Raw genomic sequence first — 44584 nt, forward strand, 5'->3', positions numbered from 1 at the left:
CCCGGGCGGGGCCCCCCCATCCCCCCCCGTGCTGGGGCTGCCCAACCAGGGACTCCCCCCCCCGTCCCGGCCCCCCCACCACCCACCCCTACCGGTCGGGCGCCCTGAGGGGCGCCGGACGGTTCCGGTTGTGTGCTGCGGGGCCGGTCAGGTCGGGTTCAGTCCATGGTTGCGCAGCCACGGCAGCGGGTCGATGGGCGAGCCGCCGCCGGGGCGTACCTCGAAGTGCAGATGCGGTCCCGTGGAGTTGCCGGACTTGCCCGAGTAGGCGATCTGCTCGCCGGCCTTGACCTTGCCCGACCGGACCGTGGCGGTGCTCAGGTGGCAGTACCAGGTCTCGGTGCCGTCCGGCGCGGTCAGTATCACCATGTTGCCGTAGGCGGAGTTGAACTGGGTGCGTACGGTGCCGTCCGTGGCGGCCATGACGGGCGTGCCGTAGTCGACCGGGAAGTCGATGCCGGTGTGCACGGACATCCAGTTGACGCCGGCCTGGCCGTACATCGCGCTCAGGCCGTGCTGCGCGACCGGCAGCGCGAACTTGGGGCGCAGGGCTTCCTTGCGCGCCGCCTCCTCGATCTTGCGCTTCTTCTCGGCGATCTGCCGGGCCTTGAGGTCGATGCGCTCCTGCGTACGGCTGGCCCGGTCGGCGAAGTCGTCGGCGCCCGCGCTCAGGCTGGCGAGCTGGGTGTCGAGCTTGTTGTTGGCCGCGGTCGGCTGCACGGTTCCCGGGTCCCCGGCGGCCTGGGTCGTCGTACCGTCCTTGGCGCCGCTCTCGGCACCGCTGGTCACGGAGGCGGCTGCCACGGCGCATACGCCCATGGCGGCGACCGAGGGCACCGCGACGGTCAGCAGCGCGGAGCGCTTAGCGGTACGGCGGCGGCCACGGCTGCCCCCGGACGAACCGCCGCCCTGCGCCGCACGCCGTGAGCGCGAGCCGCGCGCGGCGGGAACGGCAGCCGCGGCGGAACTGCCTTCGGGTGTGATGTCGGCGACGTCCGGGGAGGTGGAGCCGGGACCGTCCGGGCCGGCGGAGCCGTCGACGTGGTGCAGACCGTCGATGCCGTGGAAGGCGTCGGGGTGGTCGAACGCGTCGGGGGAGATCGCCGGGGTGGTCTGGGTGAGGGCTTCGGCGATGGCGGTGGCACCGAACGGGTCCGGGTGCCCGTGCTGGTCCTCGGGTGCGGAGGCGAATCGGTTGTCCGCCATATCCGTACCCGGAAACGCCTCGTACCCGCCGTAAGCGGACGCGAACTGATCGCTTGCGGTCGCATACGGGCCGGTGTCGGCGCCGGTTCCCGAATCGCTGCCGTTGCCGGGGCGCGTGCCGGGGCCCGTGCTCGCACCGTGATGCTGCCCGGTTTCGTACGGCTCGTTCCCGTACTGCCCCAGGGCCGGCCCCGCCCAAGTCATGGTCTCCCACTGGGAGCTGGCGTCGGCGTCGTACGGGTAGCCGGTCTGCGGCGGGCCCGCCTGCGCCGGAATGCCGGCGATCAGGTCCTGCCCGACGACGCCCCAGACCGCGGTGGCCTCGTAGCCGTCCGGGGCGGCCGGGGCCGCCGGGGGCGCGGCTTCGTAGCCGCCGGTGTCGTACGCGGTGTGGGAGTACGGGTCGTAGCCCGCGGCGTGGGCACCCGCGTCGTAGCCGCCGTCGTAAGCACCGGTGGCGTACGCGGCGGTGGCGTACGCGTCGGTGCCGTATCCGGTGGCGTCGTACGCGGTGGTGTCGTACGGCGCGGCGTCGTGCGCTCCGGTGGCCTGGTGGCCGGGGAGCGCGCCGAAGTACGGGTCGCCGCCGCCGTATGCGGCATGGCCGACTTGGGTGTCCTGGTGTCCGTAGGACCCGTAGGCCGGGTAGTGCGCATACGAGGCGTCGGGAGAGGGGACTGCCGGAGCGGGGGACTCCGGCGAGTGACGGTCGTTCACCACCACTTCTCTTTCGCCTCGACAGCAGGAGAATTAGCGGCGACTGTACCCGGCAGTACGTGACGGCGACAATCTTCGGCAGGTTTTGGACTTCCCGACAACGGGCATTTGGCCGCCTTTCGGCGGACAGTATGCGCGTTCTTGGCGCCGCGTTCGAGGCGCGTTCGAGGCGGTGCGGGCTCGCGGAAGTACGCACGGGGAGATCGAATGGCGCGTGCGACCTTGGAAAGTGACCTCCGTACCGCGCCGACCGCGGGCCCTGGCCTCGGCGGTCAGGGGGCGAAGGTCAGCGTCCGCGGTCCGCGGTCGGCGGTGCGAAGGGCAGGGGGCGAGGTTCGGGGGCGAGGCGAGGCGGGGCCGAGGCCAGGGATGCGGCGCTCTGGGCCGAGGTGGGGTCGAGTCAGGGACGCGGCGCTCGGGCTGCGGTCAGGCGACCGATGCGCTCGCGCTGCCGCGCGCCTCCTCCTCGGCGCTGAGCGCCTCCCGTATTCCGGCCGCGACCGCGCCGTTGACCGGAAGCGCGAGATGCCCGATGCCGGAAACCCGCACGCTGCGGGTGATCAAATCCCGGTGATCGATACGCGCGGTCTCGACCGGGACCATCAGCTGGTCCAAGTCGCTCCAGAAGCAGACGAAATGCGTCCGGCAATTCGGAGCGGGCCGCGCCAACTCCACGATCACGTCGGAATGCGGGCGCATCTGCCGGACGAGCGGATGCGCCGACATCAAAGGCGCGACCCGGGTGCCGCCGTGCGGGGTGCCGAGGGTGACCAGGGTGCGTACGCGGAGGTCGCCGCCGAGCCGCTGGGTGTAGTAGCGGGCGATCAGGCCGCCGAGGCTGTGGCCCACGAGGTCGACCCTGCTGTGGCCGGTGCGCTCGCAGATCTGCTCGACGTGGCGGCCCAGCAGTTCCGCGGCCTTGCGGAGGTCGCAGGTGAGCGGCGAGTAGTTGAGCGCTTCCACGTGGCGCCAGCCGTGCCGCAGCAGCGAGCGGCGGAGCAGGACGAAGACGGAGCGGTTGTCGATGAAGCCGTGCAGCAGGAGCACCGGCGGGTGGGCGCGGCCCTGCGTGGGCAGCAGGGTCGGCCGGGTGGCCGTGCCCGGGGCTGGGGCGGGTGTGGGGCCGTGGCTGTGGCCGTAGTCGTGGCCGTAGCCGGTGGTGGTGCGGGTCGCGGTGTCGCCGGTGTTGGTGCCGGCGCCGGTTCCTGGATCTCCGTCTGGGCCGGTGCCGGTGCCGGGCCCGGTGCCGGCACCGGTGCCCGGAAGGGTTCTGGGCTGTTCCTGGTGGATGCCGGTCGGGTACAGCAGAAGGTGCCCGACGAGGATCGCCAGCTCCACTACCGTCGCGCGCAGCAGCGCGGAGGGGCGGGCCAGACAACAGAGAAAGGGCAAGGCCTTCATGGCCGACCTCCCGAATGGCACGCGGGAGACGACTCTGTCCCCCGTAAGCCCTCATGGGCAGCCGTTTCCGGCAACGTATACGTACGTGAACGAGCTGCTGACCGGCTGCTGCCCGGACGTACGGATACGAAGGCGGATGCGTTCAACGGCCGGTCCTCCGTGCCGTGCGGCTGACGGCGCGGAGGCGCGGCGACCTCACTGCGGCTCCCCTGGCGCCCGTCCCGCTGCGTGAAGCGGCGCGGAACGCAACGCGTAGCGAACGTGTCCCAATGTGTGATTTCCCCCTCCCTCAGTGTTACGAAACGGCCGGGTACGGGATGCTGGCGATAACGTTCGTTCACGCTTGGGGCGGCCGACGCGGTCGCCATTCGGATGTCGGCCCGACGGCCCTGCCCCGTGCAGGCGCCGTGCGGCGCCGTGCAGGGCTGGGAGGCAGTGATGGGTGTGCAGGGTCCGATCCGTGTGGTGGTGGCCAAGCCGGGGCTCGACGGACACGACCGGGGAGCCAAGGTCATCGCGCGGGCACTGCGCGACGCCGGCATGGAGGTCATCTACACGGGGCTGCACCAGACCCCGGAGCAGGTCGTGGACACCGCGATCCAGGAGGACGCCGACGCGATCGGCCTGTCCATCCTGTCCGGGGCGCACAACACCTTGTTCGCCAAGGTCATAGAGCTGCTCAAGGAGCGGGACGCGGCGGACATCAAGGTCTTCGGCGGCGGCATCATCCCCGAGGCGGACATCGCGCCCCTCAAGGAACTGGGCGTCGCGGAGATCTTCACACCCGGGGCGACGACCACCTCGATCGTCGAGTGGGTCCGGGCCAACGTCCGCCAGCTGGCGGCCTGACGACAGCCCTGCCGGGCGGAGCGCATCGGGAGGGGGCGCCGGGTGGGGCCGTCGGGTGGGGCACGTCCGGCCCGGTTGCCCTGCGGGGCGTGCCGGGCCCGCTGTTGGGCGGAGCGCGTCCGGACGGGCCGTCGGGTGGGGCACACCCGGGCCGGCCGTGGGCCGGCTCACGGTGCCAGCTCCGCCCGCATCGTGGCGCGCAGCCGCAGCGTGCCCACCAGGCGCTGGAACGCCTCGGACCAGTAGCCGACCGCGCCGGGCGAGCCGTCGACGGGCTCGTCCGGCGTCGCCGTGAGCATGGCGAGCCGGTCCGCGGCGTCCGGGTCCAGGCACCGCTCGGCCAGCCCCATCACCCCGCTGAAGCTCCACGGATAACTGCCCGCGTCCCGGGCGATGTCCAGCGCGTCGACCACCGCTCGCCCCAGCGGCTCGGTCCACGGCACCGCGCACACCCCGAGCATCCGGAACGCGTCGGACAGACCGTGGGCCGCGATGAATTCCGCCACCCACTGCGCGCGTTCTTCCCCGGGCAGCACCGTCAGCAGCCGCGCCAGGTCGCGCGACGAACCGGCCGGACTGTCAGGGGAGAGGGAGGCGGAGGGGGCGGGGGCGCCGGCCGTGGACGCGGTGCTGTGCGGGGCGGCCGGGCCGGTTGCGTACGTACCGGAACGCGGTGAGGCCTCGCTCGGGGCGCTGCCCGGAGCGCCGAGCAGGGCCCGCGTCCAGGCCACGTCCCGCTGGCGCACGGCGGCCCGGCACCAGGCGTCGTGCAGCTCGGTGCGCCAGCCGTCCGCCACCGGCAGAGCGACGATGTCGCCCGGCTCCCGGCCGCCCAGCCAACGGCTCCAGCAGTCGAGCGGGGCGGATTCCAGCAGCTGGCTCAGCCACCAGGCCCGCTCGCCGCGGCCGGTCGGCGGCCTGGGCACCACCCCGTCGCGCTGCATCGCCGCGTCACACTCCTTCGGCGCTTCGACGGCGAGCATCGGGGCACCCGCGCCGGACGCGTGCGCACGGGGCGTGTACGTATCGGCCACGGCTGTCCCGGGTGCGTCCGATACGGGCTCGGCAGCCCCTTCCTCCGTATGCGTACGTATGCGGGGTACGAGGCTGACGCAGGCGCGCGCCCGGCCCGCCATCCGGGCGGCCAGCGCGGTGCCCGGCAGGGCCGACAGCAACTCGGCGGCCGTGCCCCGCACGTTGCGGCTGCGGTCGGACAGCGCCTGTTCGAGGAACGGCTCGTCGTCGACCGACAGGCCCTCCCGCAGGGAGTCGAGGAACATCAGCCGGTCCTCGGCGCGCTCGGCCGCCCAGGTGGTGGCCAGGAGGGCACGCCCGGCCGCCGGGTCACGGCGGCGCAGCGCCGCCAGCAACGAGACCCGCTCGGCGAACAGCCCCTCCTCCCACAGGGCGCGCACGGCCTCCGGCTCGTCCGGGCCGGGCAGCGCCGCCGTGCTCCCGACGCCGCGCAGCGCGAACTTCCACTCGTCGTTGAGCCGGGCCAGCCACAGCGCCCGCGGCCCGGCGAAGCCGAGGGCCGCCGCCCGCAGGTCGGTCCGCGCGCGGGCCGCGTCGAGCAGCGCGGGCAGCAGCGCCCCGGGGGCGCGGTAGCCGTGCCGGGCGGCGGCGGTGAGCCACTGCGGCAGCAGCTCGGTCAGGTCGGGTGCCGTACCGCGGCGGTTACCGCTGCCGGCGCCGTTCCGGTCGGCGAGCAGCAACGCGAGCCTGCGCCGCGCGGCCGGCGGCAGCGGCGGGCGCGGATCGGCCGGGGCCGGTACGGGGCGCTCGCGGGCGGGCGCGGGACGCAGCGCGGCCCGGCGCCGCACCGTGCTCACGGCTGCCGCGTCCAGGAGCGCCGCCGCCGGGCTCCGGCCCGCGGCGGCGACGGGCGGCGTACGGCGCTCCGTACCGAGCAGCGCCGCGCTCACCAGCTCCTCCCAGGAGGGTTCGGCGGTGGTGGCGGAGCCGCTCCGGGCGCCGACGCCGTGGTGACTTCCGGTGCTGCGGCCTTCGATCATGGTCTTCCCCCTGGACGGTGATCGGACGGTGGACGGCGATCGGATGTTGGACGGTGATCGGACGTTTGGCGGCGATCGGATGTTGGGCGGGCAGTGGTCGGGTGGTGGTCGGGCACTGCGCAGTGGTCGGGCAGCGGGCGGCAGCGGACCTCGGGTGGACGGGCCGGCGAAGGCGGGCGGCAGGTGGCGGACGACGTCGATGCCGACGATGACGGCTTCACCGGCGGTGTACGCGGCGGGCACGAGGCGCCGCCCGGTCACCGCTCGGCCGCCGCCCGGTCACAGAGCGACCGGCTCCGGGCCCCAGGTGGTCAGGGGCACGAATCCGCGGTGCCCGCACTCGCCGAAGACCGTCACCGGTTCGCCGCCGGATATCGCGGTCAGGCGCCACAGCCCCGCCCGCTCCGCACAGCGTGGATCCACCGGCAGTGCGGACTCCCCGTCCGCGTCGGCAAGTTGCCACCGCTCGCCGTCCCGTCCCGGTATCGGTACGACATCCGTCAGGACCACCGGCCAGGCGTCCAGCCAGGGGTCGTCGCGCAGCGCGTCGCCGTACGCGGCCAGGGCGGCGTCGGTGCCGCCGCCCGGCGGCGGGCCGGTGACCGGTGCCGGATCGGCGTGCCGCGTGCCCAGGACGACGCGCAGCGGGCGGGCGCCCGGGTAGTAGGCGAGGTCGGCGTCCAGGACGAGGCCTCTCGGCAGCGAGAGGTCCAGGGCACGGTCGGGGCCGCTGAAGGAGAGGTGCAGCGCCATGCGCCCGGTCCGCTCGCCGCGCAGCCATATCCGCCTGCTGGTCAGCATGCCTTCTTCCGCGTCCTGTTGGGCGAGCACCAGCCAGCGGTCGCGCACGGTCGCGGTGTCCGGCCCGGCGAGCACCTCCGCCGCGTCGGTGGTGAGCCCGACGCGGGTGCGGACCGTCGAGGCCAGCGCGGGCGGCAGGCCGTCGATGCCCAGGAACGCCTGGTCGAGGAGGTGGATCAGGGAGCATTCGGCGAGCAGCCGGGACGGCCAGTCCGGCCCGGAGGCCGCTGTCGGTCCCAACTCCCGTACACGCGCGGCGAGTCCGGGTGCCTGCGCGTCGACCATGCGGGCAGCGGTCTCGTCCCAGGTCCCGTGCCCGCCGCGGTCGGTGGTGGCCAGGCCGGAGCGCAGCAGGTCTTCCAGGCGCTGTTCCAGTTCGGTGGCGCCTGCGGCGATGCGCCGGGCGCGCAACGCCGCACGGCGCCGTGCGGCCTCCGGCCCGGCGGTGGACGACGAACCGCTCGGTCCCGCACCGCTGTTGTCGGCTTCCGACGTCTTCTTCTCTTCGCGCCGCCGGCGGGCTTCGAGCCACTCCGCCACCCACACGGGCGGCTCGCCGTCGGTCACGGCCCCTTCCTCGCCCGCCCACATGAGCAGCAGCCCCAGCGCGTGCTTGCACGGGAACTTGCGGCTCGGACAACTGCATGTGAAGGCCGGCCCGGCCGTGTCCACGACGGTTCGGTACGGCTTGCTGCCGTTGCCCTTGCACAGGCCCCACACCGCCCTGCCCCGTGTGCCGGTCTCCGGCCACGAGCCCGGTGTCGCGAGCCTGCCGCCCGCCTTGCGTGACGGTGCGTCGGGCGCGAGCGCGAGCACGTGATCCGACGTCCGGCGTTCCCCCTGCGGATTCATGTCCCAAACGCTACGAGCCACCACTGACAATCGCTCTGACCAGCAAGAACAGCGCCGAAGTCATCGCAATCGCCCCCCTGCGCGCCGCGAAGTGCCCGACGGCGCCGCGAGGCGCTGACGGAACGTACCGCGCGAGGCGTCTTCGCAGCCGCCCGGCACAGGCCGGTGCCTGGGCCGAAGTAGCAGGTCAGGGACGGGATTCCGGTGATTGTCAGTGGTGTGGTGCAGGGTTGTTCACGCAAGCGGCCGGCGGAGGTGGGGAGCCGGCCGCAGACCTTGCGACGAGGGGGAGACCATGACCGAGAACCACACCGCAGGCGCCGCCGGAGGCACCGGCGCCGACGACTCCGCGCAGGTGCTGCGGCCCCATGCGGAGGACGCGTTCGCGGGCGAACTGAAGGCACTGGCGGCGGCCGACGACCGGCCGCGGCCGGAGCGCTGGCGGCTGTCGCCGTGGGCGGTGGCGACGTATCTGCTCGGCGGCACCCTGCCGGACGGCACGCTCATCACACCGAAATACGTGGGCCCGCGCCGGATCGTCGAGGTCGCCGTGACGACCCTCGCGACCGACCGCGCGCTCCTGCTCCTCGGCGTGCCCGGCACTGCCAAGACCTGGGTGTCCGAGCACCTGGCGGCCGCGGTCAGCGGCGACTCCACGCTGCTCGTGCAGGGCACGGCCGGCACACCGGAAGAAGCCATCCGCTACGGCTGGAACTACGCGCAGCTGCTCGCCCACGGCCCGAGCCGGGACGCGCTGGTGCCGAGCCCGGTCATGCGGGCCATGGCGCAGGGCATGACCGCGCGCGTGGAGGAGCTGACCCGCATCCCGGCCGACGTACAGGACACGCTCATCACCGTCCTGTCGGAGAAGACGCTCCCGATCCCGGAGCTGGGCCAGGAGGTCCAGGCCGTACGCGGCTTCAACCTGATCGCCACCGCCAACGACCGCGACCGCGGGGTGAACGAACTCTCCAGCGCGTTGCGCCGCCGCTTCAACACGGTCGTCCTGCCGCTGCCCGCGACGCCCGAGGAAGAGGTGGACATCGTCTCCCGGCGCGTCGGCCAGATCGGCCGCTCGCTGGACCTGCCGCCCGCACCCGCGGGCACGGACGAGATCCGCCGCGTCGTCACGGTCTTCCGGGAGCTGCGCGACGGCGTCACCACCGACGGGCGTACCAAGCTCAAGTCCCCTTCGGGCACGCTGTCCACCGCCGAGGCCATCTCCGTGGTGACCGCCGGACTCGCGCTCGCCGCGCACTTCGGCGACGGCGTGCTGCGGTCCGGGGACGTGGCCGCGGGCATCCTCGGCGCGGTGATACGGGACCCGGCCGCCGACCGGGTCGTCTGGCAGGAGTACCTGGAAACCGTGGTGCGCGAGCGCGACGGCTGGAAGGACTTCTACCGCGCCTGCCGTGAGGCCGGCGCATGAACGCCCGGGCGGATATGCCGCTGCTGCTGGGGGTGCGGCACCACGGACCGGGCTCGGCGCGGGCGGTCCGGGCCGTGCTGGAGCGTCATGAGCCCTGCGCCCTGCTGATCGAAGGCCCGCCGGAGGCGGACGCGCTGGTGGCGCTCGCCGCCGACGAGGCGATGCGGCCGCCGGTCGCGCTGCTCGCCCATGTGCCCACCGACCCGGGGCGGGCGGCGTTCTGGCCGCTGGCGGAGTTCTCCCCGGAGTGGGTGGCGATCCGGTGGGCGCTGGCCCGCGACGTACCGGTGCGCTTCATCGATCTGCCCGCTGCGCACTCCCTGGCGTTCGACGCGGACGGCGAGGAAGCGGCCGAGCCCGACCGCCCGCCCGAGCCCGACCGCCCGTCCAAGCCCGTTCGGCCGCCGGCTCCGGACCGGCCGCCGGCTCCGGACCGGCCGGCGGGCCCGGACCGGCAGCCGGCCCCCGATCGGTCGTCGGACACCGACCCTGCGAAGGAGGCGCGGATCGACCCGGTCGCGGTGCTCGCCGGGACCGCCGGGTACGACGACCCCGAGCGCTGGTGGGAGGACGTGATCGAACACCGCGCCCACGAAAGCGGAAGCGGGAGTGGAGGCGGAAGCGGAAGCGAGGGCGGGAGCGCGGCGGCCGCCGATCCGCTCGCTCCGTTCGAGGCGCTGGCCGAGGCGATGGGGGCGCTGCGGGAGGCGTACGGCGTCGGCGGACACGACCGTGACCTCGTGCGGGAAGCCCATATGCGGCTCCGGTTGCGCGAGGCACGCCGGGAGTTCGGGGACGGCATCGCCGTGGTGTGCGGGGCGTGGCACGTCCCGGCCCTGGCCCGGCGCACGACCGTCACCGCCGACCGGCAGCTGCTCAAGGGCCTGCCGAAGGTGAAGCCCGAGATGACCTGGGTCCCGTGGACCCACCGCAGGCTCTCGCGCCGCAGCGGATACGGCGCCGGCATCTCCTCGCCCGGCTGGTACGGCCATCTCTTCAGCGCACCCGACCGCCCCATCGAACGATGGATGACGAAGGTCGCCGGACTGCTGCGCGAGGAGGACTACGCCGTCTCCTCCGCCCATGTCATCGAGGCCGTACGGCTCGCCGACGCGCTGGCCACGATGCGCGGCCGGCCACTGGCCGGCCTGGCCGAGGCCGGCGACGCGGTGCGGGCGGTGCTCGGCGACGGGTCCGACGCGCCGTCCGTCCTGATCCACGACCGCCTGGTGGTGGGCGACGTGCTGGGCGAGGTGCCGGAAGGCGCCCCGGCGGTGCCCCTCCAGCGCGACATCGCCCGCAGCCAGCGGTCGCTGCGCCTCAAACCGGAGGCGGCCGAACGGGAACTGGACCTCGACCTGCGCAAGGACACGGACGCCGGGCGCAGCCGGCTGCTGCACCGGCTGCGACTGCTCGGCATTCCGTGGGGCGAGCCCGTGCGGACGCGTACCGGCACCGGCACGTTCCGGGAGAGCTGGCGGCTGCGCTGGGAACCGGAACTGTCCGTGCGGGCCGCCGAGGCCGGCGTCTGGGGCACGACCGTCGAGACGGCCGCGACGGCCAGGGCGGAGTCCGACGCCCTGGGGACGACGGCCCTCGCCGACGTCACGGCACTGGCCGAACGCTGTCTGCTCGCCGCGCTCCCGGACGCGCTGCCCGTGGTCATGCGGGTGCTCACGGACCGGGCCGCGCTCGACACCGATGTGGGGCACCTCGCCCAGGCACTGCCCGCGCTGGTCCGCTCGGTCCGCTACGGCGACGTACGCCACACGGACGCCGCCGCGCTCGGCGAAGTGGCGACCGGGCTGGCCGAGCGGGTCTTCGTCGGCCTGCCCCCGGCCTGCACCGGCCTGGACGCGGACGGCGCCGCGGAGATGCGCCGCCACCTGGACGCGACCCACCACGCGGTGGGCCTCCTGGACGAGGGCTCCCGGAACGGGCTGCGGGAACGCTGGGCGGTGGTGCTGCGGAAGCTGGCCGAACGGGAGACGGTGCCCGGCCTCCTGCGGGGGCGCGTGGTGCGGCTGCTGCTCGACGACGGGCGGCTGACCTCGGAGGAAGCGGAACGGCTGATGGGGCTGGTCCTGTCGCCGGGCACCCCGCCGGCCGAAGCGGCGGGCTGGATCGAGGGGTTCGCCGGCGGCGACGCCGGGGGCCTGCTGCTGGTGCACGACGAGCGGCTGCTCGCCCTCGTGGACGGCTGGCTGGCGCACGTACCACCGGACGCCTTCACGGACGTACTGCCGCTGCTGCGCCGGACGTTCGCGGAGTACGACGCCGGAGTGCGACGCACGCTCGGCGAACTGGTGCGCCGCGGCCCGGCCGCGGCCGGGCCCACCGCGGGACGGGGCGGCGCGGTGCCCGGCGGCCAGGAAGCGGCGATACCGGGCTTCGGCCCCGGCCTGGACCGCGACCGGGCAGCGGCCGTGCTGCCGACCCTGCGCGTCCTGCTGGGCCTCACGGAGGGGATGGACCCCGGCGGGAGAGGAGGGGATGCCGTGGACGGGGCGGACGGCGCGAACCGAGTGGGCGGCGCGGACCGAGTGGAGGGGGTGGACGGCGCGGACCGAGTGGGCGGTATGGGCCACGTGGACGGGGTGGACGGTATGGGCGGCGTAGGGCGGGACGGCCGGTGGCCGGGGGAGCGTACGGGGGTGGCCGGATGAGCGGGGAGCAGGAGCGGCTGCGGCGGTGGCGGCTGGTGCTGGGCGGGGACGGCGCCGACGGGACGGGCTGCGAGCTGCGGGGGCAGGACGCCGCCATGGACGGGGCGCTCGCCGCGCTCTACGGAGGCCGCAGGCCGGACGGCGAAGGCTCGCGCAAGGCGGGCCTGGGCGCTTCGGCCCCGAACGTGGCCCGCTGGCTCGGCGACATCCGTACGTACTTCCCCACCTCCGTCGTCCAGGTCATGCAGCGCGACGCGATCGAACGGCTCGGCCTGTCCGCGCTGCTGCTGGAGCCGGAGATGCTGGAGGCCGTCGAGGCCGACGTACACCTGGTGGGGACCTTGCTGTCGCTCAACAAGGTCATGCCGGAGACGACGAAGGAGACCGCGCGGGCCGTGGTGCGCAAGGTCGTCGAGCAGTTGGAGAGGCAGCTGTCGACCCGTACCCGCGCCACGCTGAGCGGCGCCCTGGACCGGTCGGCGCGCATCAGCCGTCCCCGGCACCGGGACATCGACTGGGACCGCACGATCCGCGCGAACCTCAAGAACTACCTGCCCGAACACCGCACGGTCGTCCCCGAGCGGCTGATCGGTTACGGGCGGGCCGCGCAGTCCGTGAAGAAGGACGTGGTGCTGTGCATCGACCAGTCCGGGTCGATGGCGGCCTCCGTCGTCTACGCCTCCGTGTTCGGCGCGGTGCTGGCGTCCATGCGTGCCATCGCGACCCGGCTGGTCGTCTTCGACACCGCGGTGGCCGATCTGACGGACGAGCTGGACGATCCGGTCGACGTGCTCTTCGGCACCCAGCTCGGGGGCGGTACGGACATCAACCGCGCGCTCGCGTACTGCCAGTCGCAGATCACCCGGCCCGCCGACACCGTCGTCGTACTGATCAGCGATCTCTACGAGGGTGGCATACGCGACGAGATGCTCAAGCGCGTCGCGGCGATGAAGGCGGCCGGGGTGCAGTTCGTGGCGCTGCTCGCCTTGTCGGACGAGGGCGCGCCCGCCTACGACCGGGAGCACGCGGCGGCCCTCGCGGCCCTCGGGGCACCGGCGTTCGCCTGCACGCCGGACCTCTTCCCGGAGGTGATGGCAGCCGCGATCGAGAAGCGGCCACTGCCGATACCGGACATGGGTGAGTAACGGGAACGAGAGCCGCGTGGGGCTTGCGGGGGGCCTGGTTTGCTGTGCAGCCGCAGCCGATATCGGACATGGGTGAGTAACGGGAACGAGAGCCGCGTGGGGCTTGCGGAGGGGCTGGTTTGCTGTGCAAGGATCACCGCACCGCTCGATCAGCACACCGCATCGCGCCGTGTGTGACGCCGGTTTCTCGCGGCCCAACGGCCTTCGGGACCGTTGGCCGTCGTGCCCGTCGGGGCCCGCGCCCCTTCACCCGTCGTAAAGGATCTCCCCGTGTCCGCTGTGCCGGCCCCGTTCGCCGCTGTGCGCCTTCCGCGCACTGTGGTGGTGCGCCGGGCGCTGCTGGCGGGGCTGTTCCTGGCGGGGTTCGTGGCGCTCGGATTCGCCTTCGGTGGTGGTGCGCATGCGGCGGACCGCCCGGAGAGCGTGGAACCGCAGCTCGGGGCGGCAGCCCCGAAGGCACCTGTGGCAGGGGCCGAGGCCGGGCGGGAAGTGCAGCGTGGCGGCAGGTCGGCCACTGACGCGCTGGCCGGGACGCCGGTCGGCAAGGCCGTACGGCCCGTCGCAGAACGGACCGCACCAACTGCCGGTCAGGCCACCGAGCCGGTCACTGCTCCGGTACGGGACGCGGTGCGCGAGGTGCGCCGGGCCGGGGAGCCGGGTTCGCTGCCTGTGGAGCTTCCCGGCGGTATCCCCGGTGTCGATGGCGACCGCGACGGCGACGGGGGCGACGATCACGGTCACGGCCCCGGACACGGCGACGGGGTCGGCGAGCGGCCGGGGCAGGGCTCCGGTTCGCGGGACGGTGCCGGTTCGCCGCACGCCGGGGCCGCTGACCAGCAGGTCGGGGCTGGCGCCGAGGCGGCGGAGTGCGCGTCCGCTGCGGCGCGTGCGCGCGTCCTCGGTGACGCGTCGCCGCGGGCCGCGCAGCACGCCGGTTCGGCGTCGGAGCGGCAGCCGGGCCAGGGCCAGGGCGGTCTCCCCGGCCAGCTCCCGCAGGGGCCCGCCCCGACGGCCTCGCACACCGCCGGTGACGGCCACGGGCCCCGCGGCGGGGACCAGTTCGCCGCCGTACCGGCGCATCCCGCGCACTTCGGGCTGGCGCCCGGAGGCGTACGCGTGGCGGCCGAGCCGCCGACGCGGCAGTGTGCCGCCGACATCCTCGAATTCCCGGGCTAGGGCAGGCCTTCAGACCTCCGGAGTCTGAACGCCCCGTCCGCAGACGACGCGTGCGTCTGCACAGGACCTGCCGCGCGGGGGCGGGACAGGTCTGCCCGTTCGAACCCCCTGAATTCGAAGGACGTTTCACCATCATGCGCAAGAACATCCGTCGTTCCATCGTCGTAGCCGCTGCCGCTTCCGGCCTGTGGGTCCTCGGCTCCGTCGCCGCCAACGCGGCCGACCTGCCCGGCACCGCCGACCTGCCCGCCACCGGCGCGGTCACCGGTGCCGTCACCGACACGGTGAAGGGCAAGCTGCCGGCCGGCGACGTGGCCGGCGCCGCCAAGAAGACCGGGGACGGCGTGGCCGGTCAGGTCACCGGGGACGACGTACACACGCAGGACATGCCCACCGGCGCCCTGCCCACCCACAAGCTGCCCACCAAGCACCTGCCCGCGACCGGCGACCTGGCCAAGGCCACCGACCTGGACAAGGCCACCGACCTGGACAAGGCCACCGACCTCGGCAAGGCCACCGACCTGGACAAGGCGACGGACCTGACCAACGCCACCGACCTCGGCAAGACGACCGACCTCAACAACCTCCCCACCAAGGACCTCCCCACCAAGGACCTCCCCACCAAGGACCTCCCCACCTCCGACGTGCTGCCGCCCGTCGCCCAGCGCGTGGTCGGCAAGGTCGTGCCGGTCGCTCAGGGGGCCGTCGGCGGTGCCGGTCTGCTCGCCGGTGACGTGACGGGCCAGGCTGCTCCGTTCGTGCAGCGTGTCGCGGGTGGTGCGCAGACCTTCGTGCAGGGCGTGGGCTCGGACGCCACCCCCTTCGCGCAGGGCCTCGCCGGTACGGCCCGGACCGACGCCGCCAACATTCCGGCCCTGCCGCTCCTCCAGGGCACCCCCGCTCTGCCGGTCCTCCAGAGCACCCCCGCCCTGCCGGCTCAGGGCCTCTGACCGCTACGTAAAACCGGCGACCTACCGGCGACATACCGGCGACATACCGGCGCCCCACGTAGCTCCACGTAACGCCCCGACCGCGTGACCGGCCCGCTGACCAGCGCGTACGCACAGGGTGGTGTGCAGTACGCCGGTACCGCGCCGGCCGACGGGCGGGCAACCGGGCGGTCCCCGTGAAAAGGGGGCCGCCCGGTTCCGTGCTGCGTACCGCCCTCTGCCCGCCCTGCGTACCGCGCTGTGTGCCCGGGACGGCAGGGCCCTGGACCACCCGTTGGTACCCCTCTGTGATCTGTGACCATCGTCTCTGTGACTGTTATCACCGCCGCAGTGTGATCTGCGATTTAGGGACGCTGGTCCTGCGGGGATAACCTGCGAGACGGACATGCCGCGTACCGGTCACCGTGTACGCCTCCCTCAGTGACAGCGCAGTCACGTTGCCCTTCGCGGCACGCCCATGCAGACAACGAACCGCGATCACTACGGCGATTCTGAGTAGACAAGGGACGGACGCGCGTGGACCTGTTCGAGTACCAGGCGAGGGGCCTCTTCGCCAAGCACGGTGTACCGGTGCTGGCCGGTGAAGTCATCGACACGCCTGAGGGGGCACGCGCGGCGACCGAGCGCCTCGGCGGCAAGTCCGTCGTCAAGGCGCAGGTGAAGGTCGGCGGCCGCGGCAAGGCCGGTGGCGTGAAGCTGGCCGCGAACCCGGACGAGGCCGTCGCCCGTGCGACGGACATCCTCGGCATGGACATCAAGGGCCACACGGTCCACAAGGTGATGATCGCCGAGCTGTCCCCGGAGATCGAGGCGGAGTACTACGTCTCGTACCTCCTCGACCGCACCAACCGCACCTTCCTGGCCATGGCCTCGGTGCAGGGCGGCATGGACATCGAGGAGGTCGCGGAGAAGACCCCCGAGGCCCTCGCGAAGGTCCCGGTCAACGCCGTCGAAGGCGTGGACATCGAGAAGGCCCGCGAGATCGTGGCCCAGGCGAAGTTCCCGGCCGAGGTGGCCGAGGGTGTCGCCGAGGCCATGGTGACCCTGTGGAAGACCTTCGTCGCCGAGGACGCGCTCCTCGTCGAGGTCAACCCGCTGGTCAAGACCAAGGACGGCCGCATCCTGGCCCTCGACGGCAAGGTCTCGCTCGACGAGAACGCCGCCTTCCGCCAGCCCGAGCACGAGGCCCTTGAGGACAAGGCCGCGGCCAACCCGCTTGAGGCCGCCGCCAAGGCCAAGGACCTCAACTACGTCAAGCTCGACGGCCAGGTCGGCATCATCGGCAACGGCGCGGGTCTCGTCATGAGCACCCTCGACGTCGTCGCGTACGCCGGTGAGAAGCACGACAACGTCAAGCCCGCCAACTTCCTCGACATCGGTGGCGGCGCCTCCGCCGAGGTCATGGCGAACGGCCTGGAGATCATCCTCGGCGACCCGGACGTCAAGTCCGTCTTCGTCAACGTCTTCGGCGGCATCACCGCCTGCGACGAGGTCGCCAACGGCATCGTCCAGGCCCTGGAACTGCTCAAGTCCAAGGGCGAGGACGTCAACAAGCCGCTGGTCGTCCGCCTGGACGGCAACAACGCGGAGCTCGGGCGCAAGATCCTGAGCGACGCCAACCACCCGCTGGTCCAGCGCGTGGACACCATGGACGGCGCGGCCGACAAGGCCGCCGAGCTCGCCGCGGCCGCGAAGTAAGGGACAGAGGGAACCAGACCACCATGGCTATCTTCCTCACCAAGGACAGCAAGGTCATCGTCCAGGGCATGACCGGTGCCACGGGCATGAAGCACACCAAGCTCATGCTGGGCGACGGCACCAATGTCGTCGGCGGCGTGAACCCGCGCAAGGCCGGCACCGAGGTCGACTTCGACGGGACTTCCGTACCCGTCTTCGGCTCGGTCGCCGAGGCGATGGAGAAGACCGGCGCCGACGTGTCCGTCATCTTCGTGCCGCCGAAGTTCGCCAAGGCCGCCGTCGTCGAGGCGATCGACGCCGAGATCGGCCTGGCCGTCGTGATCACCGAGGGCATCGCGGTGCACGACTCCGCCGCCTTCTGGGCGTACGCGTCGAGCAAGGGCAACAAGACCCGCATCATCGGCCCGAACTGCCCCGGCCTGATCACCCCCGGTCAGTCCAACGCCGGCATCATCCCGGGCGACATCACCAAGCCCGGCCGCATCGGTCTGGTGTCGAAGTCCGGCACGCTGACCTACCAGATGATGTACGAGCTGCGCGACATCGGCTTCACCTCGGCCGTCGGCATCGGTGGCGACCCGGTCATCGGCACCACCCACATCGACGCTCTGGAGGCCTTCGAGGCCGACCCGGAGACCGAGCTGATCGTCATGATCGGTGAGATCGGCGGCGACGCCGAGGAGCGTGCGGCCGACTTCATCAAGGCCAACGTCACCAAGCCGGTCGTCGGCTACGTCGCGGGCTTCACCGCGCCCGAGGGCAAGACCATGGGCCACGCCGGCGCCATCGTCTCCGGCTCCTCCGGCACCGCCCAGGCGAAGAAGGAGGCCCTGGAGGCCGCCGGCGTCAAGGTCGGCAAGACCCCGTCGGAGACCGCGCGCCTGGCGCGCGAGATCCTCGTCGGCTGATCGCGCAACGCGCCGGGCGCGGGCCCGTACCCCTGTCGGGGGTGCGGGCCCGCGCCCTTCTGCGCTCCGCGGCCGGGCAACCGGAACCCGGGCCGCCTCGGTGAGCGGTCCCCGTGCCGCCCCGGCACCCGGCTCCGCAGGCGGTGGCTTCGTAGGCCGCGGCTCCGTGGTGCCCGCTACCGCGCCTCCGGGGCGATGAGACCGGCCCCGACCACGTGCTGCCGCCGCGCAGTGCCGTCGGCCCCGGTCTGCCGGGTGCGGGCCGGTTTCCCCTTCTCCGTACGGGGGGCCTTGGCCGCGGCGCCGGGCGTGGGGGAGGAGGTCAGGGCCGGGTGCCCGGCCTCGGGCCGCCCGGGCAGCGTGCCCGCCTCCTGGACGAGGGTGAACGCGGTCGCCGCCGCGATCACGGCGGTGAGCCCGAACGCGCCCCGCGTCATCCGGCTGACCGTACGCTCGCTGCCGCTGCGTACGGTCCCGGCGGCGGGCGGCGCCACCGGCTGCGCGACGGCCAGCCCGGTCAGCCGCTCGTGCAGGATCTCCCTCTGCCGTGCGGGCGACTCGTCCGCCAGGCCGAGTTCCGGCACCCGCTCGGCGACGGCCCGGCGCGCGTGCAGCAGCCGCCCGGCCGTCGCGGGCGTACTGGCCTCGACCTCGGCCGCGGTCTCACTCAGGCCCAGACCCAGGCCGTCGTGCAGGAGCAGCGCCCGGCGGTACGGGGCGGGCAGGCTGAGCATCGCGTCCCGCAGCGCGCGCTCCGCGGGGGTGGCGGACGGCGGGGCGGGTGCCTTGGGCGTCGGCCGCGGGGTGGTTCGCAGGCCGGGGCGCATTCGGTGCCAGGGCGACAGCGCGTACTCGTGCACCATGGCCCGCACCCGGCCCGCCGGGTCCGGATCGACCGCCACCTCGGGCCAGCGCTGCCAGGCCATCTGGAACGACCGTTCGACGGCTTCCTGGGAGAGGCGGGGGTGACCGGTCAGGACGATCGCCTGGCGGGTCAGCTCGGGAGCGTGCCGGCCGTAGAGGGCGTCGAAGGCGGCGATTGGGGTTTCGTGGGTGTCGCGCGTGTCGTGCGTACGTTGCCCTGCTGACGTACCGTCAAGCGACTGTGTGGACCCTGCTTCTGACGTGCCATCGGAATCGGCCGGCGCCGGCACCGGTGTCGGGTGCGATGTCGCGCTCGATGCCGCGCTCGATGTCGATTTCGATGTCGGGTTCGATCTCGACGCCTTGCCGGTCTTCTTCTTGCGTCCACTCATGCCGACCCCCCTTCGCTGAGAGCGGGGGCGTACGGACGGCTCGGCGACATGAAAAGGTACATAAGCATATATTGGGCGACACGGCCGGTAATCGCCTGCTCCATGGCGGAAACGTGTGTTGTTGGCAGCATGGCGGGGTGAGCCAATTGACCGACCGCGGCCCGACGTTGTCGTCGCGCGGCCGTGCCTCCAGCCAGCGGTCCTCCGCGCTCGGTACGGCCTTCCTCGGCGGCGTGCTGGCGGCGGGGCTCGGGCTGGGGGCGTTCGCCGTCGCGGTGCTGCTGCTGTGGGTGGCCTCCCCGTACCCGGACAGTGCCCCGTCCCGAGCCCTGCACCTCGCCGCCGACCTGTGGTTTCTCGCCCACGGCAGCGACCTCGTACGGGCCACGGCCGCCTCCGGCGCCGCGTCGCCCGTCGCCGTGACGCCGCTGCTCCTGATGGCCCTGCCGCTGTGGCTGCTGTACCGGTCCGCCCGCCACATCCTCGAAGTCCCGGCGTACGGTGCCGACCCGCGACCGGACCTCCCACCTGCCCCTTCGGGCGCCGGCACACCCGCTCTCCCCCCGAGACCCGCCTGCCCCAGCCTCCTCCACGCCGAGGACATCGACCCGGAGCCCACTCCCCGCCTCCTCCTCGGCTGGGTGTTGACGGGGTATCTGCTCGTCGCGGGCGCCGCCCTGTTGTACGCGTCGACGGGGCCGCTGTACGTCGAGCCGCTCAGCGCCCTGCTGTACGTGCCGCTGGCCGCCGTCGCGACCCTGGCCGTGGCGGGCTGGCGCTCCCTCGGCCGCGCCGCCTTCGTCCCGCTTCCCGGGCCGGTCCAGCGGCTGCGCGACGGGCTGCCCGCGGGTCTGCGGGCCGCGCTGGAGGGCCGCCGGCGGGCCGCCGCGGTGCGCGCGGGTGCCGCGGGCATGCTGGTGCTGCTGCTCAGCGGTGCGCTGCTGGTGCTGCTCGCGCTCGGCTGGCACGCCCCCGTGGTCCGGTCCGAGTTCCTCGGGCTCACCCACGACTGGGCGGGCCGGTGCACCGTGCTGCTGCTGAGCCTCGTACTGCTGCCGAACGCCGTCGTGTGGGGGACGGCGTACGGGCTCGGCCCCGGCTTCACGCTCGGCGCGGGCAGTACCGTCGGCCCCCTCGGCGCCGCCGGGTACCCGGCCCTGCCGCACTTCCCGCTGCTCGGCATGGTCCCGGACGCGGGCGGCACCGGTCCGCTGTACTGGCTGACCGCCGCGCTGCCGATCGCCGCCGGGGTGGCGCTGGCCCGGTACGCCGCGCTTTCCGCGAAGGCGTACGCGGCCACCGCGCGCGCCGGCCCCCGGACCGGGACCCCGGCCACACCTGCCCCCGATACGTCTCCCCCCAATCTCCCCGACGCATCTGCATCCGCCCCCGCAGCTTCTGCCGCCCATGCGCCTGCCACCCATGCATCCGCCGCCGCCCCTGCGCAGGGTGTGCCATGGACCGGGTGGCGCGAGACGGCAGTCGCCGCCGGGCTCGCGGCACTCGGCTGCGCGGTGGTCTCGGCGCTGCTCGCGGGGCTCGCGGGCGGTGCGCTGGGAAACTCGGCGCTGGCCCGCTTCGGGCCCGGCTGGTGGCAGACGGGGCTGGCGGCGCTCGGCTGGACGGCCCTGGTCGGCGTCCCGGGGTCCCTGGTCGCGCGCGCTTGGTGGCTGCGTGGCGTGCCACGCCCGCCGAAGCCCGAAGGGGAGCCGCGCGTGAAGCTCCGAACGCGAATGAGCCGCGGTGCGCGGCGGCTCACCCTGGCGGCCCTGCGTGCCGTCGGGCGGTGGACGTGGGCCGGGTGCCGCTTCTGCCGGGCGGTACTGCGGCGCGCGGCCTCCCATGCCCTACGGCGCCGTCCCGCCCGGCGCGCCCGGCACCGCCGTACGCAGGGCAGCCCGGAACCGTACGACTACGCGTTCGACCGCGACTACGGATACGGCTCCGACGGCCCGGGCCCGGACGTGCCCTCGAACACGCGTACGCCACCGGACGCACCCCGCAATGCCCCCACACCCCCCGACGAGCGCGCGGCTTCCCCCGCCCCCTGGCACGACGCCGGCACCCGCCGGGCCCGCTGGTCGGCGCTGCGCGCCTCCTCCGGCGGGCTGATGACCGACTTCGACCCCGTCGCGCCGCCGGACGACGAGTCCCCCGTGAACACCTGCGCCCCCGGAAACGCCTCAGCCGCCGGCCCCGAAGGCGGCGGCTGAGGAAAGCTGGTCTCCCGGCGGCTACGCGCTACTGCTGGTGCGGACTACCACCGCTGTCGCGCGCTACTGCTGCTGCGCGCTGAGCAGCGGGCGCAGCTCCTCGGGCAGCAGCTTCTCGCACGAGTGCTGGGCCGACTGGGTCAGGGCGTCGTTCACACACGTGAAGTAGTCGCGGTAGACGAGCTGGAGCGTGAAGGTGGCCGCCACCATGACCAGCGCCAGCGTGGCGGTGACCAGGCCGGCCACCGCGGCAGTCGTCTGCGGGCGGGTCGAGCCGGGCGCCGGTGCGTAGCCCGTGCCGGAGGCGCCGGAGTCCGTACGGGACGCGCTCTGGCCCGAGACGTCGGCAGCCGTGGCGCGCGCGCCACCGGTACCCGCGCCGCTGCCCGCGCGCGACGGCTTGGCGCGCAGGGAGCTGATGCCCCAGTACAGGGCGAGCGCCGCCAGCAGCAGGGCGATCTCCGGCAGGTTGAACAGGACGAAGAAGAAGCCCCACATGCCGGCGAGCAGCGCGTAGCGCGCGCGGCGCTGGGCCGGGTCGGTCGGGTCCCAGCGCAGACCGCCGGACCCTCCGGGGCCGCTGCCCTGGCCGCCTTGGCCGCCGGGTCCCTGCTGACCGCTGCGGCTGCCCGGCCGGCTGCCGAAGCCGCCGCCCTGGCGGCCCGGCTGCCGGCTGCTCCACTGGCTGCCCCAGGACGGCTGCTGCCGGTCCCCGGACCCGTCCTGCTCGCCGCCCTGGTCCTGGCCCTGTCCGTGGTGGCGGGGCTGCCACGGCTGGTCGGGGGCGTCGGCGGGCGGCGCCGCGAACGGATTGTCCCGGTCCTGCCCGTCCTGCCCGGCGCCGTCCTGCCCGGAGGGGTGGGAGTGCGCCCGTTCCCTGGCCGGACCACGAGAGCCCCCGGACCCCGACGTACCCGACGACCCCGATGTACCCGAGGAGCCCGAGCCACCTGACGAGCCCGACCCCGAGCCCGACCCCGACCCCCCGGAGCCCCCCGCCCCACCGGACGCTCCGGAAGGGCCGGAAGGGCCGGAAGGGCCGGAAGGGCCGGAAGAGCCGGAAGAGCCGGAAGAGTCGGAAGAGCCGGACGAGCCGGACGAGCCGGACGAGCCCGACGAACCTGGAGCCCCCGCGGATTCGGAGGACGGCTTGCGCTCGCGCAGCAGCACCGCCCCGGGGGCGCCGACGGGCTGGGGGCACCTCCCGGCGATGGCTGGGGGAGGGAGGAGGAGGGCCGCGCGGCGGTGTCGGTCCGGCATCTGGAGTGTGTCTTCCCCTTGTCTCGTCCGTACGTCCGACGGGTGGGCCGGGCGGGCGGATACCACGAACAGCGTGCGTTCTCACGCCCGACGCTACCTCTCGCGTGCGCCCCCGTCCCGTGGGGGCCGCGCGGTGTGCCGGTATCGTTGCTGACGGTCGGCGCCTTCGTAGGGTTCCCCGGTTTTCGGTGACCCATGGTTTTGTACGACCGCACAACATCGCACACCGCCGTACAGCAGCACCGCGCGAGAAAGAGCCCCGCCGTGGCCTCCGCTTCTTCTTCACCTGCCGTCCCCGCCGCTTCCCCGGCCCGCATCGTCGTGCTCGTCTCCGGTTCCGGTACGAACCTGCAGGCGCTGCTCGACGCCATCGCCGAACAAGGAGCCCGCGCGTACGGGGCCGAGGTGGTGGCCGTCGGCGCGGACCGCGACGCCATTGCCGGGCTGGAGCGCGCCGAGCGGGCCGGCCTGCCGACCTTCGTGTGCCGGGTCAGGGACCACGCCGACCGGGCCGCCTGGGACCGCGCGCTGACCGAGGCCGTCGCCGCGTACGAGCCCGACCTCGTCGTCTCGGCCGGTTTCATGAAGATCCTGGGCAAGGACTTCCTCGCCCGTCACGGCGGCCGGATCGTGAACACGCATCCGGCCCTGCTGCCGAGTTTTCCCGGGGCCCACGGCGTGCGCGACGCGCTCGCGTACGGCGCCAAGGTCACCGGGTGCACCGTCCACTTCGTCGACGACGGCGTCGACACCGGTCCGGTCATCGCCCAGGGCGTGGTCGGCATCCGGGACGAGGACGACGAATCCGCGCTGCATGAGCGCATCAAGGAAGTCGAGCGCAAGCTGCTCGTCGAGGTCGTGGGGCTGCTGGCCCGGCACGGCTACCGCATTGAGGGACGAAAGGTACTGATCCCGTGACCGCCGAAGCAACGAAGCGGCCCGTACGCCGGGCGCTGGTCAGCGTCTACGACAAGACGGGCCTCGAAGAACTGGCCCAGGGGCTGCACGCGGCGGGCGTCCGGCTCGTCTCGACCGGCTCGACGGCCGCGAAGATCGCGGCGGCCGGCGTCCCGGTGACCAAGGTCGAGGAGCTGACCGGCTTCCCCGAGTGCCTGGACGGCCGGGTCAAGACGCTGCACCCGAAGGTGCACGCGGGCATCCTCGCCGACCTGCGGCTGGAGGACCACCGGCGGCAGCTCGACGAGCTGGGCGTGGAGCCGTTCGACCTGGTGGTCGTCAACCTCTACCCGTTCGGCGACACCGTGGCCTCCGGCGCCGAGCCGGACGCCTGCGTCGAGCAGATCGACATCGGCGGCCCCTCGATGGTGCGCGCCGCCGCGAAGAACCACCCGTCGGTTGCCGTCGTCGTCAACCCGGAGCGTTACGCGGACGTGCTCAAGGGCGTCGCGGACGGCGGCTTCGACCTCCAGGAGCGCAGGCGGCTGGCGGCGGAGGCGTTCCGCCACACCGCCGAGTACGACGTGGCCGTGGCCTCCTGGTTCGCGGGGGACTACGCGGGTGACGGCGGCGAGTTCCCCGACTTCCTGGGCGTGACGTACGAGCGCAAGAACGTGCTGCGCTATGGCGAGAACCCGCACCAGGCCGCCGCGCTCTACACCGGCGGCTGCGGCGGCCTGGCCGAGGCCGAGCAGCTGCACGGCAAGGAGATGTCGTACAACAACTACACGGACACCGACGCCGCGCGCCGGGCCGCGTACGACCACACCGAGCCCTGCGTGGCCATCATCAAGCACGCCAACCCGTGCGGCATCGCGATCGGCGCGGATGTCGCCGAGGCGCACCGCAAGGCGCACGCCTGCGACTCGCTGTCGGCCTTCGGCGGCGTCATCGCCGTCAACCGCCCGGTGTCCGTGGCGATGGCCGAGCAGGTCGCGGAGATCTTCACCGAGGTGATCGTCGCCCCGGACTACGAGGACGGCGCGGTGGAGGTGCTGTCCCGTAAGAAGAACATCCGGGTGCTGCGCTGCCCCGAGGGCCCGCAGACGCCGGCCGAGTTCAAGCCGATCGACGGCGGCGGCCTGGCCCAGGTCAAGGACGTCCTCCAGGCCGAGGGCGACGACCCGGCCAACTGGACGCTGGCGACCGGCGAGGCGCTGTCCGACGCCGAGCTGGCCGAACTGGCCTTCGCCTGGCGTGCGTCGCGCGCCGTGAAGTCCAACGCCATCCTGCTCGCCAAGGACGGCGCCACGGTCGGCGTCGGCATGGGCCAGGTCAACCGCGTGGACTCGGCGAAGCTGGCCGTGCAGCGGGCCGGCGAGGAGCGGGCGCGCGGCTCCTACGCGGCCTCCGACGCGTTCTTCCCGTTCCCCGACGGACTGGAGGTGCTGCTGGAGGCGGGCGTCAAGGCCGTCGCGCAGCCCGGCGGTTCGGTCCGTGACGAGCAGGTCGTCGAGGCGGCGAAGGCCGCGGGCGTGACGATGTACCTCACCGGGACCCGGCACTTCTTCCACTGAGCCGGAGCCGGAGCCGGAGCCGGAGCCCGGGCCCCGGCCTGGACCCGAGCCGTACGCCGGCGAACGCGCCGAGGGCCGTACGCCCCTGAACGCGCCGAGAGCCGCATCCCGACCCGGGGTGCGGCTCTCGGCGCGTACGGCCCTGCGGCTCAGTAGCGCGGGCGCGTGAACCAGGCCGCGCCGTCCGTCTTGGAGACCATCACGATGCACACGACGCACATGATGTCGTAGACGAGACCGAACGGCATGAACACGAAGCTGAACAGGATGCCGAGCGCGCAGACGACGATCGCCATGACGCGGGCGCCGCTGCCGCCCTTGGAGAACTGGGTGGCGGACACGATCGCCGCCGCGCCCCAGATCACCATGCCGATGATCATCGCGATCAGGAGGCCCTTGCCGACCCGGAAGCTCTCGATGTTGCTCTCGGAGACGTACCCGGAGTTGCTGGCCTTGTTGATGGTGCTCAGCAGGAACACGACCAGGGCCAGGCCGATCAGCGTCAGCCCCGCCATGACGTAGAGCAGCACACGGGCGGCCTTCACACCGCCCGGCATCACGGTCGGCGCCGGTATGCCGGGCATCCCCGCGGGGCCGCCGGGGAACGGCGCGTAGGGCTGCATCGGCTGCTGCTGCGGGTAGCCGTACTGGGGCTGCGGCGGGCCCTGGGGCGGGCCCTGGGGCTGCCCCTGCGGCGGTCCGTAGGGGTTGGGCTGGTTCGGGTAGCTCACGAGCGGTGTCCTTCGGGCGGTGTGACCTGGTGTCAGCCGGTGCTGCACGGTTCCGGCGGTCCCGGGTGATGTAAGAGATCGGTAAGAGCCTACGGGGCGGCGAAGGCCCCCTCGCGCGGTTTTCGCGTGAGGGGGCCCCGGGGCGTGCGTACCGCTTACTGGGTGCGGACGACCACCGAGCCGACGATCTTGTCGGCGAAGGTCTGCGACTTCTCGTCCCACAGCGGCCACCAGAAGCCGAGACCGCACAGCGGCCCGTCCACCGCGTGGCAGATCTTGCGCACGAGGGCCATGCCGAAGCCGAGCTGCTGCCCGGTCGACTCGCGGATGACGCGGATCTTCAGGGCCTTCTTGCCCGGGGTCTGACCGGTGGAGCCTTCCTTGGCGATCAGGAAGAGCCCGCCGGCCAGGCCGAGCAGCGCGGCCAGCGCGACGAGGATGACCGCGAAGACGGGCATCCCGGTGTCCATGTTGTGGTAAGCATCCGTGATGCACTGGTAGTCGCCGGGGGCGCAGTAGGACGTGTCCGGCACCGTGGGCTTGGAGCTGGCGGCCACGATGATGGCGATGATGTACAGGATGCCCGGCAGCACGCCGACGATCAGGCCGTCGAGCAGGTAGGCGCCGACCCGCGCGCCCCAGCTCGCGTACCCCATCGGCGCGCCCATTCCCGGCATGCCGGGCTGGCCGTAGGGCGCGCCCTGCTGCGGGTAGCCGTACGCCTGCTGCTGGGGCACCTGCGGCGGCTGGCCGTACGGGGACTGCTGCTGCGGCGGGGCCTGCTGCGGGTAGCCGTAACCCGGCTGCGGCTGTGCCTGCTGCGGGTAACCGTACCCGGGCTGGGCCTGCGGCGGCTGCGGCGGCTGGCCGTACGGGCCCTGGGGGGCCTGCGGCGCCTGCGGGGGCTGGCCGTACGGGCCGGGCTGCCCCTGCGGCTGCCCGTAGGGATTGTTCGGGTCGCCAAAGCTCATTGGCTGGTTTCCTCCGTTGTTGTTCAGTGGGGGACGGCAGGGCGCGCTCGGAGGAAAACGTTGGGATCAGTGCCCCGCCCCCCGATGATGCCTGCGGCACTGACGGGCAATCTTTCTAGTTGCGCAATATCGTTGTCCAGTCAAGGTCCTCATGTGTTGTGCAAGTGCAATGATCGATTCCGTAAATGCATTTCGGTCATCTCCGGTCATCACTCATGTCCGTGGCCATAGCGCGCCCTGATTGGAACGGAAGTGGCTTCATCCGGGAGGATGGGGGGTATGAGCGCCCAGATTCTCGATGGCAAGGCCACCGCAGCCGCGATCAAGTCCGAACTCGCCGTCCGCGTGGAGGCACTGAAGGCCCGGGGCGTCACGCCCGGTCTCGGCACCCTCCTGGTCGGTGACGACCCGGGAAGCCGCTGGTACGTCAACGGCAAGCACCGCGACTGCGCCCAGGTCGGCATCGCCTCCATCCAGAAGGAGCTGCCGGACACCGCCACGCAGGAGGAGATCGAGGCCGTCGTACGGGAGCTGAACGAGGACCCGGCCTGCACCGGCTACATCGTCCAACTCCCCCTCCCCAAGGGCATCGACACCAACCGCGTCCTGGAGCTGATGGACCCGGCCAAGGACGCCGACGGCCTGCACCCGGTGAGCCTGGGCCGGCTGGTGCTGGGCATCGAGGGACCGCTGCCCTGCACCCCGTACGGCATCATCCAGCTGCTGCGCCACCACGGTGTGGTGATCAACGGGGCGCATGTGGTCGTGGTCGGCCGCGGCATCACCGTCGGCCGCTCGATCCCGCTGCTGCTGACCCGCAAGTCCGAGAACGCCACCGTCACGCAGTGCCACACCGGCACCCGCGACCTGGCCGCCCAGCTCAAGCAGGCCGACATCGTCGTGGCCGCCGCCGGTGTGCCGCACATCATCAAGCCGGAGGATGTCAAGCCCGGCGCGGCCGTCCTGGACGTCGGCGTCAGCCGTGACGAGCACGGCAAGATCGTCGGCGATGTGCACCCCGGCGTCGCCGAGGTCGCGGGCTGGATCTCCCCGAACCCGGGCGGCGTCGGCCCGATGACCCGCGCCCAGCTGCTGGTCAACGTCGTCGAGGCGGCCGAGCGCGCCGCGGGCTGAGCCCGCACCCCACGCAGCACCGGAACGGATACGGAAAGGGACTGCCACCCATGAGTGCCGAAGCGCACGCGGAAGGCGCCTCCGAACCGCAGCGGACCTCGCGCCGCTTCCCGCGGATCACCACCGACACCGCGCGGCCGGAGGGCGGCGCCCGTACCGCCCCCGGCAGCGCCGCCCCGCCCGCCCGGCAGTGGCCGCTGCTGGCCGTCATGGGCGGCGTGGCGCTCGGACTGTTCATCGTCGCCCTGGACGGCTTCCGTATCGGGACGCTCCTGATCGGGCTGTCCCTGCTGGCCGGGGCGGTGATGCGCCGGGTGCTGCCGAAGGTGGGCATGCTGGCCGTACGGTCGCGCTTCACGGACATGGCGACCTACGGCGGGCTGGGCCTGGCCATCATCCTGCTGGCGCTGATGGCGCAGCCCAAGCCGTGGCTGAAGATCCCGTTCCTGGACGACCTGGTGCACTTCACGGTCTGGTGAGCCGGGGCGGTACGGGGGAGGGGCGTCGCGCTCCGGTCCTCCCCCCCGCCCGCTGCTCTGTTCGTACGCGCCCCTTCCCCCCCCCGCGTCCGTACGTCGGCCTTGCGCCCGGCCCCCTCCGAAGTCACCCTCCTCCCGCGCCCGTACGTCGGCCTCGCGCCCGCCCCCCCCGAAGTCACCCGCTTCCCCGGATGTTGCAGCCCCCCGTGTCGAGACGGTCGGGAACGGCCGGTTCCGGCCAGGGCGGGCGGAAGTGTACGGGCGTGCGGGCCTGCGTGTCCGATGCCCGAATGCTCCCGTGCGCCCCGGAGATGGGAACTGGCATCCTGGCTCTGAGCATCCCTTTGGGTAACCACCGGGGCGGGCTGCGGGGGGTCGCGCCCCGGCGAAGGAGCGGACGCAAGAGCACTGGACAGGCGCAACCAGGCGCATATGGGGGGTTAGGGGGAGGCAATGCCTCGCTGGAGGGCGCTACCGGAAGAACTCGATCCGCAGGTCAAGGAGTTCGCCAGTCAGCTGCGCAGGCTCGTGGAACGCAGCGGCCTGAGCGTGGCCGCCGTCGCGGACCGTACCGGCTACAGCAAGACCTCGTGGGAGCGCTATCTCAACGGGCGTCTGCTGCCGCCACAGCGCGCGGTGGTGGCGCTGGCCGAGGCGACCGGAGCGCACGCCGGACACCTCACCACGATGTGGGAGCTGGCCGAACGCGCCTGGAGCCGTTCGGAGATGCGGCACGACGTCACGATGGAGGCCATCCGGGTGGCGCAGGCGCGGGCCGCGCTCGGGGAGTTCGGCCCGGCGCCGGGCAAGGCGAAGTCCCGTACCAAGGAGAAGATCAGGGACCGCGTCAAGGGAAAGACCGAGGAGCGGGGCAAGGAGCAGGACGGGGAGGCACGGAAGGACCGGGAAGCCGGAAAGGACCGGGCGGGCGACCGGGACGCGGCGCAGGCCGGGGACCCGGACCAGGGCCGGGCCGCCGCGCAGGCCGCCCCGGCACCCGCAGCGTCCCAGCAGCGCGGCGACGAGGTGCCGTCCGCCGCTGACTTCCCCGGCCTCGCCGCGTCGTCCACGGCCCCGGCGTCCTCGCCGACGGCACCGGGCACGTCGCCGCTGAAGCCCGCGGGGGACCCGGACGACACCGAAGGGCCGGGCCGGGTGACCTGGCCCCGCCTGGCCGGCTACCCGGACGCAGCCCCCGTTGCCCCGCCGCCGCGGCATGAACCCCCCGCGCAGCGGCAAGCGCCTGCGTACGACGCGCCCGGACCGGACGCCCGCCCCGAAGCAGGTGGCGGTCCGGCGCAGCCCGCGCCGTCCGCGGACTCCCCCGACGCCACCGAACGGCAGCTCCGCCGCCGCCGCGCCACGATGTTCCTGGCGGGGGTCGTCGGCGCGCTGCTCGTGATCGCCGCCGCGGTGCTGCTGCTGGACACCGGCGGCAAGGAGGGCAAGCAGGCGGCGCCCGCGCCGTCGGCGTCCCCGAGCAAGAAGCCGGTGCTGCCCGCCGGGGTGAAGTGCGCCGGTGCCGACTGCGCGGGCAAGGACCCCGAGACGATGGGGTGCGGCGGCCGGAACGCGGGCAGCCCGTCGCGGGGGTTCGCCGGGGGCTCCTTGATAGAAGTGCGGTACAGCAAGGTGTGCGGTGCGGCCTGGGCCCGTATCACCGGGGCCGCGCCGGGCGACGAGGCGGCGATCAGCGCGTCGGGCCGGACCGAGAGGACCAAGGCCGGGCAGGACGGCGACGCGTACACCGCGATGGTTCCGGTGCCCGGGGACCCGGCGAAGATCACGGCGTGCGGGACGACGGCGGCGGGCGTGAAGGGCTGCGCGAAGCCGGTGCCGGCGGGGTCGGGACGCGACGCCGGGTGAGGCGGACGGGGTGCCGGGGATGCCCGGGAGGCCGTCGCCGTCGGGAGCATTCCGGACGAAGGCCGCATCACGCGCGTTACGGGAAGGTGTACCGGCGGGGGATTGCGCCCGCGAATCGGGGGCAGGGGCAGAGATGACCCCCCACGGGTGCGGCACCATTCGGCGGCCGTCCGCGCTCCCCCTCCTTGAGCGGGCGGCCGCCCGCCACGCACCCGCGGGGGCCCGCTGGAGCTTCGCCGGCGGGCCGGTGAGGCGTTCCACACCGGCCCGGCGGCCGTGCGGTGCGGCGGTCCGATAGCCTGACGGCCGGGTCTCTCGATACCAAGAGATCTCGGTAAACGGGCAGGGGTTCCCGCCGCCACCAACGCGGCACGGGGGCTTGCCCCCAGAAAACATCGCGCAGGAGATCGCCATGACCCGCACTCCCGTCAATGTCACCGTCACCGGCGCGGCCGGTCAGATCGGTTACGCACTCCTCTTCCGCATCGCCTCCGGTCATCTGCTCGGCGCGGACGTGCCGGTCAAGCTGCGCCTCCTGGAGATCCCCCAGGGCCTGAAGGCCGCCGAGGGCACCGCCATGGAGCTCGACGACTGCGCCTTCCCGCTGCTGCGCGGCATCGACATCTCCGACGACCCGAACGTGGCCTTCGACGGCGCGAACGTGGCCCTGCTCGTCGGCGCCCGCCCCCGCACCAAGGGCATGGAGCGCGGCGACCTGCTGGAGGCCAACGGCGGCATCTTCAAGCCGCAGGGCAAGGCCATCAACGACCACGCGGCGGACGACATCAAGGTCCTGGTCGTCGGCAACCCCGCCAACACCAACGCCCTGATCGCCCAGGCCGCCGCCCCGGACGTACCGGCCGAGCGCTTCACCGCGATGACCCGCCTGGACCACAACCGCGCCATCTCGCAGCTCGCGCAGAAGACCGGCACCCCGGTCTCCGAGATCCGCAAGCTGACGATCTGGGGCAACCACTCCGCGACCCAGTACCCGGACATCTTCCACGCCGAGGTCGCCGGCAAGAACGCCGCCGAGGCCGTCAACGACCAGGCGTGGCTGGCCGACACCTTCATCCCGACCGTCGCCAAGCGCGGCGCCGCGATCATCGAGGCCCGGGGCGCCTCCTCGGCCGCCTCCGCCGCCAACGCCGCCATCGACCACGTCCACACCTGGGTCAACGGCACCGCCGACGGCGACTGGACCTCCATGGGCATCCCCTCGGACGGCTCCTACGGCGTCCCGGAGGGCCTGATCTCCTCCTTCCCGGTCACCACCAAGGACGGCAAGTACGAGATCGTCCAGGGCCTGGAGATCAACGACTTCTCGCGCGAGCGCATCGACGCGTCCGTCAAGGAGCTGGCGGAGGAGCGCGAGGCCGTCCGCGCCCTCGGTCTCCTCTGACCTCTCCGTGACGCGCGGGGCCCCGCCCCGCGGTACGTCCGGCCCGACCGGAGCCCGTACGGAACCTTGGTTCCCGTACGGGCTCCGTCGTTGTGTCACACCATCGTGGGACCTTCCGGGCAGCCGCCTGACAGAGCGGATCGGCCTCCTCTATGCTGCGGCCTTCACGACGCGCAACCCACCTGTGACAGTGGGCGTTCGGTGCCTTGGGGGGAATCAGGTGTCTCATCCGTACGTGCCGCAGCAGCCCGGCACGGCCGACGGCCCGCGCTCCGCGCCGCCGCAGCCGCCGCCCGGCAGCCCGCCATCCGCCCCCGGCGCCAGCGAGGCCACCCGGCTGCTGTGCGCGGGCACCTACCTCGACCCCGCCTACCGCGACGCGGTGATCGACGAGCTGTACGTCCACGAGGAGCGCCTCGCGGCCCCCTCCCTGGGTTTCGACGCGGCCCGCGTGCTGGCCCACGCGCTGCGCGCCCGGCGCATCGAACTGGCCTGGGCGGCCGCCGTCCTGCTGCTGTGGGTGGTGTCCGTCCCGCTGTCCTCCGCGCTGACCCTGCTGTATCTGCTGCCGGTCCTGCTGCTCTCGGTGGCCTCCTTCGTACGGGGCCGCGCCGCGCGCCCGCCCTGGTACCGGCGGGCCGCGGGCTGGCTGCTGCGCTGGTACGGGCGGTTCAGTGCGCTGGCCGTGGCAGTGCTGCTGCTGGTCATGGTGTTCGGGGGCGGTGACTCGGGCGGGTCCGGCGGCTCGCCGTACGGCTACTCCGGCAGCTCCTCCGGACTGTCCGGAAACCCGGCGCTGCCGTTCCTGCCGGCCGGACTGTTCGGGCAGGGCATCGGCGCGGCGCAGCCGCTCCACGCCTGGATCGCCCTCGCGCTCCCCTTCGTCCTGGCCTGGGCCGTCGGCGCCCGGCAACACCAGGTCGCCGGCGCACTGACCACCGAGCTGTCCCGCGCGCGCTTCCCCGACGCGGCGGCCGACCCGGCCGAGCGGGCCGAGGGCGGCCGGTTCCAGCGGCTGCGGCACCGTATCCGTACCGAGCAGCACGGGCCGCTGGTCATGTACCGCGCCGCCGACCCGTTCTGCGGCGCGGGCACCCCGTACGAGACCTGGTCGCTGTCGGTCGAGCTGCGACCGCGCAAGGACGCGGCGCCGGACGGGACCGGGGATGCCGGCGGCGGGCCGGTGCCGCTGGACAACGACACCGTCCTCCAGCGGATCATCCCCCTCGTCGCGGCGCTCCGCGAGCCCTCCGCACACGGCTCCCCGGAGGCCGCCGCCCCGGTGCGGGACCGGCTGCGCGAGCTGGAGATCGACGAGTGCGTCTTCCTGCCGGTGACCGGGCTGCCGTCCCGCGCCGCCGCCCCCTACGGCCAAGAGGGCTTCGCCGCCCACCGGGCCCGCGCGGTCGAGGAGGGCGGTGAGACCCGGCGGCACTTCCTGCGCATCCGGGTCGGCGGCTGGGGCGAGGGCATCGTCACGACCGTCTTCGTACGGGTCCACACGCAGGGCGGCATGCTCATGCTGGAGGTCGTGCCGCACGTGCTCTGGCCGGTGCGCGCGCTCTACCGCGAGGCCGACCGCATCGCGCACCGCTACCGGCACAACAACCCCTTCGGCAAGGCGGTGTGGGCGCTCGCGCAGACGCCGCGTTCCGCCGGGCGCGCGGTGGCGAGCCTGTGGCGCGGCTTCGTCTTCGCGTGGAGCCTGCTCACGGGCGGGCACGGCGGCGCGCTGCCCGACGGCCCGGCAGCCTCGGTCCGCGAACTGGGCTCCGACGGTGACGCCTCGCTCTTCCAGGAGATGGACGTCACCCGCTATCTGAAGAGCATTCAGGACCGGGTGGCGAGCGGTGTGCGGAGCGCGCTGTACGAAGCGGGCTGGCAGACCGACGAGTTCGAGCAGCGGATCGTCAACGTCAGCAACGGCGGGGTGTTCATCGAGTCCGCGCAGGGCGCCATCGGCATCGGCGACCACAACACGATCAGCAGCAGCGGAGGCGGGCTGGGCGGGGCGGCCGGCGCGGCGGGAAACGCGGCCGGGAATCCCGCCAAGCCCACCAAACCCGCCCACCCCGCCAAACCCGCCGACACGGGCTGGTGAAGGGCGGCGCCGGTACGGACCCGCCCGCCGCCGGGGCACAATCGTGACCACGGCCAACGCGCACGGCACCACAGCGGACGAACGGGGAGGCAGAGATGGCAACGGCTGACGGTCGCGACCGCGGCATCCACATCGGCGAGGTGCACGGCGCCTTCGCCATCGGCGACCACAACACGGTCACCCACCACGAGAACGCGGCCGGCCGCCCCGGCCCCGACCCCGCGCACGAGGAACTGCTCGCCGCCGTACGGCAGTTGCGCGAGGATCTGGCCAGGGTCATCGAGACACCGCAGGTCACGCTGCTGACCGCCGAGCTGACCGACGCCCAGGAAGAGATCGAGACCACCGGCCGCACCGCCCCCGGCCGGCTCGACCGGCTGCGCGCGGCGCTGTCCGACGCCGGCACGGTCACCGGAATGCTGGCGTCGGGCGCCGCCGTGGGGCAGGCCGTGGCCGCGCTGCTGGGAGGCTGAGCATGAGCGAGCAGGGGGGCGGCGCGGGCGGCGCGCGCTGGAACGACGAGGAACAGCGCTGGGACTCCGGCGGCCCGGCCCCCGCGCCGTACACGAGCCCGCCGCCGTCCAGGCCCGGCCACGTCCCAGGACCCACGCCGCCGCCCGGTACGGACTTCCACGACGACGCCACGGCCGACGCGACGCACCATCCGGCCCACCCGTCGCCCCACTCCCCGGGCCACGACCCGGCGGCGGCCCCCGGCACCGGGATCTCCGCCGCCCGCCCGCAGTCCTGGCCGACGCCGCTCGTCGTCGGCGCGGCGGTCGCCGTGGTCGCCGCGGGGTTCGGCGGCGGCTGGCTGCTGTGGGGCGGCGAGGACGCCACGGTCCGCTCCGACGCCCGCACGTCCGCCTCGGCCCCCGCCGCGCCGGACGGACGCTCGACCGCCCCGGCCACACCGCCCGGCTCCGGCGGCGCCCCCACGACCGGCGACTCGGCGTCCGGCTTCCCCTCGGGCACCGTCCCGACCGGCTACCGCCTGGCCCGGGACACCGCCGGCTTCACCCTCGCCGTACCGGAGAAGTGGCAGCGCACCGAACGCAAGGACGGCGTCTTCTACACCGCCCCCGACCAGCGCTACCTCCTCCAGATCTTCGAGATCACCGAACCCGACATCTCCCCGTACGAAGCCCTCAAGGCCACCTCCGACAGCCTCGCCGACAAACCGGGCTACGTGCAGATGAGCCTCGGCCCCACCACGGACGTCGGCCTCAGCTCCGGCACCACCGAACTGGTCTACGCCTACGACAGCGAAAAACTGGGCGTCCGCGCCCGCGTCACCGACCGCGCCTTCACCGTCCCCGACGGCCGCCAGTTCGCCATCCTGGTCCTCGGCCCCGACGCCGACTGGCCCGCCCAGAGCCGCATCCAACAGACGGCACTGCGGTTCTTCGAGGCTCGCTGAGCCTGGGCGCGCTGACGAACCGGCCGAATAACCGGCCCGCACCACGGGCCGGCCGGGCCGGGCTCACATACCCCCGCCTTTGACGCTTCCGTGCAGCAGCAGCCCCCGGATCAGGCAAGCCAAGGCTGCTGTGGTGGTGAGGGTGCGGATGTGGTTCCAGTGGGTCCACCTTGCTTCGAAGTGCGTGCGGAGGGCTGCGAGGCCGTCCGGGGTGCCTGCGGCTTCGAGGGTGTTGTTGAGGGGGACGTTGACGGTGAAGGTGATGGCGAGCATCACCGCGTAGAGGGCGAGCGCGGCCGTCAGCCAGAGGAGGGCGGGGCCCGTGCCGGTGCGCAGGTGCAGGGCGATGGCGGCGACGATGAGGAGTGGGGCGCCCACGAAGGCGAGGGCGAACCAGCCGTTCAGGATGGCGCTGTTGATCCGCTGCATCGCGGTGACGAACGTCGCGTCGTCGGCCTGGCGCAGGCCCGGCAGCACGGCGCAGGAGAACGCGAAGAAGAGGCCCGCGATGAGGCCGGTGGTCACGGTGGCGGCGCTCAGCGCCGCGGTGCGGATCGAGTCGTACATGGCTGGCGGTCCTCCGCTCACGGCGTCCGGCGGCTCCGGCGCTGTCCCGTCCAGTCAAGGCCGGTGCGCCGGGCCGGACCATCGGCGGGCGGCTCACTCGCATGTCCGTACGTCCAGCCGTGTCCTACGCTCACGCCATGGACACCCTGACCGGTCTGCTGGACGGGCCGCGGGCCCGCGGCGCCTTCCTGATGCGCTCGGTCCTGTCGCCGCCCTGGTCGCTGCGCATCCAGGACGAGGCGCCGCTGACCCTGGTGTTCGTGGCGCGCGGGGACGGGTGGGTCGTCCCGGACGGAGCCGCCCGGGAGGGCGCGGTGCGGTTGCTGCCCGGTGACGTGGTGATCCTGCGCGGGCCCGACCCGTACACGGTCGCCGACGACCCGGCCACCCCGCCGCGCGTCGTCATCCACCCGGGCCAGGTCTCCGCGACGCCGCAGGGCGCGGCGCTGTGCGAGGCGATGGGCCTCGGCGTACGGACCTGGGGCGACGGCCCGGACGGTCCGGTGGTCCTGCTCAGCGGTACGTACCAGATGCGCGGCGAGGTCAACCAGCGGTTGCTGCGCGCGCTGCCGCCGCTGGTGCGGCTGCCCTCCGACGCCTGGAACTCGTCGCTGGTGCCGCTCCTGGAGGCGGAGATCGGCAGGGACGAACCGGGCCAGGAAGTCGTCCTGGACCGGCTGCTGGACCTGCTGCTGACCGCTGCCCTGCGGGCGTGGTTCGCCCGGCCGGAGGCGGCGGCGCCGGGCGGCAACGGCGCGTACGGCGACCCTGTGGTGGGCCGCGCGCTGCAACTGTTGCACGACGACCCGGCACAGTCGTGGACCGTCGCCGGACTGGCCGCCGCGTCCGGCGTCTCCCGGGCCGCACTGGGCCGCCGCTTCACCGCACTCGTAGGCGAGCCACCCATGACGTACCTGACCAGCCTGCGGCTCGCGCTCGCCGCCGACCTCCTGCGCGAACCGGACGTGACGATCAGCGCGGTGGCCCGCCGAGTCGGCTACGGCAGCCCCTTCGCCTTGAGCGCCGCTTTCAAACGGGTGCGGGGGGTAAGCCCTCGCGGTCACCGCCAGGGCGGCGGCGTGACCTCACACCCGACGGCCTGAAGATGGCAGCGACGCCCCACGACACCTGGCGGCGGTCGCCACGGTCCCATTCGTTCAGGTCGGCGGCCCAGAGGCCCGGCCCGGTGGCCGCCCCCAGGGCCGTAAGGACCGACGGGTGACCCGGTTCGGAGCAGGCAAACATGCATTTCGGGGGCCGGAAGAGTGAGTCGGGTCACTTTCCCCGGAAGTTTCGGCATAGGTAAAGGGCTTCCGGGGAGGGGTCCTCGTTGCTGGTGTGAACCAGTGGGAACAAACCGGTAGTCGAAAGGCAGAACAGACGTGTCGGCAAGCGAGACGATTCACGTAGACGGGGTGTGGCGCTCCGCCGTATCCGGCGCCACTCGGGAGATCCTGGACCCCGCCGATGCGAAGACGCTCGAAGTCGTCGCCGAGGGCGGCGCGGAGGATGCCGACGCGGCGGTCGAGGCCGCGCGCCGTGCCTTCGACGGTGGTGCCGGTGCCTGGCCCCGCACCCTCGTCGCGGAGCGGGCCGCGCTGCTGCGGCGGGTCGCCGACCTGCTCCAGCGCGACCGCGAGGAGATCGCGCTCATAGAGAGCCGGGACACCGGCAAGACCCTCGAAGAGGGCCGGGTGGACGTGGACGACGTCACCAACGCCTTCCGGTACTTCGCGGATCTGGCGATCAACGAGAGCGGCGGGCGCGTCGTGGACGCGGGCAGCCCCGACGTGCACAGCGTCGTCGTGCACGAGCCGGTCGGCGTCTGCGCGATGATCACGCCCTGGAACTACCCGCTGCTCCAGGCGAGTTGGAAGGTCGCCCCGGCGCTCGTCGCGGGCAACACCTTCGTGATCAAGCCGAGTGAGGTCACTCCGCTCTCGACGGTGTACCTCGTCAAGCTGCTCGTCGAGGCCGGGCTGCCGGCCGGGGTCGCGAACATCGTCACCGGCGCGGGCCTGCCGGTCGGCCAGCGGCTGGCCGAGCACCCGGATGTGGACCTGTTCTCCTTCACCGGTGGGCTGGTCAGCGGTACGAAGGCCGGTTCGGCGGCGGTCGCGGGCGCGAAGAAGATCGCGCTGGAGCTGGGCGGCAAGAACCCGAACGTCGTGTTCGCCGACTCCTGCGCCACCGACGAGGGCTTCGACACGGCCGTGGACCAGGCGCTGAACGCCGCCTTCATCCACAGCGGCCAGGTCTGCTCGGCCGGTGCCCGCCTGATCATCGAGGAGTCGGTGCGGGACCGTTTCGTCGCCGAACTGGCCCGCCGCGCCGAGAAGATCAAGCTGGGCCGCGGCACCGCCGAGGGCGTCGAGTGCGGCCCGGTCGTCTCGCAGCAGCAGCTGGAGAAGGTCGAGGCGTACGTGGCCTCGGCCCTTCAGGAGGGTGCTCAGCTGCGGTGCGGCGGACGCCGTCCCGAGCCCAGCGATGTCCGCCCGGCCACCGGCTACTTCTACAGCCCGACGGTCCTGGACGGCTGCCACCGCGACATGAAGGTGATCCGCGAGGAGACCTTCGGGCCGATCCTGACCGTGGAGACGTTCACGACCGAGGACGAGGCCGTCGCGCTGGCCAACGACACCGAATACGGTCTGGCCGGCGCGGTCTGGTCGGCCGACACCGCCCGCGCGCGGCGCGTCGCCGCCCGGCTGCGGCACGGCACGATCTGGATCAACGACTTCCACCCGTACCTCCCGCAGGCCGAGTGGGGCGGCTTCGGAAAGTCCGGCATCGGCCGGGAACTGGGCCCCGCGGGTCTGGACGAGTACCGCGAGAGCAAGCACGTTTACGAGAACCTCCGGCCCGAGCCGGTCCGTTGGTTCGCGGGCTGAGGGCCCGTCTGTTCATCGCACCACGCTCGCACGAACTTTGCAGAAGGAGCACCACCTCATGCCCGTGTACGACTACGTGATCGTCGGCGGTGGCACCGCCGGATCGGTGATCGCCTCCCGGCTCACCGAGGACCCCGGCATCAGCGTCGCCGTCATCGAAGGCGGCCCGTCCGACATCGACCGCGAGGACGTGCTGACGCTGCGCAAGTGGCTCGGCCTGCTCGGCGGCGACCTGGACTACGAATACACCACCACCGAACAGCCCCGCGGCAACTCGCACATCCTGCACAGCCGCGCCAAGGTGCTGGGCGGCTGCTCGTCGCACAACACCCTGATCTCCTTCAAGCCGCTGCCGTCCGACTGGGACGAGTGGGAGGCGGCGGGCGCCGCCGGCTGGGGCGCCGAGGACATGGACCCCTACTTCGGCAAGCTGCGCAACAACATCGTGCGGGTGGCGAAGAAGGACCAGAACCAGATCGCCACCGACTGGATCGAGGCCACCAAGAGCGCCCTCGGCGTGCCCGAGGTCGTCGGCTTCAACGACCAGCCGTTCGACGAGGGCGTCGGCTTCTTCGACCTCTCGTACCACCCGGAGAACAACAAGCGTTCCTCCGCCTCGGTCGCGTACCTGCATCCGCACCTGGAGGCCGGTGACCGCCCCAACCTCACGCTGATGCTGGAGACCTGGGCGACGAAGCTGGAGCTGGACGGCACCACCGCCAAGGGTGTGCACGTCCGGACGAAGGACGGCGAGGAGGTCTACGTCGAGGCCGCGCGCGAGGTGCTGGTGTGCGCCGGCGCGGTGGACACCCCGCGGCTGCTGATGCACTCGGGCATCGGGCCGAAGAAGGACCTGGAGGCGCTGGGCATCGACTGCAAGGCCGACCTGCCGGGCGTCGGCGAGAACCTGATCGACCACCCGGAGTCGGTGATCGTCTGGGAGACCAACGGGCCGCTCCCGGACAACTCCGCGATGGACTCCGACGCGGGCCTGTTCGTGAAGCGGGACCCGGACCACAAGGGCCCGGACCTGATGTTCCACTTCTACCAGATCCCGTTCACCGACAACCCGGAGCGGCTGGGCTACGAACGCCCCGAGCACGGCGTGTCGATGACGCCGAACATCCCCAAGTCCCGCTCCCGCGGCCGGATCTACCTCACGTCCAAGGACCCCGAGGTCAAGCCCGCACTCGACTTCAAGTACTTCGAGGACGAGGGCGACTACGACGGCAGGACCCTCGTGGACGGCATCAAGCTGGCCCGTAAGGTCGCCCAGGCCGAGCCGTTCAAGAAGTGGCTCAAGCGCGAGGTCTTCCCCGGCCCGGATGTCACCGACGACGAGCAGATCAGCGAGCTGGTCCGCAAGGCGGCGCACACCGTCTACCACCCCGCCGGTACCTGCAAGATGGGCGCCGCGGACGACAGGCTCGCGGTCGTCGACCCCGAGCTGAAGATCCGCGGCCTGTCCGGCATCCGCATCGCCGACGCGTCGGTCTTCCCGACGATGCCCGCCGTGAACCCGATGATCGGTGTGCTGATGGTGGGGGAGAAGGCAGCTGAGCTGCTGGTTGACTCCCCGACCCAGGGAGGTGGTGCCTGATGGCCGCCACCGCCCCCGAAGCCGGTATACCCCAGCCCCGCGAGGCCGCCGACAGCGCGCCGGCCGAAGACCCCCGGGACCCCCGGGACGTCGTGTTCTCCGTCCGCAACCTGTGGAAGGTCTTCGGCCCGAAGGCCGAGCGCGTCCCGGACGACGCCGAGCTGACCGGTCTGTCCGCGCAGGAGCTGCGCGAGCGGACCGGCTGCACGGCCGCCGTCCGCGACGTCAGTTTCGACGTCCACAAGGGTGAGGTCTTCGTCGTCATGGGCCTGTCGGGCTCCGGCAAGTCCACCCTGGTGCGCTGTCTGACCCGGCTCATCGAGCCGACCAGCGGCGGCCTGGACATGGACGGCGAGGACGTGCGCGCCATGGACAAGTCCACGCTGCGCGAACTGCGCCGCCGCCGCGCCGCCATGGTCTTCCAGCACTTCGGCCTGCTGCCGCACCGCTCGGTGATCGACAACGTGGCGTACGGCCTGGAGATCCAGGGCATGCCCCGCGCCGAACGCCGCGAGCGCGCCGCCGAGATGGTGGAGAAGGTCGGCCTCGCGGGGCTGGAGAACCGCCGCCCCGGGCAGCTGTCCGGCGGGCAGCAGCAGCGCGTCGGGCTCGCCCGCGCGCTCGCCGTGGACCCCGAAGTCCTGCTGTTCGACGAGCCGTTCAGCGCGCTCGACCCGCTGATCCGGCGGGACATGCAGGAAGAGGTCGTCCGGCTGCACGAGGACGAGGGCCGCACGATGGTCTTCATCACGCACGACCTCGCCGAGGCGCTGCGGATCGGCGACCGGATCGCCCTGATGCGCGACGGAAAAATCGTTCAACTGGGCACGCCCGAGGAGATCGTGGGCTCCCCGGCCGACGACTACGTCCGCGACTTCGTCCAGGACGTACCGCGCGAACAGGTGCTGACCGTACGGCGTGCCATGCGCCCGGCCGAGGACGGCGAGTCGGAGACGGGCGCCGCGCTGGCGCCGGACACCCTGGTCGCCGACGCCATCGAGGCCGTCGCCCGTTCCGGCGGCTCGGCCCGCGTGATGGACGGCAAGCGCTGCCTGGGCATCGTGGACAGCACCTGCCTGCTCAACGTCGTCGCCCGAATAGACGCCGGCGAGGTGGCTGCCTGATGTCCGCGCATACCAGTACCGCCGACTCCGTCCTCGCGGCGGCCGGCTGGCCCCCGACGCGGCGGCCCGTGCGGGTCGCCCCCGCCCAGGTACGGACCCTCGATCCGCCGACCAGGAACCGTACCCGGCGTGTCCCTGCCGCCCGCTCCCTGGCGGACCGGCTCCGCACCGCCGTACGGCACCGCTGGCACGAGGCCCAGCGCGCCGCGGCGATGCAGGTCCCGGCCGGCACGGTGAAGCGGGGGCGCGCATGACGGCCGCCACTCCCACCGCACACACCACCGCCGCGCCCGATCAGCAGGGCGCCCTGCGGGCCGCCCTCCAGAGCCGCGGCCTCCGCAAGATCCTCATCCTCGCCGTCGCCGCGGCGGTCCTCGTACCGCTCGCCCACGCCAAGTGGTCCAGCGGCACCTGGCCGAGTGACCTGACCGTCGACCTCACCGGCCCGCTCGGCCGGACCAGCGACTGGATCATCGACAACCGCGACAGCCACCCGCTGTTCGTGTACTTCCTCGGCCACCTCAGCAACGCCGTCGTCATCTCCGTACGCGCCGTCTACCAGTTCCTGCTGCTGCTCGGCTGGACCGGCGTCACCGCGGGCGTCACCCTCGTCGCCTGGCGCGTCGCGGGCGTCCGGATCGCCGCGACCGCGCTGATCTCCTTCGCCGTCAGCGGCGTCCTGGACATGTGGCTGCCCACCATGCAGACCCTCGCCCTGATGATCGTGGCGGTGCTCGCCTCCGTCGTCGTGGGCGCGCTGCTGGGCCTGGCGGGAGGCCTCTCGGAGCGGCTGTTCAAGATCCTGCGGCCGGTGCTGGACACCATGCAGGTACTGCCGGCCTTCGCGTACCTGCTGCCCGTCGTGCTGGTCTTCGGCATCGGCGTGCCCGCCGCGCTGCTGGCCACCGTCGTCTACGCGGCTCCGCCGATGGCCCGGCTGACCGCGCTCGGCCTGCGCGGCGCCGACCCCGGCGTCCTGGAGGCGGTCTCCTCGCTCGGCGCGACCGGCCGGCAGCGGCTGCTGACCGCCCGCCTGCCGCTGGCCCGCAAGGAACTGCTGCTCGGCCTCAACCAGACGATCATGATGGCGCTGTCCATGGCCGTCATCGCCTCCATGATCGGCGCCGCCGGCCTCGGTGACCGCGTCTACCAGGCCCTAGCCTCGGTGGACGTCGGCGCCGCGCTCGCCGCCGCCGTACCGATCGTGCTGCTGGCCATCGTCATGGACCGTACGACCGCCGCCGCGGGCGAGCGGATGGGCGCCGACCCGGCCGCCCGCGGCCCCGAGCTGCTGCGCGGCCGGCGCGCCTGGGCCGGTATCGCCGTCCTCACCGCGCTGGTGACCGTCGCGGGCCGGCTGGCCGGCTCGACCGTCTGGCCGTCCGGCTGGACGGTGGCCATCGCCCGCCCGGTCAACGACTTCAAGGAGTGGATGGTCGACCACCTCTACTCCGGCGTCCCGGTCGTCGGCGGCACCGCGGACTGGGCCGCGCACTTCACCTCCTGGGTCCTGGACCCGCTGCGCGACGGCCTGACGGCGCTGCCCTGGTGGGGCGCGCTGCTGATCGTCGCCGCGCTGGCCTGGCTGATCGGCACCTGGCGCACCGCGCTGACCGCGACGCTCGCGATGGCCGCCATCGGCGTCCTGGGCGTCTGGAAGCCCTCCATGAACACCCTCTCCCAGGTCCTCGCCGCCCTCGCGGTGACCCTGGTGCTGGGCTTCGGCATCGGCGTCCTCGCCGCGGGCAGCAAGCGCCTGGAGGCGATCCTGCGCCCGGTCCTGGACGTCATGCAGACCATGCCGCAGTTCGTGTACCTGATTCCGGTGGTCGCGCTGTTCGCCGTGGGCCGCGCCCCGGCCGCTGCCGCCGCCGTCGTGTACGCGCTGCCCGCGGTCATCCGCATCACCACCCAGGGCCTGCGGCAGGTCGACCCGGCCGCCATGGAGTCCGCCCGCTCGCTCGGCGCCACCCGCTGGCAGACCCTGCGGCAGGTCCAGCTCCCGCTGGCCAGGCCCGCGCTGCTGCTGGCCGTCAACCAGGGCGTCGTCCTCGTCCTCGCCGTCGTCATCATCGGCGGCCTGGTGGGCGGTGGCGCGCTCGGCTACGACGTCGTCACCGGCCTGGCGACCGGCGACCTGGCCCTCGGGCTGGTCGCGGGTGTGGCCATCGTCTGCCTGGGCCTGATGCTCGACCGGGTCACCCAGCCGACGCAACGCCGCACCACGGGGAAGGGAGCCTGACCATGTCCCGTACCCGTATACGAGTCGCCGGTGCCGCGGTGCTGGCGGGGGCGACGCTGCTCGCCCTCTCCGGCTGCGGCAAGGCCGACATGACCAAGCAGGGCTCGCCCTTCCAGGCGCCCGGCGGCGCCAAATCCGTGACGCTGTCCACCCAGACCTGGGTCGGCGCGCAGGCCAATGTCGCGGTGGCCAAGTACCTGCTCGAACACGAGCTGGACTACCACGTCGACACCGTCCAGGTGGACGAGATCCCGGCCTGGGACGCGCTCAGCCAGGGCCGGGTGGACGCCATCCTGGAGGACTGGGGCCACCCGGACCAGGAGAAGCGTTACGTCAAGGAGAAGAAGACGATCACGGCGGGCGGCGGCAACGGCGTCACCGGCCACATCGGGTGGTGGGTCCCCAAGTACTGGGCCGACAAGCACCCGGACGTCACCAGCTGGAAGAACCTCAACAAGTACGCCGACCAGCTGCGCACCTCCGAGAGCGGCAGCAAGGGCCAGCTGATGGACGGCTCGCCGTCCTACGTCACCAACGACAAGGCGCTGGTGAAGAACCTCAAGCTGGACTACGAGGTCGTCTTCGCCGGTTCCGAGGCGGCGCAGATCACCCAGATCCAGCAGTTCGCCAAGCAGCAGAAGCCGTTCCTGACGTACTGGTACGAGCCGCAGTGGCTGTTCAACCAGGTGCCGATGGTCGAGGTCAAACTCCCCGAGTACACCGACGCCTGCGCGGACAAGGGCGCGAAGGACCCCGCGTCCGTCGACTGCGCCTATCCGACGACCCCCCTCCAGAAGTTCTTCAACACGGAATTCGCCAAGGGCGGCTCCGAGGCCGCGGCCTTCCTGAAGAACTTCCACTGGACGAAGGAAAACCAGAACGAGGTCTCCGAGATGATCGCCTCCGACGGCCTGTCCGCCGACGAGGCGGGCAAGCGCTGGGTGGAGAAGCACCCGGACATCTGGAAGAAGTGGCTGCCGAAGAAGTAGCCACGGCTCAGCGGAGCACCGGCCGGGGCCGGGCGGGTCTGTCTTCGGACC

The 44584-nt window shown here is 73.0% G+C and carries 35 protein-coding genes; 26 read left to right on the forward strand and 9 right to left on the reverse strand.

Annotation, left to right across the window (positions count from 1 at the left end; genetic code table 11):
- Positions 1–147: 147 nt before the first annotated feature.
- Positions 148–1923, reverse strand: a complete 1776-nt coding sequence (locus ACFV57_RS20115; protein WP_385233722.1) for a M23 family metallopeptidase — start codon at positions 1921–1923, stop codon at positions 148–150.
- Between the two features lie 426 nt (positions 1924–2349).
- Positions 2350–3324, reverse strand: a complete 975-nt coding sequence (locus ACFV57_RS20120) for an esterase/lipase family protein (RefSeq protein WP_385233725.1) — start codon at positions 3322–3324, stop codon at positions 2350–2352.
- Between the two features lie 438 nt (positions 3325–3762).
- On the opposite strand from ACFV57_RS20120, the gene ACFV57_RS20125 reads away from it, so the two are divergent.
- A complete protein-coding gene (locus tag ACFV57_RS20125; RefSeq protein WP_030024580.1) occupies positions 3763–4173 on the forward strand; it encodes a cobalamin B12-binding domain-containing protein in 411 nt (136 codons plus the stop codon).
- A gap of 167 nt (positions 4174–4340) precedes the next feature.
- Here ACFV57_RS20125 and ACFV57_RS20130 read toward each other — a convergent pair whose 3' ends face one another.
- Both ACFV57_RS20130 and ACFV57_RS20135 read right to left on the reverse strand, forming a co-directional pair.
- Positions 4341–6188, reverse strand: a complete 1848-nt coding sequence (locus ACFV57_RS20130) for a DUF5691 domain-containing protein (RefSeq protein ID WP_385233728.1) — start codon at positions 6186–6188, stop codon at positions 4341–4343.
- Between the two features lie 279 nt (positions 6189–6467).
- Positions 6468–7841, reverse strand: coding sequence for an SWIM zinc finger family protein (locus ACFV57_RS20135; protein ID WP_385233731.1), 1374 nt, complete (start codon positions 7839–7841; stop codon positions 6468–6470).
- Positions 7842–8136: 295 nt separating this feature from the next.
- Between ACFV57_RS20135 and ACFV57_RS20140 the strand changes: the two genes are divergently transcribed.
- From ACFV57_RS20140 to sucD, 7 genes are all read left to right on the forward strand, one after another.
- Entirely contained in the window at positions 8137–9270 is a 1134-nt protein-coding gene (locus ACFV57_RS20140; RefSeq protein ID WP_385233734.1) for an AAA family ATPase, read from the forward strand.
- Positions 9267–11936 (forward strand): DUF5682 family protein, encoded by a 2670-nt coding sequence (locus ACFV57_RS20145; RefSeq protein ID WP_385233737.1) that lies wholly within the window; start codon positions 9267–9269, stop codon positions 11934–11936. The genes ACFV57_RS20140 and ACFV57_RS20145 overlap by 4 nt, the downstream gene beginning before the upstream one ends.
- Positions 11933–13081 (forward strand): VWA domain-containing protein, encoded by a 1149-nt coding sequence (locus ACFV57_RS20150; protein ID WP_385233741.1) that lies wholly within the window; start codon positions 11933–11935, stop codon positions 13079–13081. The genes ACFV57_RS20145 and ACFV57_RS20150 overlap by 4 nt, the downstream gene beginning before the upstream one ends.
- Positions 13082–13351: 270 nt before the next feature.
- Complete coding sequence (locus ACFV57_RS20155) at positions 13352–14257, forward strand: hypothetical protein (protein ID WP_385233744.1); 906 nt, start codon at positions 13352–13354, stop codon at positions 14255–14257.
- Between the two features lie 134 nt (positions 14258–14391).
- Positions 14392–15207, forward strand: a complete 816-nt coding sequence (locus ACFV57_RS20160; protein ID WP_385233747.1) for a hypothetical protein — start codon at positions 14392–14394, stop codon at positions 15205–15207.
- Positions 15208–15723: 516 nt separating this feature from the next.
- Positions 15724–16905 carry an ADP-forming succinate--CoA ligase subunit beta gene (gene sucC, locus ACFV57_RS20165; RefSeq protein WP_385233750.1) on the forward strand — a complete coding sequence of 394 codons (1182 nt, stop codon included), beginning with the start codon at positions 15724–15726 and terminating at the stop codon, positions 16903–16905.
- Between the two features lie 23 nt (positions 16906–16928).
- The gene (gene sucD, locus ACFV57_RS20170; protein WP_073759111.1) at positions 16929–17813 is read left to right on the forward strand and encodes a succinate--CoA ligase subunit alpha; all 885 of its coding nucleotides are present in this window, start codon (positions 16929–16931) and stop codon (positions 17811–17813) included.
- 176 nt (positions 17814–17989) lie between these two features.
- On the opposite strand, the gene ACFV57_RS20175 is transcribed toward sucD, so the two are convergent.
- The gene (locus tag ACFV57_RS20175) at positions 17990–18739 is read right to left on the reverse strand and encodes a hypothetical protein (protein ID WP_385233753.1); all 750 of its coding nucleotides are present in this window, start codon (positions 18737–18739) and stop codon (positions 17990–17992) included.
- Positions 18740–18938: 199 nt separating this feature from the next.
- Here ACFV57_RS20175 and ACFV57_RS20180 point away from each other — a divergent pair, with 199 nt between their 5' ends.
- Positions 18939–19088, forward strand: coding sequence for a hypothetical protein (locus tag ACFV57_RS20180; protein ID WP_385233756.1), 150 nt, complete (start codon positions 18939–18941; stop codon positions 19086–19088).
- A gap of 118 nt (positions 19089–19206) precedes the next feature.
- Positions 19207–21282: a DUF6350 family protein gene (locus ACFV57_RS20185; protein ID WP_385233758.1), complete on the forward strand. Its 2076-nt coding sequence runs from the start codon at positions 19207–19209 to the stop codon at positions 21280–21282.
- Between the two features lie 63 nt (positions 21283–21345).
- Here the strand turns inward: ACFV57_RS20185 and ACFV57_RS20190 are convergent, their stop codons facing one another.
- Positions 21346–22542 carry a hypothetical protein gene (locus ACFV57_RS20190; protein WP_385233761.1) on the reverse strand — a complete coding sequence of 399 codons (1197 nt, stop codon included), beginning with the start codon at positions 22540–22542 and terminating at the stop codon, positions 21346–21348.
- Between the two features lie 264 nt (positions 22543–22806).
- Between ACFV57_RS20190 and purN the strand changes: the two genes are divergently transcribed.
- Positions 22807–23460 (forward strand): phosphoribosylglycinamide formyltransferase, encoded by a 654-nt coding sequence (gene purN, locus ACFV57_RS20195; protein ID WP_385233764.1) that lies wholly within the window; start codon positions 22807–22809, stop codon positions 23458–23460.
- Positions 23457–25016 (forward strand): bifunctional phosphoribosylaminoimidazolecarboxamide formyltransferase/IMP cyclohydrolase, encoded by a 1560-nt coding sequence (gene purH, locus ACFV57_RS20200; protein WP_385233767.1) that lies wholly within the window; start codon positions 23457–23459, stop codon positions 25014–25016. Before purN ends, purH begins: the two co-directional genes overlap by 4 nt.
- Positions 25017–25165: 149 nt before the next feature.
- Here purH and ACFV57_RS20205 read toward each other — a convergent pair whose 3' ends face one another.
- The gene (locus ACFV57_RS20205) at positions 25166–25747 is read right to left on the reverse strand and encodes a hypothetical protein (RefSeq protein ID WP_385233770.1); all 582 of its coding nucleotides are present in this window, start codon (positions 25745–25747) and stop codon (positions 25166–25168) included.
- 155 nt (positions 25748–25902) lie between these two features.
- Positions 25903–26718 (reverse strand): RDD family protein, encoded by an 816-nt coding sequence (locus tag ACFV57_RS20210; protein ID WP_385233773.1) that lies wholly within the window; start codon positions 26716–26718, stop codon positions 25903–25905.
- Positions 26719–26997: 279 nt separating this feature from the next.
- Between ACFV57_RS20210 and ACFV57_RS20215 the strand changes: the two genes are divergently transcribed.
- The 7 genes from ACFV57_RS20215 (at position 26998) to ACFV57_RS20245 (ending at position 35120) form a co-directional block, all read left to right on the forward strand.
- Positions 26998–27852 carry a bifunctional methylenetetrahydrofolate dehydrogenase/methenyltetrahydrofolate cyclohydrolase gene (locus tag ACFV57_RS20215; protein WP_385233776.1) on the forward strand — a complete coding sequence of 285 codons (855 nt, stop codon included), beginning with the start codon at positions 26998–27000 and terminating at the stop codon, positions 27850–27852.
- Positions 27853–27902: 50 nt separating this feature from the next.
- Entirely contained in the window at positions 27903–28331 is a 429-nt protein-coding gene (locus ACFV57_RS20220) for a DUF3017 domain-containing protein (RefSeq protein ID WP_385233779.1), read from the forward strand.
- 453 nt (positions 28332–28784) lie between these two features.
- Entirely contained in the window at positions 28785–30197 is a 1413-nt protein-coding gene (locus ACFV57_RS20225) for a helix-turn-helix domain-containing protein (protein WP_385233782.1), read from the forward strand.
- Positions 30198–30609: 412 nt separating this feature from the next.
- Positions 30610–31599, forward strand: coding sequence for a malate dehydrogenase (locus ACFV57_RS20230; RefSeq protein ID WP_385233785.1), 990 nt, complete (start codon positions 30610–30612; stop codon positions 31597–31599).
- A 235-nt stretch (positions 31600–31834) separates the two neighbouring features.
- A complete protein-coding gene (locus tag ACFV57_RS20235; RefSeq protein WP_385233789.1) occupies positions 31835–33700 on the forward strand; it encodes a hypothetical protein in 1866 nt (621 codons plus the stop codon).
- Positions 33701–33795: 95 nt separating this feature from the next.
- A complete protein-coding gene (locus ACFV57_RS20240) occupies positions 33796–34173 on the forward strand; it encodes a hypothetical protein (protein ID WP_385233792.1) in 378 nt (125 codons plus the stop codon).
- Positions 34174–34175: 2 nt separating this feature from the next.
- Positions 34176–35120, forward strand: coding sequence for a hypothetical protein (locus tag ACFV57_RS20245; RefSeq protein WP_385233795.1), 945 nt, complete (start codon positions 34176–34178; stop codon positions 35118–35120).
- A gap of 63 nt (positions 35121–35183) precedes the next feature.
- Here ACFV57_RS20245 and ACFV57_RS20250 read toward each other — a convergent pair whose 3' ends face one another.
- Complete coding sequence (locus ACFV57_RS20250; RefSeq protein ID WP_385233798.1) at positions 35184–35687, reverse strand: DUF1772 domain-containing protein; 504 nt, start codon at positions 35685–35687, stop codon at positions 35184–35186.
- 137 nt (positions 35688–35824) lie between these two features.
- On the opposite strand from ACFV57_RS20250, the gene ACFV57_RS20255 reads away from it, so the two are divergent.
- The 7 genes from ACFV57_RS20255 to ACFV57_RS20285 all read left to right on the forward strand — a co-directional run bounded on the left by ACFV57_RS20255 (position 35825) and on the right by ACFV57_RS20285 (position 44533).
- Complete coding sequence (locus ACFV57_RS20255; RefSeq protein WP_385233801.1) at positions 35825–36790, forward strand: AraC family transcriptional regulator; 966 nt, start codon at positions 35825–35827, stop codon at positions 36788–36790.
- A 279-nt stretch (positions 36791–37069) separates the two neighbouring features.
- Positions 37070–38578 (forward strand): aldehyde dehydrogenase family protein, encoded by a 1509-nt coding sequence (locus tag ACFV57_RS20260; RefSeq protein ID WP_385233804.1) that lies wholly within the window; start codon positions 37070–37072, stop codon positions 38576–38578.
- Between the two features lie 58 nt (positions 38579–38636).
- Positions 38637–40178, forward strand: a complete 1542-nt coding sequence (locus ACFV57_RS20265) for a GMC family oxidoreductase (protein ID WP_385233807.1) — start codon at positions 38637–38639, stop codon at positions 40176–40178.
- Entirely contained in the window at positions 40178–41302 is a 1125-nt protein-coding gene (locus tag ACFV57_RS20270) for a glycine betaine/L-proline ABC transporter ATP-binding protein (protein ID WP_385233810.1), read from the forward strand. The genes ACFV57_RS20265 and ACFV57_RS20270 overlap by 1 nt, the downstream gene beginning before the upstream one ends.
- On the forward strand, positions 41302–41556 hold the full coding sequence (locus ACFV57_RS20275; RefSeq protein WP_385233812.1) for a hypothetical protein: 255 nt from the start codon (positions 41302–41304) through the stop codon (positions 41554–41556). Before ACFV57_RS20270 ends, ACFV57_RS20275 begins: the two co-directional genes overlap by 1 nt.
- Positions 41553–43544 carry an ABC transporter permease gene (locus ACFV57_RS20280; RefSeq protein WP_385233816.1) on the forward strand — a complete coding sequence of 664 codons (1992 nt, stop codon included), beginning with the start codon at positions 41553–41555 and terminating at the stop codon, positions 43542–43544. Before ACFV57_RS20275 ends, ACFV57_RS20280 begins: the two co-directional genes overlap by 4 nt.
- A 2-nt stretch (positions 43545–43546) precedes the next feature.
- Complete coding sequence (locus ACFV57_RS20285; RefSeq protein ID WP_385233819.1) at positions 43547–44533, forward strand: ABC transporter substrate-binding protein; 987 nt, start codon at positions 43547–43549, stop codon at positions 44531–44533.
- The last annotated feature ends 51 nt before the right edge of the window (positions 44534–44584 follow it).

The organism is Streptomyces sp. NPDC059788, from assembly GCF_042732265.1.
Classification (GTDB): Bacteria; Actinomycetota; Actinomycetes; order Streptomycetales; family Streptomycetaceae; genus Streptomyces.

Coding starts and splice junctions, on each gene's coding strand:
- ACFV57_RS20120 (WP_385233725.1), bottom strand. CDS start 3,324: ATGAAGGCCTTGCCCTTTCTCTGTTGTCTGGCCCGCCCCTCCGCGCTG.
- ACFV57_RS20125 (WP_030024580.1), top strand. CDS start 3,763: ATGGGTGTGCAGGGTCCGATCCGTGTGGTGGTGGCCAAGCCGGGGCTC.
- ACFV57_RS20130 (WP_385233728.1), bottom strand. CDS start 6,188: ATGATCGAAGGCCGCAGCACCGGAAGTCACCACGGCGTCGGCGCCCGG.
- ACFV57_RS20135 (WP_385233731.1), bottom strand. CDS start 7,841: ATGAATCCGCAGGGGGAACGCCGGACGTCGGATCACGTGCTCGCGCTC.
- ACFV57_RS20140 (WP_385233734.1), top strand. CDS start 8,137: ATGACCGAGAACCACACCGCAGGCGCCGCCGGAGGCACCGGCGCCGAC.
- ACFV57_RS20145 (WP_385233737.1), top strand. CDS start 9,267: ATGAACGCCCGGGCGGATATGCCGCTGCTGCTGGGGGTGCGGCACCAC.
- ACFV57_RS20150 (WP_385233741.1), top strand. CDS start 11,933: ATGAGCGGGGAGCAGGAGCGGCTGCGGCGGTGGCGGCTGGTGCTGGGC.
- ACFV57_RS20160 (WP_385233747.1), top strand. CDS start 14,392: ATGCGCAAGAACATCCGTCGTTCCATCGTCGTAGCCGCTGCCGCTTCC.
- sucD (WP_073759111.1), top strand. CDS start 16,929: ATGGCTATCTTCCTCACCAAGGACAGCAAGGTCATCGTCCAGGGCATG.
- ACFV57_RS20175 (WP_385233753.1), bottom strand. CDS start 18,739: ATGGCCTGGCAGCGCTGGCCCGAGGTGGCGGTCGATCCGGACCCGGCG.
- ACFV57_RS20190 (WP_385233761.1), bottom strand. CDS start 22,542: ATGCCGGACCGACACCGCCGCGCGGCCCTCCTCCTCCCTCCCCCAGCC.
- ACFV57_RS20210 (WP_385233773.1), bottom strand. CDS start 26,718: ATGAGCTTTGGCGACCCGAACAATCCCTACGGGCAGCCGCAGGGGCAG.
- ACFV57_RS20215 (WP_385233776.1), top strand. CDS start 26,998: ATGAGCGCCCAGATTCTCGATGGCAAGGCCACCGCAGCCGCGATCAAG.
- ACFV57_RS20220 (WP_385233779.1), top strand. CDS start 27,903: ATGAGTGCCGAAGCGCACGCGGAAGGCGCCTCCGAACCGCAGCGGACC.
- ACFV57_RS20225 (WP_385233782.1), top strand. CDS start 28,785: ATGCCTCGCTGGAGGGCGCTACCGGAAGAACTCGATCCGCAGGTCAAG.
- ACFV57_RS20230 (WP_385233785.1), top strand. CDS start 30,610: ATGACCCGCACTCCCGTCAATGTCACCGTCACCGGCGCGGCCGGTCAG.
- ACFV57_RS20240 (WP_385233792.1), top strand. CDS start 33,796: ATGGCAACGGCTGACGGTCGCGACCGCGGCATCCACATCGGCGAGGTG.
- ACFV57_RS20245 (WP_385233795.1), top strand. CDS start 34,176: ATGAGCGAGCAGGGGGGCGGCGCGGGCGGCGCGCGCTGGAACGACGAG.
- ACFV57_RS20250 (WP_385233798.1), bottom strand. CDS start 35,687: ATGTACGACTCGATCCGCACCGCGGCGCTGAGCGCCGCCACCGTGACC.
- ACFV57_RS20255 (WP_385233801.1), top strand. CDS start 35,825: ATGGACACCCTGACCGGTCTGCTGGACGGGCCGCGGGCCCGCGGCGCC.
- ACFV57_RS20265 (WP_385233807.1), top strand. CDS start 38,637: ATGCCCGTGTACGACTACGTGATCGTCGGCGGTGGCACCGCCGGATCG.
- ACFV57_RS20270 (WP_385233810.1), top strand. CDS start 40,178: ATGGCCGCCACCGCCCCCGAAGCCGGTATACCCCAGCCCCGCGAGGCC.
- ACFV57_RS20275 (WP_385233812.1), top strand. CDS start 41,302: ATGTCCGCGCATACCAGTACCGCCGACTCCGTCCTCGCGGCGGCCGGC.
- ACFV57_RS20280 (WP_385233816.1), top strand. CDS start 41,553: ATGACGGCCGCCACTCCCACCGCACACACCACCGCCGCGCCCGATCAG.
- ACFV57_RS20285 (WP_385233819.1), top strand. CDS start 43,547: ATGTCCCGTACCCGTATACGAGTCGCCGGTGCCGCGGTGCTGGCGGGG.